This window comes from Mitsuaria sp. WAJ17, assembly GCF_014174515.1.
In the GTDB taxonomy this organism is placed as follows: domain Bacteria; phylum Pseudomonadota; class Gammaproteobacteria; order Burkholderiales; family Burkholderiaceae_C; genus Roseateles_B.
On the sequence record NZ_JACJUG010000031.1, the window covers coordinates 1 to 51,746 of the forward strand.

The 51,746-nt window shown below is 66.6% G+C and carries 53 protein-coding genes and 2 pseudogenes; 33 read left to right on the forward strand and 22 right to left on the reverse strand.

Annotated elements, in window-relative coordinates:
• The 3 genes from H5407_RS19870 to H5407_RS19880 form a co-directional block, all read left to right on the forward strand.
• The coding region (locus tag H5407_RS19870; protein WP_183106235.1) for an RHS repeat domain-containing protein at window positions 1–2,504 on the forward strand (2,504 nt) is incomplete at its 5' end.
• On the forward strand, window positions 2,491–3,213 hold the full coding sequence (locus H5407_RS19875) for a hypothetical protein (RefSeq protein WP_183106236.1): 723 nt from the start codon (window positions 2,491–2,493) through the stop codon (window positions 3,211–3,213). The genes H5407_RS19870 and H5407_RS19875, both read left to right, overlap by 14 nt.
• Before the next feature lie 359 nt (window positions 3,214–3,572).
• Window positions 3,573–3,992 (forward strand): hypothetical protein, encoded by a 420-nt coding sequence (locus H5407_RS19880; protein ID WP_183106237.1) that lies wholly within the window; start codon window positions 3,573–3,575, stop codon window positions 3,990–3,992.
• Between the two features lie 2,095 nt (window positions 3,993–6,087).
• Here H5407_RS19880 and H5407_RS19885 read toward each other — a convergent pair.
• A complete protein-coding gene (locus H5407_RS19885; protein ID WP_183106238.1) occupies window positions 6,088–6,285 on the reverse strand; it encodes an antitoxin VbhA family protein in 198 nt (65 codons plus the stop codon).
• Between the two features lie 74 nt (window positions 6,286–6,359).
• Between H5407_RS19885 and H5407_RS19890 the strand changes: the two genes are divergently transcribed.
• Window positions 6,360–6,656 carry a transposase gene (locus H5407_RS19890; protein WP_255501346.1) on the forward strand — a complete coding sequence of 99 codons (297 nt, stop codon included), beginning with the start codon at window positions 6,360–6,362 and terminating at the stop codon, window positions 6,654–6,656.
• Window positions 6,657–6,853: 197 nt separating this feature from the next.
• On the opposite strand, the gene H5407_RS19895 is transcribed toward H5407_RS19890, so the two are convergent.
• The 7 genes from H5407_RS19895 to H5407_RS19925 all read right to left on the reverse strand — a co-directional run bounded on the left by H5407_RS19895 (window position 6,854) and on the right by H5407_RS19925 (window position 11,360).
• Window positions 6,854–7,258 (reverse strand): DUF1842 domain-containing protein, encoded by a 405-nt coding sequence (locus tag H5407_RS19895; RefSeq protein WP_183106239.1) that lies wholly within the window; start codon window positions 7,256–7,258, stop codon window positions 6,854–6,856.
• A 512-nt stretch (window positions 7,259–7,770) separates the two neighbouring features.
• Window positions 7,771–7,968, reverse strand: a complete 198-nt coding sequence (locus tag H5407_RS19900) for an antitoxin VbhA family protein (protein ID WP_183106240.1) — start codon at window positions 7,966–7,968, stop codon at window positions 7,771–7,773.
• Between the two features lie 28 nt (window positions 7,969–7,996).
• A complete protein-coding gene (locus H5407_RS19905; protein ID WP_183106241.1) occupies window positions 7,997–8,233 on the reverse strand; it encodes a hypothetical protein in 237 nt (78 codons plus the stop codon).
• The gene (locus H5407_RS19910) at window positions 8,234–9,022 is read right to left on the reverse strand and encodes a triacylglycerol lipase (RefSeq protein ID WP_183106242.1); all 789 of its coding nucleotides are present in this window, start codon (window positions 9,020–9,022) and stop codon (window positions 8,234–8,236) included. It abuts the gene before it with no gap.
• Window positions 9,023–9,360: 338 nt separating this feature from the next.
• Window positions 9,361–10,149 carry a MipA/OmpV family protein gene (locus H5407_RS19915; RefSeq protein ID WP_183106243.1) on the reverse strand — a complete coding sequence of 263 codons (789 nt, stop codon included), beginning with the start codon at window positions 10,147–10,149 and terminating at the stop codon, window positions 9,361–9,363.
• Window positions 10,150–10,296: 147 nt separating this feature from the next.
• Window positions 10,297–10,470, reverse strand: a complete 174-nt coding sequence (locus H5407_RS19920; protein WP_183106244.1) for a hypothetical protein — start codon at window positions 10,468–10,470, stop codon at window positions 10,297–10,299.
• A 449-nt stretch (window positions 10,471–10,919) separates the two neighbouring features.
• Window positions 10,920–11,360 (reverse strand): DoxX family protein, encoded by a 441-nt coding sequence (locus H5407_RS19925; protein WP_183106245.1) that lies wholly within the window; start codon window positions 11,358–11,360, stop codon window positions 10,920–10,922.
• A gap of 114 nt (window positions 11,361–11,474) precedes the next feature.
• Here H5407_RS19925 and H5407_RS19930 point away from each other — a divergent pair, with 114 nt between their 5' ends.
• From H5407_RS19930 to H5407_RS19940, 3 genes are all read left to right on the forward strand, one after another.
• The gene (locus H5407_RS19930) at window positions 11,475–12,395 is read left to right on the forward strand and encodes a LysR family transcriptional regulator (protein WP_183106246.1); all 921 of its coding nucleotides are present in this window, start codon (window positions 11,475–11,477) and stop codon (window positions 12,393–12,395) included.
• A 195-nt stretch (window positions 12,396–12,590) separates the two neighbouring features.
• Complete coding sequence (locus tag H5407_RS19935) at window positions 12,591–12,824, forward strand: hypothetical protein (RefSeq protein ID WP_183106247.1); 234 nt, start codon at window positions 12,591–12,593, stop codon at window positions 12,822–12,824.
• A gap of 73 nt (window positions 12,825–12,897) precedes the next feature.
• Window positions 12,898–13,797 (forward strand): LysR family transcriptional regulator, encoded by a 900-nt coding sequence (locus H5407_RS19940; protein WP_183106248.1) that lies wholly within the window; start codon window positions 12,898–12,900, stop codon window positions 13,795–13,797.
• Between the two features lie 50 nt (window positions 13,798–13,847).
• Here H5407_RS19940 and H5407_RS19945 read toward each other — a convergent pair whose 3' ends face one another.
• From H5407_RS19945 to H5407_RS19955, 3 genes are all read right to left on the reverse strand, one after another.
• A complete protein-coding gene (locus H5407_RS19945) occupies window positions 13,848–15,452 on the reverse strand; it encodes a 2Fe-2S iron-sulfur cluster-binding protein (RefSeq protein ID WP_183106249.1) in 1,605 nt (534 codons plus the stop codon).
• A 201-nt stretch (window positions 15,453–15,653) separates the two neighbouring features.
• On the reverse strand, window positions 15,654–15,944 hold the full coding sequence (locus H5407_RS19950) for a hypothetical protein (protein ID WP_183106250.1): 291 nt from the start codon (window positions 15,942–15,944) through the stop codon (window positions 15,654–15,656).
• Window positions 15,945–16,092: 148 nt separating this feature from the next.
• The gene (locus H5407_RS19955; RefSeq protein ID WP_183106251.1) at window positions 16,093–16,425 is read right to left on the reverse strand and encodes a co-chaperone YbbN; all 333 of its coding nucleotides are present in this window, start codon (window positions 16,423–16,425) and stop codon (window positions 16,093–16,095) included.
• Window positions 16,426–16,685: 260 nt separating this feature from the next.
• Between H5407_RS19955 and H5407_RS19960 the strand changes: the two genes are divergently transcribed.
• The 4 genes from H5407_RS19960 (at window position 16,686) to H5407_RS19975 (ending at window position 19,998) form a co-directional block, all read left to right on the forward strand.
• Window positions 16,686–18,128, forward strand: a complete 1,443-nt coding sequence (locus H5407_RS19960; RefSeq protein WP_183106252.1) for a dihydrolipoyl dehydrogenase — start codon at window positions 16,686–16,688, stop codon at window positions 18,126–18,128.
• A gap of 39 nt (window positions 18,129–18,167) precedes the next feature.
• Window positions 18,168–18,791, forward strand: a complete 624-nt coding sequence (locus tag H5407_RS19965; protein WP_183106253.1) for a glutathione S-transferase family protein — start codon at window positions 18,168–18,170, stop codon at window positions 18,789–18,791.
• 8 nt (window positions 18,792–18,799) lie between these two features.
• On the forward strand, window positions 18,800–19,411 hold the full coding sequence (locus tag H5407_RS19970; protein WP_183106254.1) for a glutathione S-transferase family protein: 612 nt from the start codon (window positions 18,800–18,802) through the stop codon (window positions 19,409–19,411).
• Window positions 19,412–19,512: 101 nt separating this feature from the next.
• Window positions 19,513–19,998: a nuclear transport factor 2 family protein gene (locus tag H5407_RS19975; protein WP_183106255.1), complete on the forward strand. Its 486-nt coding sequence runs from the start codon at window positions 19,513–19,515 to the stop codon at window positions 19,996–19,998.
• A 174-nt stretch (window positions 19,999–20,172) separates the two neighbouring features.
• On the opposite strand, the gene H5407_RS19980 is transcribed toward H5407_RS19975, so the two are convergent.
• The gene (locus H5407_RS19980; protein WP_183106256.1) at window positions 20,173–20,841 is read right to left on the reverse strand and encodes a TetR/AcrR family transcriptional regulator; all 669 of its coding nucleotides are present in this window, start codon (window positions 20,839–20,841) and stop codon (window positions 20,173–20,175) included.
• A 141-nt stretch (window positions 20,842–20,982) separates the two neighbouring features.
• On the opposite strand from H5407_RS19980, the gene H5407_RS19985 reads away from it, so the two are divergent.
• Both H5407_RS19985 and H5407_RS19990 read left to right on the forward strand, forming a co-directional pair.
• Window positions 20,983–22,002, forward strand: coding sequence for an NAD(P)-dependent alcohol dehydrogenase (locus H5407_RS19985; protein WP_183106257.1), 1,020 nt, complete (start codon window positions 20,983–20,985; stop codon window positions 22,000–22,002).
• A gap of 52 nt (window positions 22,003–22,054) precedes the next feature.
• A complete protein-coding gene (locus tag H5407_RS19990; protein ID WP_183106258.1) occupies window positions 22,055–22,603 on the forward strand; it encodes a carboxymuconolactone decarboxylase family protein in 549 nt (182 codons plus the stop codon).
• 15 nt (window positions 22,604–22,618) lie between these two features.
• On the opposite strand, the gene H5407_RS19995 is transcribed toward H5407_RS19990, so the two are convergent.
• From H5407_RS19995 to H5407_RS20010, 4 genes are read right to left on the reverse strand one after another with little or no spacing between them, the layout of a single operon-like run.
• Entirely contained in the window at window positions 22,619–23,539 is a 921-nt protein-coding gene (locus H5407_RS19995; protein ID WP_183106259.1) for a LysR family transcriptional regulator, read from the reverse strand.
• Window positions 23,536–24,471: a PDR/VanB family oxidoreductase gene (locus tag H5407_RS20000; RefSeq protein WP_183106260.1), complete on the reverse strand. Its 936-nt coding sequence runs from the start codon at window positions 24,469–24,471 to the stop codon at window positions 23,536–23,538. The genes H5407_RS19995 and H5407_RS20000 overlap by 4 nt, the downstream gene beginning before the upstream one ends.
• Window positions 24,468–25,400 (reverse strand): pyridoxamine 5'-phosphate oxidase family protein, encoded by a 933-nt coding sequence (locus H5407_RS20005; protein ID WP_183106261.1) that lies wholly within the window; start codon window positions 25,398–25,400, stop codon window positions 24,468–24,470. Before H5407_RS20005 ends, H5407_RS20000 begins: the two co-directional genes overlap by 4 nt.
• 21 nt (window positions 25,401–25,421) lie before the next feature.
• Window positions 25,422–25,796 (reverse strand): DsrE family protein, encoded by a 375-nt coding sequence (locus H5407_RS20010; RefSeq protein ID WP_183106262.1) that lies wholly within the window; start codon window positions 25,794–25,796, stop codon window positions 25,422–25,424.
• A 491-nt stretch (window positions 25,797–26,287) separates the two neighbouring features.
• On the opposite strand from H5407_RS20010, the gene H5407_RS20015 reads away from it, so the two are divergent.
• The 7 genes from H5407_RS20015 (at window position 26,288) to H5407_RS20045 (ending at window position 31,290) form a co-directional block, all read left to right on the forward strand.
• Window positions 26,288–26,791, forward strand: a complete 504-nt coding sequence (locus H5407_RS20015) for a YHS domain-containing (seleno)protein (protein ID WP_183106263.1) — start codon at window positions 26,288–26,290, stop codon at window positions 26,789–26,791.
• A gap of 69 nt (window positions 26,792–26,860) precedes the next feature.
• Window positions 26,861–27,148, forward strand: coding sequence for a DUF2282 domain-containing protein (locus H5407_RS20020; protein WP_183106264.1), 288 nt, complete (start codon window positions 26,861–26,863; stop codon window positions 27,146–27,148).
• A 34-nt stretch (window positions 27,149–27,182) separates the two neighbouring features.
• Window positions 27,183–28,028, forward strand: a complete 846-nt coding sequence (locus H5407_RS20025) for a DUF692 domain-containing protein (protein ID WP_183106265.1) — start codon at window positions 27,183–27,185, stop codon at window positions 28,026–28,028.
• Window positions 28,021–28,794 (forward strand): putative DNA-binding domain-containing protein, encoded by a 774-nt coding sequence (locus tag H5407_RS20030; protein WP_183106266.1) that lies wholly within the window; start codon window positions 28,021–28,023, stop codon window positions 28,792–28,794. The genes H5407_RS20025 and H5407_RS20030 overlap by 8 nt, the downstream gene beginning before the upstream one ends.
• Before the next feature lie 62 nt (window positions 28,795–28,856).
• Complete coding sequence (locus H5407_RS20035) at window positions 28,857–29,327, forward strand: DoxX family protein (protein WP_404935646.1); 471 nt, start codon at window positions 28,857–28,859, stop codon at window positions 29,325–29,327.
• 82 nt (window positions 29,328–29,409) lie between these two features.
• Window positions 29,410–30,261 (forward strand): AraC family transcriptional regulator, encoded by an 852-nt coding sequence (locus H5407_RS20040; protein ID WP_183106267.1) that lies wholly within the window; start codon window positions 29,410–29,412, stop codon window positions 30,259–30,261.
• A 126-nt stretch (window positions 30,262–30,387) separates the two neighbouring features.
• A complete protein-coding gene (locus H5407_RS20045; protein ID WP_183106268.1) occupies window positions 30,388–31,290 on the forward strand; it encodes a LysR family transcriptional regulator in 903 nt (300 codons plus the stop codon).
• Here the strand turns inward: H5407_RS20045 and H5407_RS20050 are convergent.
• Window positions 31,276–31,971 (reverse strand): glutathione S-transferase family protein, encoded by a 696-nt coding sequence (locus tag H5407_RS20050; RefSeq protein WP_183106269.1) that lies wholly within the window; start codon window positions 31,969–31,971, stop codon window positions 31,276–31,278. The two genes, H5407_RS20045 and H5407_RS20050, sit on opposite strands and share 15 nt — an antisense overlap.
• Before the next feature lie 529 nt (window positions 31,972–32,500).
• On the opposite strand from H5407_RS20050, the gene H5407_RS20055 reads away from it, so the two are divergent.
• Both H5407_RS20055 and H5407_RS20060 read left to right on the forward strand, forming a co-directional pair.
• Window positions 32,501–32,941: a phosphate ABC transporter substrate-binding protein gene (locus H5407_RS20055; protein WP_183106270.1), complete on the forward strand. Its 441-nt coding sequence runs from the start codon at window positions 32,501–32,503 to the stop codon at window positions 32,939–32,941.
• Between the two features lie 12 nt (window positions 32,942–32,953).
• Window positions 32,954–34,096, forward strand: coding sequence for a hypothetical protein (locus H5407_RS20060; protein ID WP_255501344.1), 1,143 nt, complete (start codon window positions 32,954–32,956; stop codon window positions 34,094–34,096).
• Window positions 34,097–34,420: 324 nt separating this feature from the next.
• Here the strand turns inward: H5407_RS20060 and H5407_RS20065 are convergent, their stop codons facing one another.
• The 3 genes from H5407_RS20065 to H5407_RS20075 form a co-directional block, all read right to left on the reverse strand.
• Window positions 34,421–34,807, reverse strand: a complete 387-nt coding sequence (locus tag H5407_RS20065; protein WP_183106271.1) for a hypothetical protein — start codon at window positions 34,805–34,807, stop codon at window positions 34,421–34,423.
• Between the two features lie 254 nt (window positions 34,808–35,061).
• Window positions 35,062–38,157 carry a beta-1,3-glucanase family protein gene (locus H5407_RS20070; protein ID WP_183106272.1) on the reverse strand — a complete coding sequence of 1,032 codons (3,096 nt, stop codon included), beginning with the start codon at window positions 38,155–38,157 and terminating at the stop codon, window positions 35,062–35,064.
• Window positions 38,158–38,409: 252 nt separating this feature from the next.
• The gene (locus H5407_RS20075; RefSeq protein ID WP_183106273.1) at window positions 38,410–38,919 is read right to left on the reverse strand and encodes an Lrp/AsnC family transcriptional regulator; all 510 of its coding nucleotides are present in this window, start codon (window positions 38,917–38,919) and stop codon (window positions 38,410–38,412) included.
• Window positions 38,920–38,962: 43 nt separating this feature from the next.
• Between H5407_RS20075 and H5407_RS20080 the strand changes: the two genes are divergently transcribed.
• The 6 genes and pseudogenes from H5407_RS20080 (at window position 38,963) to H5407_RS20100 (ending at window position 43,995) form a co-directional block, all read left to right on the forward strand.
• Entirely contained in the window at window positions 38,963–39,130 is a 168-nt protein-coding gene (locus H5407_RS20080) for a hypothetical protein (RefSeq protein ID WP_183106274.1), read from the forward strand.
• A 46-nt stretch (window positions 39,131–39,176) separates the two neighbouring features.
• Window positions 39,177–40,373: pseudogene (locus H5407_RS24750) on the forward strand (diaminopropionate ammonia-lyase); the annotation flags it as partial.
• Window positions 40,374–40,412: 39 nt separating this feature from the next.
• A pseudogene (locus tag H5407_RS24755) lies at window positions 40,413–41,615 on the forward strand (M20 family metallo-hydrolase); the annotation flags it as partial.
• Window positions 41,616–41,668: 53 nt separating this feature from the next.
• Window positions 41,669–42,253 carry a peroxidase-related enzyme gene (locus H5407_RS20090; protein WP_183106276.1) on the forward strand — a complete coding sequence of 195 codons (585 nt, stop codon included), beginning with the start codon at window positions 41,669–41,671 and terminating at the stop codon, window positions 42,251–42,253.
• Between the two features lie 81 nt (window positions 42,254–42,334).
• Window positions 42,335–43,585: an alpha/beta hydrolase gene (locus H5407_RS20095; protein ID WP_183106277.1), complete on the forward strand. Its 1,251-nt coding sequence runs from the start codon at window positions 42,335–42,337 to the stop codon at window positions 43,583–43,585.
• A 134-nt stretch (window positions 43,586–43,719) separates the two neighbouring features.
• Window positions 43,720–43,995, forward strand: a complete 276-nt coding sequence (locus H5407_RS20100) for an HU family DNA-binding protein (protein WP_183106278.1) — start codon at window positions 43,720–43,722, stop codon at window positions 43,993–43,995.
• A 101-nt stretch (window positions 43,996–44,096) separates the two neighbouring features.
• On the opposite strand, the gene H5407_RS20105 is transcribed toward H5407_RS20100, so the two are convergent.
• Both H5407_RS20105 and H5407_RS20110 read right to left on the reverse strand, forming a co-directional pair.
• Entirely contained in the window at window positions 44,097–46,127 is a 2,031-nt protein-coding gene (locus H5407_RS20105; protein ID WP_183106279.1) for an AAA domain-containing protein, read from the reverse strand.
• The gene (locus tag H5407_RS20110) at window positions 46,124–46,756 is read right to left on the reverse strand and encodes a TetR/AcrR family transcriptional regulator (RefSeq protein WP_183106280.1); all 633 of its coding nucleotides are present in this window, start codon (window positions 46,754–46,756) and stop codon (window positions 46,124–46,126) included. Before H5407_RS20110 ends, H5407_RS20105 begins: the two co-directional genes overlap by 4 nt.
• 139 nt (window positions 46,757–46,895) lie before the next feature.
• Here H5407_RS20110 and H5407_RS20115 point away from each other — a divergent pair, with 139 nt between their 5' ends.
• The 5 genes from H5407_RS20115 to H5407_RS20135 all read left to right on the forward strand — a co-directional run.
• Complete coding sequence (locus tag H5407_RS20115) at window positions 46,896–48,215, forward strand: NAD(P)/FAD-dependent oxidoreductase (protein ID WP_183106281.1); 1,320 nt, start codon at window positions 46,896–46,898, stop codon at window positions 48,213–48,215.
• Window positions 48,212–48,985 carry a DUF1365 domain-containing protein gene (locus tag H5407_RS20120; RefSeq protein ID WP_183106282.1) on the forward strand — a complete coding sequence of 258 codons (774 nt, stop codon included), beginning with the start codon at window positions 48,212–48,214 and terminating at the stop codon, window positions 48,983–48,985. The genes H5407_RS20115 and H5407_RS20120 overlap by 4 nt, the downstream gene beginning before the upstream one ends.
• Entirely contained in the window at window positions 48,982–50,253 is a 1,272-nt protein-coding gene (locus H5407_RS20125) for a cyclopropane-fatty-acyl-phospholipid synthase family protein (RefSeq protein WP_183106283.1), read from the forward strand. The genes H5407_RS20120 and H5407_RS20125 overlap by 4 nt, the downstream gene beginning before the upstream one ends.
• Window positions 50,250–50,846: a chalcone isomerase family protein gene (locus tag H5407_RS20130; RefSeq protein WP_404935647.1), complete on the forward strand. Its 597-nt coding sequence runs from the start codon at window positions 50,250–50,252 to the stop codon at window positions 50,844–50,846. Before H5407_RS20125 ends, H5407_RS20130 begins: the two co-directional genes overlap by 4 nt.
• Window positions 50,847–50,853: 7 nt before the next feature.
• Window positions 50,854–51,746: MFS transporter (locus H5407_RS20135; RefSeq protein ID WP_183106284.1), on the forward strand; the 893-nt coding region annotated here is incomplete at its 3' end.

The following is a 51,746-nucleotide window of genomic DNA, read 5'->3' on the forward strand; positions in this document are numbered from 1 at the left end:
AGGAGGCCAGCAGCCGCAAGGTCGTGGTCAAGGGCTATGACAGCGCCGGCCAGCTGGCCTTCGAGAGCTACCCCCAGCGTGACGCATCGACGGTCGGCATCACCAGCCCCGGCCGCCGCATGACGTATGACGCCCTGGGCCGGCTGTTGCGCACCGAGGCCGACAGCGAGCTGGGCGTGCTCACCAGCACCCAGGCCTACCTCAGCGGCTTCCAGACGCAGTCCACCAACCCACGCAACAAAACCAGCACCCAGAGCTTCTGGGCCCTGGACAAGCCCGAGGACGCCAAGCTGGCCTCCGCCAGCCTGCCTGCGGGCGTGACGGTGACCATCACCCGGGACGCCTTCGGCAAGCCCACGTCCATCAGCCGCGGCGGGGTGACGCGCCGCTATGTCTACGACGCCGGTCAACGCCTGTGCAAGACCATCGAGCCCGAGGTCAACGCCACCATCCAGGACTACGACCTGGCCGGCAATCTCAGCTGGAAGGCCCCGGGGCAAAACCTGACCCTTGCCAGCGCCTGCGACACGCTCAGCGTGCCGGCTGCGGCCAAGATCAGCTACGGCTACGACCCCATGAATCGGCTCACAAGCACGAGCTACGGGGACACCAGCCCGGGCATCACGCGCGAGTACTGGCCTGACGGCAAGCTCAAGACCGTGAGCAGCAATGGCAGCACCTGGAGCTATGTCTACAACAGCCTGCGCCTGATCAGCACCGAGACCCTGAGCTATGCGGGCCAGAGCTGGGCCTTCAGCTGGGGCTACAGCCCCAACGGCCACCTGGCCAGCCTGAGCTACCCCATCGGCGGCCCAGGTGTCAGCTATGTGCCCAATGCCCTGGGCGAGCCCAGCCAGGTGGGCAGCTTCGCCACCAGCTTGAGCTTCCATCCCAACGGGGCGGTCAACAGCTTCCGCTTCGGCAACGGCATCCAGCACACGCTGACTCTGAATCTGCGCGGCCTGCCGCAGACCAACGAAGACGTGGGCGTCATGAAGGATGCCTACGCCTACGATGCCAACGGCAACGTCAACAGCATCAGCGACCAGCAGGAGAGCGTCTTCAGCCGCAGCATGGGCTACGACGACCTGGACCGCCTCACCAGCGCCAGCGCGCCCGGCGTTTGGGGGGCCGCGACCTACACCTACGACGCGGCGGACAACCTCAAGACCGCCAACGTCGGCAGTCGCAGCGTCACGCTGAACTACCTGGACGGCACGAACCGGCTGAACCGGGTGGACGTCAACGGCACGCAGCAGCTCTACGACTACGACCCGTACGGGAACATCAAGCGCAAGGGCGCCCAGCAGTACTTCTTCGACCAGGGCAACCGCCTGCAGTCCGCGGTGCCTGGCGGGAGCTATGTGTACGACGGCCTGGGCCGGCGCATCCAGGTCAGCGGCGGCGGCGACGGCAGCACGCGCCTCTCGCTCTACAGCCAGGCCGGCCAGCTGCTGTGGAGCACCAGCAGCGGCGGCTCACGCCCGGCCAGCAGCACGGCCTACGTCTACCTGGCCGGCAAGGCGATTGCCGAGCTCAACAGCGCCAGCGGCACGCAGTACGTCCACACCGACGCCCTGGGCAGCCCGGTGGCCCATACCGGGCCCACGGGTGCCTTGCTGAACCGCACGCGCTACGAGCCCTACGGCTACGTGGCGGCCGGCACCAAGCCCGGGCCAGCGACCAGCCTGATGGGGTACACGGGGCATGTGCAGGATCCGGAGACGGAGCTCGTGTACATGCAGCAGCGGTATTACGATCCCATCGCCGGGAGGTTCCTGTCGATCGACCCTATCGTCACGGATGCCGAGACTGGCAAAAGGTTCGGGCTGTATACCTACGTCGGTAACAACCCGTATGCCAAAGTGGATCCGGATGGAAGGGATCCGACGCTTACCAATGCCGAGTGTCGAAAGATGGGCGGCTGCGAGGTGGTGGCTGACTCAGGGTCGTCCGCAGGCTCCTCTGGCACCAGCAAAGCGGAAGGCTCAACAGGTTATCAAGGTCTCACTATGGTAAATCCCATGGGGGATCCTGAGGGGGATAACCCAATGGCAGGCCATGCCACATTAATGGTTGGTGGCGGGGCAGTGGCAATGGGAGCTGTAGTAGGTGCTCCTGTGCTTGCTCAGGGCGCGTTGGGCTTTATTGAGCGTGAAGGATTGAAGTACGCGACTCGTCAGGCAGTGAAGGAATTTTCAAGCAATGAACTGGCCATGTCCGAGTTTTTGTCAGTGAAAGAAATGGCTGCCGGAACACGCCTTGCCGCTGCGAACTATGGGAAGGCGGTGGAGCGATATGCTGCAAATTATGTGGCAAGGAGCCCGGTATTGAGTCGCTTGCTAAATTACACGAGTCGCCCATTCACTAGATCGCCAGATTTTGCCTCGAAATATGGAGAGAGAGTTTATGACATAACAACGAAGGGTACCAGGTGGGCGGAGGATCATCTTAGAAGAGGCTATGATGGCATGCTGACATTGATTCAATATGTTCGCCCGTAATGAGGATTCAGAAATGAATACGGCTAACTCCAAGGTCATTCGTGGCGGCAGGCGAATTTTTGGACGCTACACATTGAAAGGTGTGGAGTGCGCAGGATGTTCGTTTGTTGGTGGGACCTTTGGCTACAACGGAAACTGGGAGAAAGATAGCCAAGATTCCTTATGCGACGCCTTGATTATGGATGCGGAGATTAATGGGTGCTCCGTGGGGCCTGCGATAATAAGAAGATCCACATTTTCAGGTATTAGGGGTGATCTATTGATATGCTGGGGGACTTTTTTTGATCAAGTTAAGGTTTTTGGTAGATTCGATGCTTTGATGCTCAATGGAGTCCCTAAGCCTGGCTTGAATGAGGCTGACAAAAGGATATTTTCAAAAAAGAGGAGTAATTTCTACCGCGATGTTGAATGGGCATTGGATATATCTCAGGCTGAATTTTCTGATTTCTGCATTAGGTATAGCGCGGTTCCAATCGAGAAGATAATATTGGATCCCGCGACTCAATTTGTTGTTGATATTTCGGGCGGGGTGGGCGGTGTCGATGGGTTGGTATTGTCTTCCTATACTAAAACCATGATTTCTCAGATGCTAAAGGAGCGGGCTGAGAAAGGATTGTTGGTTGCACCCAAGCGGGATGGTAAGCTGTTCAGTGCTATTTTGCAGGATGCTGATATTTTAAGAAGTGCTGGATATATAAAGCCTGCCTGACTGAAATTCGCTGAAGCCCGGTCAGGATTGGTGTTTTCGCGTTCGGGTGCCCACTTCTCTCTTGCAGGGTAGCCTCAAATTTGGTGCTGAGCAGCGACCATTCGCAGGATCAGATACCATTTTGAACTTTAAACTTGGTACGGGCGACGTTGGATCAAATGGAAGGCCAAAGCGCAGTATGCCGAAGATCAGCATCGCCATCTTGGCAATGCAAATCCCAATGATGGCCTTGGGAGCGTGACTTTTCGTCTTGAGCCGCTTTGCGAAGCGCCTGACTACCGGGTTACCCCGCTGCACCAGTGCGGGCATGTAGAGCGCTGTGTGCATCCTCGGGTGCCCCACCTTCCGCCATGAATGAAATGAAAGCTTCTTTCTCCAGCGTAAGGCTTGCAAATGCAGCAAAGCGTTTGGGCTTCGTTGCTTTAAATGTGGGAAGTGGAATCCGACTGGAGAGAATGCTTCTTCGGCGTGAGGGGCTTTCTCTCGCCTTAGTGCTTAAGGTGGAGATGGAGGGAGTGGGTAGCTTTATGAGTGCAGATATTTCCATCAGAGAGGACGGGAGGAAAAGAGCTCACGATCCACAGCTTGAGACGCTTCCGAAGGAGATGAGGAAGAAGGTGATGGAGGTGAGAGGCTCTGAAGAGGAAGTGGTGGCTTGTTTGAATATGAGAATGGTTCTTCCTGATTTATTTGAGTTTGGCAGGCCGATTCCCGTTGATAACTGGTGTTTGGAAGATTTCCGAAGGTTCTTGATTTGTGCGGTAGATGGGTCTGAGTAGTGGATTGCGGCGAATGGGGAGGATTTGCTAAGCTCAATTGATGGCAGGCTTGGTGATGTAATTCGTGGCGATATTATTTGGCGTCCTGCATATTTTGGCCTGCCCAAGGTTAAATGACGGTGGCTTTAATTGAGTTGTCAATTCAGGCTTTGAAATAAAATTGCCCGGCCCTGACCGGTAGAAGCTGTTCGAAATTGACAACCATGCTTAAACGCCCCAGGGAGGTGTTTGGATAGGCTTGAGCCTGCGTGACAAGGTGCTAGAGGCTGAGTCGTAGCAGGTTGTACATAGGCGGGATGCGGTTGCTCGACGGCTGGCGATTGAGAACGGAGTGGGACCGAAACCATATGCAGCCAGTGTTGAAGGACAGTAGAGCGGCCAGATCCAGCCCCATTCACGCAGGCAGGGCTGCATAGGGCGCTCGGTCTTGCCGTTGGTCTGGCGTGTATACGCCAAGGTCTTGATGTGTCGGATGCCCCGTTCCAGTTCATCGCAGGCTGCTTGAAAGTTATTCCTGCAGCCAATGCAGTTGCTAGTCATGGCGAGCCCCATGGACACGCCCAGGCTGGCGTAGAAGGCCACAGTCTCGCGCAGACGCAGGACGCAACTGTCGGTGGTTTCGTTGGGCAGTAGCCGAGCAAACGAGACGCACAGACGAGCGTCGATGGTTAGGAGGGGGCGGCCTCTCTACCCTTGGCCCCTCCCTGGTCGAGCCTGCTAACGCCTTCCATGCGGCAGGACCGCTTGATGTCAAGGTGGGGCAGCTCGTCTGGCCTTTGCCGCGCATAACGGCGATGCGGCTTCGCGTGCTGCAGCAAGCTGAGCCGCCGACTCAACCCCAGTCTTTCTCAGTGACGCGTTGCGATCACCTGCCTCCGGTCCGAATCACTCGCGACCAGACACGCTTGCGCCACTCACGTCGGCATTATTTTGAACTGGCGCACTTACTCCGGATTGCTGGCCTGGGCACGGCTTTCACAGTCGGCAATCTGCGTAGCGGGCGTCCGAAGTAGCCCTACTGGCCTCCGGGGAAGCTGAGATGACTCAAAGTAGCTATTGCGATAACCCTTCTGTTGAATTTGGCAACTTCTGCGGGCCCAGCATTCAATAAGTCGGTTGTTTTCGGAGAAGTAAAAAAATCCTTCGACGCGGCGCTTCGTGAGGGCCTATCTAAGGCGGAGCAGGAAGGACAAACGGGCGCACTTCTAAAAGTCACTGTATTTGAGCAGACGACGGAAGCCGGCTCCTACTACTCTTTAGGCGGCGGGCCTGGCGCAACTCTTGTGGGCGTCGGAATGGATGCAGATGCCGCCTGCAATACTTGACCCCGGCGGAGTTCAAACAGCAACTCCGCCAAGACATGCAACCCGCCGTCTTCTAGGAATTACTGTCTCGATAAAGCCGAGCAGGCCACAATGGCCAGCGCTACCCTAAATGAGGACTTGTCGAAGAGTCCCGACGCGCCTTTTCAGAGCAAAGAGGCAGTTTATAATGCAGTCAAGAAATATGGCGACAAAGCAAACCAAGAAGTACAAGACCTAAGAATTAGGCAGAAGTCCCTGAAAGATGGTGCCACTGGGGCAACGATTAAGGTATTCGAAATCGGAGTGAAATACAAAATGAAGCAGCCAGCTTCAGCCATGCCAAGGGGGGTACTGCCGTGAAATCCGCAGACAGGGATTGAGGCGGCACCCTGTCCGAGCTAGGGCGCTTAGAAGGTTCTCAGTGCTTTCCTCTTCGCCGCCACGGCAAGGCGTGACCGCCGCTCGCCAGCCTGCCCGGACTTCTCAAGACTTCTCATCGGATTTGAGAAGTTTCACGCCGTGTTCCACGCAACAGCCGCACCTTGTCCGGCGGTGGGCCCTGCCTACACTGGCCTGCCATGGATGCACGCACGTTCCGAAGCATCCGCGCCGACCTTGCTGCCGACGCGGCATGTCCAGAGCTATGAGCGGAGGGGGCTTCGTCTTTCGCACCGTCTACGTCGATCCTGACGTCGATTCAGCTCTGCTCGCGCAGGCAGCGCGCGACGGCATCTCGAAAGGGCGGATGTTCCGGCACTACCTGGAGGTAGGCATGGCACTGGCAGCAAAGGTCAGGGCTGCGCCCCGAGACGCCCGGCATGACCTGCAGTCGCCCGCCGATCCGCCTCCCGCGCCCGTTCGATGATCCGCCGCCGCACCTCCTCGGCGTCGAGCTGGCCGTCGATCATGGCCTCCATGTCCGCCAGGAACTCCGCACTGGGCTGATGGCCCTCGATGCGGGTGCTGGCCAGGGCCTGCTCCAGGCGCATGCGGCGCTCAGCCACAGAGCGCTGGCGCGGCGCTGCGGACTCGTCAGAGGAGGGCTTGTGTTCACACCGCAGTCCTGAAGGCGCAGATCCTGGCCGAGCGCGCGGCCCCTGGCGCCTCGGTGGTGAGGGTGGCGATGGCCCACGGCATCAATGCCAATATCGTGCACGGCTGGCGCAAGCGGGCTCGCGAACAAGGCGTGTCGCCAGTCGCAACGGCAGCGGCAGCGACCACGACCTTCGTCCCCCTCGCGATCGAGAAACCGATGCCACCCGCCCTGCCACGCATCGACATCGAAGTGCGTCGCGGCTCGGTGGTGATGTCGATCGCCTGGCACGGCCGAAATGGCGAGCTGGGTGCGCGCGCTGCGTAACGTCCAGGCATGAGCTGATCGTGGACACGATCGTTGTCGGCTCAATCGGGCGGGGCAAGGTGGGGTGCCTAGACGGTTACTGTTCAGATTTCCGGCGCCAGCTCTTTCTACCCCGGCTAAGCCCATCAATTCAAGGGCGCCTCCGGCGGCGGTGTCAAAGCCCGCCGTCGAAGGCGCCGGTCAAACGGCGTGGGGATTCAGCCCTGGGACTTGATGGGCACGCCCGTCACTTGCTGAGCGCCGTAGCTGAACGCGCCCTCCCCTTGCCAGTTGTTGTCCGTCACAAACGTGGCCGTGAACTTCTCTTGAATCGAGCCGATGGCGGGCGGCGGGAAGCTCTGCCAGTACTCGCCCGTCAGCGAGAACACGCGGGTGGCCTTGCCCAGCCCCAATCCGTGAACCGTGCCGGACACGTTGCGGATCTCGATGCGCGAATTGGGCGGCGCAATCGCCTGGGTGATCACCGCCAGGCCACTGAGCGAACCCGGCGTGCTGTCGGGGTTGTAAATCAGGGAGAGGCTCAACAGCGGCGCGCCCGGCATACCGACATTGCCGGCAATCAGGTGCAGGTGTTGAACTTGGGTCAGTTCGGGTTGTGACATCGTGACGTTCTCCTGCAGTCGGTCATCAAGCCACGCAGGCCCGCGTGCGAAAACGACCGGCCACCAACGGGTCGCAGCGGAGCAGCGCTGCCCTGGCGCTGAACGGATACGATCAGCGCGACACAAACAAGCCACTCAAAAATTAGGTTTTGGCGCCCTGTTCGTGCGCTGACTCTAGAACAAATGATCCCGCCCTCGACCTGTAAGCAATGCCTATGTTCCCCTGCATTGCAAAGTTATTCATTCCGGGTTCCTCGAGCCGCCCTGTGTTGGCGCCGATCGAAATTTTCCCGATTGGGCAGCTAGGTCCGCTGCCTCAATGAAGCCTGCCGCCAGGGCTTGGAGCGGATGGTGTCGCTCAGTGGCGCGGTCAATGTCGTCCGCAGGTCGAAGCGCCGGTTGAGGCGGCATTGGAACTCCGCGAGCTTGCGCTGCGAGTCCTGACAGCGGAGCCTGAGGGTCAGGTCTCAAGCCTATAGGCAAGACCTGACCCCCATTGCGCAAGCGCGCCCTCAGCGTTCGACGGTTGTGTTCATCGCCCGCCGATCCGCCTTCCACGCCCGTTCGATGATCCGCCGCTGCACCTCCTCGGCGTCGATCTGCCCTGTGATCAAGGCCAGCATGTCCGCTAGAAACTCCGCGCTGGGCTGATGGCCTTCGATGCGAGGGCTGGCCCGGGCCTGCTGCAGCCGCAGGCGGCGCTCGGTCACGGAGCGCTGGCGTGGCGCCTCGGTCTCTTCAGATGCGGGCTTGAGTTCCGTGCGGTTCGGCTCCAAGCCCCGAGGAGCCATGAGGAAACATCGACTCACGGATGAACTGATGGTGGCGGTCCTGCGCGAGGGGGGGGGCGGGCGGCGTCATCCGCTCGCGCAGGGCATCGAGCACTTGCTTGAGCTGGGTGCGGGTGTTGCGGCTGAAGGTGTCGTGGTTCAGGGCCAGGGCTTCGGCCCTGTCTTCCAGCTCATCCCCAGGCATTCATTTCAGCAGTGGGCCCAGCAGCGCCACGTATCGCGCCAAATGGTCCGCTGGTGGGCTCGCTGCGGCCTCGGCCGCCTCGAAGGGAAGCCCCGAGGGCCAACCGATCGCGCCGCCGTGATCGACTGGCCAGACTGCGAACAAGTCCGCCTGCTTGTTGGTCCGACTGGAGGAGTCCAGACTGACCACCCCGTCGTTGGGAACCTTGCCAAAGCCACCAACGAAGGCAGTCGCCACGAAGACGGGCGACCTGGGGTATGTCGCAGCCGCATTGCAGCCGATGCAGACGTAGTCCACCGGCTGGCCTTTGAACCCGTTGACGGGGCCGTTCTGAAGCACGCTTCGCCGCGTCAGGTCGGCGAGTGCGCCGGCATAGTCTGCAAGATAGGCCGTCAGGAGCTCTGCGGGCGTAGGGAATCCCAAAAAACCCTTCTTCAGCGCTGCATTTGCCACCGGGCTTCCAAAGTGTGGGGTTGCAATGGTGATGAGCCGTGGGACCCTGCGTGCGATGTCGGGATAGACGGCCAGCATTCGCCGGCAGTCCAGCCCGCCCATGCTGTGGGCCAAGAGGTAGATGGGCTGCCCGTCGTCAGGCCAACGCTGAAGCACCGCGACTGCAAGTTGCTTGGTGCGCTCTTGCAGAGAACCGACGGGCTGCACCGAGGGGCAGAACACGTCATGACCGCGCTCCGTGTATTCCGTTGCGATGCGATTGAAGTACAAGCCAGGGTCCATCGGGAAGAGATGCCCGAACCCAAGGATTCCGTGTGCGAGGACGATTCGCGCCATGACCAGCTCCCGTTCTGCGGCAGCGCTTGCGCGAGCCGACTTGGTCTTGCCCTCTGTGGGGCCATGCCGCAGCATAGGACAGGTGCGATCGGTCAGCGCGAGGAGCATCCCTACGAGGGCAGCTTTGGCGACGAGCAACGGCAGCCACTGGGCCCCCGCCGTGACGGCACCTCCAACATACCCTTCCGACGGGACTCGAGCACGCGCGCAGGTGCCTCTGAACCATCTCTGCTGCACGGCCATTCGTGATGGGGCAGGGACCGAGCAGACAGCGCGGGGAATGCCTGGCGCGACCGCTGCCTCTGGCAGCGAAACGGCACTCCCGCCTCAGCAGCAGTTCAAAAGCGGTAGAGGTAGCCCAGGCGCACCTCGGGCAGCGTGCTGCGGTCCACCAACGGGCTGCGCTTGATGGCGCTGCCCAACGCGGTGACACCGAGGTCGGCGAACAGCATCTGTTGGGGGGCGATACGGTAGTCCAAACGCAAGCCCAACTCGGTGTTGACGGTGGAGCCTGCCAGGTAGGCCGCCCGGTCGGCGCGCACCTCGGACGTTTTCACGCCGTAGTAGTAGTCCACGTACTTGCTGTCGAGCCAGGTCACCGTCAGGCGCGGCGCCAGGCCAAACTCGCCCAGCGCGATGCGATGCTCGGCGCCCAGGCGCAGTTTCTGGCCCTTGCTATGGCTGCTCATGTCGCCTGACCAGTCCGCGCTCAGCGACACCTGGCCTGTCTGAAGGCCTAGTCGGCCGCCAATCCAGGCGCTTGCCTGGCGTTTGTCCATGCCGGCAAGGAAGGGGGAGTCGCTGGCCTTGTAGCCGTCGCGGGCATAGCCCACGGTGAGGCCATAGCTCAGCGGGCCAGTGCGGCCCAGCTTGAACTCCAGCCCTGGGCCGAGGACGCGCACCCAGCGGTTCTCGAAGGTCAGGATGGGCCAGACCTCGGTCTTGTTGTCAAAGTCGCGATAAGCCCTGGTCTCGGGCATCACGGCGAGGCCCAGGCCCCAGTGGGAGGCGCCATCGCCGCCCGCGCCATCGTCGGGGCCGTGGGCCATGCTGGTCAGGGGGCTGAGTGCCGTGAGCAAGGCGGCGAGCAGAGGCGGTGCGGTGCTCGGCAGGGGGGGCTTGGGCATGGTGTGGACCGCGCGATGCGGTGTTGAGGAAGGACAAGCGGCTGTCTTGCCGCGCAAGCCCGGGAATTGCCGGGTCATGCAGTCTAGGCCAGCGTTGCCGTCGGTCCAGCAGGCCTTGGTCCGGCGGCGGGCAGTAGACTCACCGTGCTATCTGAGCTGGCGCAGCAGGTGGTTGACGGTGGCAGCAGGGCCGGCCAGAACGTCCCGGATGTCCGGCTCCAGCGCTGCCAGTTCGTGCCAGTGCGCGTCACCGGGCAGGCGCCCCACGAGCTGGACCGGCAGCCGCAGCACCTCGGCCGCCATTGCGACGGCTGTCGGCACCGTGGCCTCCAGCAGCACTCCGCAGGGGCGTCACCCGGCGCCAGGCTCAGTGCCGTCTCGTCGCCGACAAGCAGGCTGCGGGCCGGGGCCAGGTCGTTGAGGACCAGCGGCGCGCGCGGGCCCAACGCCGCCAGCGGCTGGTCCGGTGCGGCCTGACGCACCCGGCAAATCTCAGGCGGGAAGCCGAAATAGTCATCGACCATGCCGGGCTCGCTGGCGGTGCTGACGGCGAAGTTGTCGCTGACCCAGTGCGCCGACACAACGAGCATCGCCGGGGGCGTTGCGGCAGTGGGCGGGGCACATCCAGCAGCCCGGCCTCCAGCACGCGCAGTTGCTCGCGCAGCGACCCCTGCATGCTGGTCCAAGGCCCGCCACCGTGGCAGAGAAAGTAGCTGGGCAGGCGGGGACCCGAGGTGTCGGCGGGACTCATCATGCGATTTCTTGCCGGCTCAGCCCCGGGCAGCGATGGGCGCCTTGCGGGCGCGACCCCAGGCGACGAACAGCGACAGGGCCAGCAGCACGAGGTTGAACGGCAGCACGGCGGCTTCCCCGCGGGACAGGTGGAAGGCCATCGCGCAGACCTGCAGCGCCGAGGCGCCCAGGGCGGCGGCCACCGTCAGGCGCGGGGCGATGCGAGTCAGCGCCGGCAGCAGGATGCCCAGGCCCGCGGCCAGGTCCACCAGGCCGATGGCGCGCACGAAGGCCTCGGAGGACTGTGCCGCCCAAGGGATGACGCCTGCCAACTCGGCCGGCGACTTGCCCAGCTTCATCGAGGCGGCCCAAAGGTAGACAAAGGCCAGCAGGCCCTGGGCGATCCAGAGACCGGCGCGCAGCGCGAGACCGGCGGTCGTGCGAGGGGCGGCGGTGGGCAGGGTGGAGGTTGTGGTCATGAGAAGCTCCTTGGCGGACGCTGGGTCAGAGGTGAGGGTGTTGTCATGGTCGCCCTGTCCGCTCAATGTGAAAACCTGCTAGCGTGTATGGACTCCATCTAAAAATCAGATCAAGTGGCTGACTACACGCTGGATCAATTCGTCGTTTTCCAGGCCGTCGTCGAGTGTGGCGGCTTTGCGGCGGCGGCCCGCCAACTGGGGCGGGCGCAGTCGGCCGTGACCCATGCGATCCGCAACCTGGAGGAGGCCAGCGGCCTGCTGCTGTTCGATCGCAGCGGCTACCGCGCGGTCTTGACCGACGCCGGCCGGGCGCTGCTGCCGCGGGCTCGCCAGGTGCTGGCCGAGGCCGACGGCTTTCGCCGTGCGTCGCAGGGCTTCGCGCTGGGCCTGGAGGCCAGCCTGAGCGTCGCCGTGGGGCCGTTCGTGCACGAACAACCGCTGGCTGAGGCGCTGAGTCGGTTGCATGCCCAGCATCCGACCGTGCGCGTCGCGATGCGCGCCGAGCTGCACGGCCGGGCGCTGGAGCTGATGAGCAGCGGCCAAGTGCAGATCGCCCTGCTGGCCGAAGCCACGCCGATCGGTCCGCAGTTCGAGTCCTTCCGCATCGCCGAGCAGTCGCTGGTGGCGGTGGCCGCCCCTGGCCACCCGCTGGCGGCCGAGCCTCAGCCCATCGAGCCGGAGCGCTTGCGCCTGCACATGCAGGTCGTCTGGCATTCGGGCACCGAGTGGCTGGCGCCGCAGGACCTGGGCGTGCACGCCACCGACTGCTGGTACGTCAACTCGCTGAGCAGCAAACGCAGCCTGCTGCTCGCCGGCGTGGGCTGGGGCAGCCTGCCAGAGCATCTCGTTTCCGATGACCTGGCCGCTGGCCGCCTCGTGCGCCTGGAGCCGCTGAGCTGGGAGGGGCGCGACCGCATGCCAAGCTTCCACGCTGCGGTGGTGTGGCGGCGCGACGCCGTCATCGGTCCGGCGCAGCGCGTTTTGCTGGCGCTGTTGCGTGACCCCTTGCGCGACCCCTTGCGCGACGAGCGCTGACCCACAGGTGTCAAGCGCGCTCAGTTGTCGCTCGGCCCGCTGTCATGGCAACGTCTTCGAGCGCAGGCAGCGCTGCTACGGCGACCGGCGAATCCCTGCTTCCCTCAGCGATCAATCCGTGAGCTTCTCGGGAAGGGTCGTTCGCCGTCGCATGAATGAGGAGGGCCTGCTCGCCGCTCACGGTAAGGCTCCCGCATGGGCGAGATCAGGCCGGCGCCCGGCACAGTGCTGAACCGGGACTTCCGGGCCACCGCGGCGAACGCGACGTGGCTCACTGGCATCGCGGAGTTCCCGATCCCGGCGGGCAAGGGGTATCTCGCGCCCCAGCTCGGTTGCTTCGACGGCTGGTGCAATGAGGTTCGGATCATCACATCACGGGAGCCGTGCCGTCCCGTCGTGCACCGCCGGCGCCTGGGTATCGCCGCATAAGCAGGACCAGATTTCTGTCGAAGCCTTCTAGAATTGGCCGCAAATCAAAGGCATCGTTGCGCGAGGAGAAACAGTGGACCGACTGCATCTGATCAACGTGTTCGTTTCGGTCGTGGATGCGAACGGATTTGCTGGCGCGGCGCGCAAGCTCAACATTTCCCCGCCCGCAGTGACCCGTGCCATCAGTGAGCTGGAAGCTCACCTGGGGGTGCGCCTGCTGACACGGACGACCCGCGTGGTGCGCGTGACCGAGGCGGGGGCGCGTTATGTGGAGGATTGCCGCCGCATCCTGGCTGAGTTGGCTGAGGCGGACGAATCGGTGAGCGGGCTGCACGCCGCGCCGCGCGGGCGGCTCTCGCTCACCGCGCCTGTGCTGTTTGGCGCGCTGTTCGTCACCCCGATCGTTGCTGAGTATTTGAAGCGTTATCCTGAGGTGACGGCTTCATGCTGGTTCCTCGACCGCGTGGTGAATCTGGTCGATGAGGGGGTGGACATCGCGGTTCGCATCGGGGAACTGCCGGACTCATCCCTGCAGGCGATCCGGGTTGGCCGTGTGCGCCGCGTGATCTGTGCGGCGCCCAGCTATCTGGCGCGCCACGGCGCTCCGCAAACACCGGACGAATTGACGGCCCACACGATCGTGTCGGCCAGCGGCGTCACCCCAACGCCGGAGTGGCGCTTGGTGGAGAACGGCGTGCCAAAAAGCGTCAAGCTGCAGCCGCGCATGACCACCACCACCAATGACTCAGCAGTAGCTGCCGTCGTGGCGGGTTTTGGTTTGACGCGGCTGATGTCCTACCAGGTGGCCGAGCATGTGCGCGAAGGTCGGCTCCAGGTCGTTCTGAGCGAGTTCGAGACGGCACCCCTGCCGGTGCATCTGGTGCATCGTGAGGGGCGCCATGCCTCTCAGAAGGCGCGCGCGTTTCTGGACCTGGCGATCGAGCGTCTGCGCGAAAGCAAGGCGCTGGACTGACAGCGCTTGAGCCAGAGCGGCCCTGCCTCTGTTCTCTGTTGAAAGGCGGCTCAGAGGTCCAGGGTCAGGTGATCACCGGCTGCGCGAGACACGCAGATGCACATGCGACGCGCCTGCGTACGTTCGGCCTCGCTGAGCACGCTGTCACGGTGTTCGGGCTGGCCCTCCAACACTTTCACGGCGCATTGCCCGCAACTGCCGCCGCGGCACCCTGAGGGTACTTCCACCCCAGCCTGCTCCAGCGCTTCCAGAATGCTCTGACCAGCGCTCACCTCGATGCGCTGTCCGCGCCGAGGCAGGGTGACTGACAACGGCCGCTGTGGGGCAGCGCTTGGCGCGGCTTGAAAGGCCTCGCTGTGCACCTGCTCGGCCGGCACGCCGGCTCTTCGGGCCGCCTCCCGGACAGCATTGACCAGGCCTTGCGGGCCGCAGACATAAAAGTGCGTGCCGGGCCGCGCCGCCTGCACCAGCCCCTGGGGATCCAGACGCGCATCTCGATCCGCGGCATAGCTGTGCATCTGCGCACCGAACTCGCGCTCCAGGCGGTCGAGGTAAGCCCCCTCGCGCCGCGAGCGCACCGCATAGTGCAGCTCAAACGCTCGGCCGGCAGAGCGCAGCGCCTGGGCCATGGCCTTGATCGGGGTGATGCCGATGCCGCCGGCCACCAGCACCGCCGGCGCATCGCTGTCGGGATCCAGCGCGAAGTCATTGCCGGGCAGGCTGCAGTGCAGAACCATGCCCAGCTGATAGCTGTCGTGAACGGCCGCCGATCCGCCGCTGCCCGCGTTCTCTCGCAGCACTGCGATTTCGTAGGCGTCGCGGCGTTGCGGGTTGGATGCAATCGAGTAGCGGCGGCTGCTCAGCGTGCCATTGACAAGCCGTACAGGCATGTCCAGGTGTGAGCCGGCCTGGACCGCTGGCAGCTCTGCGCCATCCAGGCTGCGAAGCTCATAGGCGCGAACCCGCGGCGTGAGCTGACGCACCCCGCTGATGCGTAGAGCCAAAGGGCCTTTGCCCAGCTGCAGTTCCGGTGGCTCAACTGGCATGGCGCCGGAATGGCGAGCGAGCGCCCGGCGTGCCTTACGCAACTCGTCACGCAGTGGCGCCACGGCCTCGTTCACCTCAGCCTCGGTGAAGCGAGGCGTGATGTGCTTGGGGCAATTCCAGTCGTAGGCTTCCACCGTGATCAGCATGGCGCGCTCAACCCGTGCCTCGTACTCAGGCAGGGCCAGCCGTTCCAGCAGGGCAGGGTCTTCGTCGGCGGTCACCAACTTGACGCGCCCCAGGATCTTCAGCCGGCGTTGATGGGCGTAGTCCATCAGGATGATGGAGACGCGGTCATTGCCCTGAAGATTGCCGACGCTGATGTACTGCACATTGCCGCGGAAGTCGGCATAGCCCAGGGTCTTGGCATCCAGCACCTTGAGAAAGCCGGCAGGTCCACCCCGGAACTGCACATAGGGCCAGCCTGTTTCGCCTACCGTGGCTTGATAGAAGCCATCACGGGCGTGAATGAATTCCGACTCGCGTGCGGTCAAGGTGTCGCGGCGGTCGTCCGTGTGGTCCAGTGCTTCATAGGCCGAGCGGCTGCCCATGCGGGTTTGCATGGCCCTCACGGTGGGCGTGAACGCGAGGTCGGAATAGGCTCGGCTCATGGTTTTTCCTTTGGGCTTTCAGGGGCTGTGCTTGGGCTGCGGCGATGGTCTTGGCGGCCGCAGCGTCGAGGCTCTCCACTGTGGTCGATGCCGGCTTGCTTTGGAATCCATGCCTGGCTGAGTGGAGTATTTCCGGCGCTGGAACAATGGAGGCACGCAGCGGCGTGCCTAGCGCACGCCCTTCAGGGACTGCCCATCCACCTAGCGCACAACGGGACAGTTCAAGACGACGTCGGTCACGGTCAATGTCAGTTCGCCCCTGTCCTGGGCGGCCAGGATGGCCTCCTCGGATCTCAGCTCCTGCCGCACGGCGGCCGGGCTCCAGCGCACCAGCACCATCCGCCACAGCGGGCTATAGGAGCGATCCGCATTGCCCGCCCCGGTGGGAGAGGGGGCGGACTGGAACACGCTCCACTGCGCTGCCCCGGCGAACTTGCAGACGCGCTCGACCAGCGAGCGCTGCGGGGCACTGGCGCCAGGCGGCGACGGCAAGGCATCGGCCAGGCGAGGCTGCGTGGCAATACGAGCTCCGCGTCCGTGGTGTGCACCGCCTAGATCGCGCAGCCCGAGAGCAAGCCCAAGATGGCAAGCGCTACCACGCCCTGGCGTGCTCGCGCCAGCCCGCGGGCCGTCTGCCCGGTCATGCCAGCACGCCATCGACGAAGCGGCCCAACTCACCGGAAGAGGCCGCGCCCAGGCGGCTGGCGAGGACTTCACCGTTGCGCACCAGCAGCAGCGTCGGCACGCTGCGGATGCCGACCTCTCGCGTCAGATCCGGGCAGGCGTCGATATCGATCTTCAGCACACGCAGTGAATCACCGCGCGACTGGGCGAAGGACTCCAGCACCGGCGCAAGACCCTGGCACGGGCCGCACCAGGTGGCGGCGAAGTCCACCAACGTCGGGCGGTCATCTTCCAGGGCCAGGACCTCACGGGCGTGGCTGTCGTTGCGGGCTTCGAGGACTGCTTTCATGGGCGCCAAATCTCTGTAGTTGGAAAGCCTGCATTACATGCGCAGGCTGCTGCACCTTCAAGCAGGACCGGCGAATCGGAGCATTGCGCGCGGCGTGCGGAATCCGCTTGGTCAGTTGCGATGGATCCTATTGTTCCGGCATGCGTATCAGTGACTTGGCTGCGACGGTGGTTCACTTGCGGGCAACAAGTGCGCACAGTGGAGGCATTGCCAAGCGGCTGGCGCTTGGCTGAAACCCTCGCAACTCGAAGGAGTGATGCATGCGTCAACACCAAGTGGATGTTGCCATCATCGGCAGCGGTACCGCTGGCATGTCCGCCTACCGCGCCGCCCTGGCGCACACCCGTGACGTGCTGGCCATCGAGGGCGGCCCGTATGGCACCACCTGTGCCCGTGTGGGCTGCATGCCCAGCAAGCTGCTGATCGCGGCGGCCGAGGCGGCCCATGCCGTGGCTGAGGCAGGGCGCTTTGGCGTGCGAGTCGATGCGCCTCCTCGCATCGATGGTGCGGCCGTGATGGCCCGGGTGCGCGGCGAGCGCGATCGCTTTGTCGGGTTCGTGACCGAGGCGGTGCACAGCTGGGCGCCGGAGCACCGTCTGCAAGGCTGGGCACGCTTCACGGCGCCACAGACCTTGGAAGTCAGCGGCCATGACGGCGAGCTGCATCGGGTGCAGGCAGCGCGCATCGTCATTGCCACCGGCTCCGAGCCCCATGTCGAAACGGCCTGGTCGTCGGCGCTGGGTGATCGGCTGATCCGCAATGACGAGTTGTTTGACTGGCAGACCCTGCCCAAGGCAGTGCTGGTGCTGGGCACAGGCGTGATCGCGCTGGAGCTGGCCCAGGCGCTGCATCGCCTGGGTGTGCGGGTGCGGGTGCTCGGCCGCAGCCAGCGCGTGGGTCCGCTCACTGATCCGGCGCTGCAGGCATTGGCACGCGAGCTGTTCAGCAGCGAACTGGCGCTGTCGCTGAACCAGGCGGCGCCCAAGTTGCGGCGAGAGGGCGACGAGGTCCTGCTTGAACTGGACGGGCACATCGAGCGCTTCGACTTCGCCCTGGCTGCCGCCGGGCGCCGTCCGCGCTTGGCGGGCCTGGGCTTGGAGCACAGTGGTCTGCCCCTGCAAGCGGACGGGCGCCTGCCATTCGATCGCCATACCGGGCAGGTCGGCGACACGCCAGTCTTCATCGCTGGCGATGCGGGTGGTGAGCGGGAACTGTTGCATGAGGCAGCCGACGAAGGACGCATTGCGGGCGACAACGCCGGCCGCTGGCCCGATGTGCGGGTGCGGCCACGCCGCGCGCCACTCGCCGTCGTGTTCAGCGATCCGCAAATGGCCATTGCGGGGCGCAGCCATGCCGAACTGTTGGCAGCGGGCGCTCCCTTTCTCGCCGGCCAGGTGTCGTTTGCCGACCAGGGCCGCAGCCGCGTGATGGCGGTCAACCAGGGCGCGCTGCATGTCTACGCCGAAGCGGGCAGCGGACGCCTGCTCGGTGCGGAGATGCTGGGGCCGCGCGCCGAGCATCTGGCCCATCTGCTCGCCTGGTCAGTGCAGCGCGGCGACACCGTGCAGCAGATGCTGGACAGCCCCTTCTACCACCCGGTCATCGAAGAGGGCCTGCGCACCGCCTTGCGCATGTTGCAGCGCGACTTGCGCATGGCGCCCCCGGCGGTGGAGCACTGCCTGGACTGCGGCTCGGGGGCGTGAGCGCCGCACATTGACAACTCTCACAACACACTTTCGACCATGATCGATGTTTACTACGCCCCCACGCCCAATGGCGTGAAAATCCCCATCGCGCTCGAAGAGTTGGGCGCACCTTATCGCATCGTGCCCGTCAATCTGGGCCGTGACGAACAGAAGCGCCCGGATTTCCTTGCGCTCAACCCCAATGGCCGCATCCCGGTGATCGTCGACCCCAAGGGCCCCGAGGGCGAGCCGGTGTCGGTGTTCGAATCAGGCGCCATCCTGCTCTACCTGGCCGAGAAGTATGGCGGGCTGATGCCGGCCGTTCCCAGGGAGCGCATTCGTGCCCTGGAGTACCTGTTCTTCCAGGTCGGCGGGGTCGGCCCCATGTTCGGGCAGGCGGGATGGTTCATGCGCCAGTCCGAGCGCATCACTGCGGGCATTGAGCGGTATCAGGCGGAGTCGCGCCGTCTGACGGCTGTTCTGGAGACCCGCCTGCAGCAGAGCCCCTGGCTGGCCGGAGAGCGCTTCTCGGTGGCTGACATTGCCCACTTTGGCTGGCTTCGCGTGGCCGACTATGCCGGCGTCCGCATCGATCGCTACCCCGCCGTGCAGGACTGGCTCCAGCGCATCGAGAGCCGGCCCGCGGTTCAGCGAGCGCTCAGTCCAAACCATGGCGCCTGAGGATGGTCATGAAGCTCTATCACTTTCCCCTGTCCGGCAATGCGCACAAGGTGCGCCTCATGCTCTCGATGCTGTCGCTACCGCATGAAGTGGCGGTACCCACGGGGGGCGCTCACAAGCAGCCCGAGTTCCTCGCCATGAACCCGTTCGGTCAGGTGCCGGTGCTGGTGGATGGCGAGGTGGTGGTGCGCGACAGCCAGGCCATCCTGGTCTACCTGGCGGCCCGCTACGGCGGTCCGGCCTGGTGGCCGGAGGACCCGGCTCGTCTGGCGGCCGTGCAGGGCTGGCTGTCCACGGCAGCCAATGAGGTGTCGCATGGGCCGGCCTTGCTGCGCATGCATCGCAAGTTCGGCCGCTCCATCGACCTGGAAGCCACGACACAGCGCAGCCTGGCCTTGCTGTACTTGCTGGACGATCAACTGCGCACACAGCCCTGGCTGGTGCCGGGCGATCAGCCCAGCATCGCGGATCTGGCCGTCTACCCCTACATCGCTCTCGCACCCGAGGGCGGCCTGGAGCTCTCACCTCACGTCCATCTGATGGCCTGGTTGTCTCGCATGCAGGCCCTGCCTGGCCATGTGGACATGCCGGGCCTGTGGCGCCCCATAGCCAAAGAATGAACAACAACGAACCTCAACCCGACTTCACCCGGCGGGAGTTGCTTGTGGCTGGCGCCGCAAGCGCGGCTGTCGGATTTCTCAACCCCAGTTCTGCGAGCACCATGAATACGACAAGTCCTGAAACCCCGCGTCCCCCATTGCCCCCATTCAGCCGCGAGACGGCGATTCAGAAGGTCCGTGCGGCTGAAGACGCATGGAACACGCGCGATGCCAAGCGCGTGACCCAGGCCTACACGGCCAACAGCCGCTGGCGCAACCGAGCCGAGATCTTCCAGGGGCGAGAGGCCATCCAGGCCTTTCTGGAGCGCAAATGGGCCAAGGAGCAGGAGTACCGCCTCATCAAGGAACTGTGGGCCGTCAGCGAGAACCGCATCGCCGTGCGCTTTGCCTACGAATGGCGCGATGACTCGGGCCAGTGGTACCGCGCCTACGGCAACGAAAACTGGGAATTCGATGCCCTGGGCTATATGGCTGTGCGCCATGCCAGCATCAATGACCTGCCCATCAAGCCCGAAGAGCGCAAATTCCACTGGCCCCAAGGCCGCCGCCCGGACGACCATCCCTCGCTGAGCGATCTGGGCCTGTGAACACCCAGGACTGACTTCAGACAAGGCTTTGCCAGAGGGCGCCCCAGCGGGGGCGCCCTTTTTTTGTGGAGCTGCGCCTGGCTTCAGGGCGTGATGCATCATGCCGCGCGCCCCTGCGGACCGGCCGCGGCGACAGGGCGCCAGGCTCTGCACCGGCTGCAGCGTTGGCAAGGCCTATCGCGTACGAGCTGCTGCACGCGCCTCAGTCGGCCAGGCACTCATCGCCACGTCCACCATGCGCAGCAGGCTGCTGGTGCTGGCGCCATCGCGCGCCTGGATCGCCAGGCCCTGAATCACCAGCGCAAAGTAGCCGGCCAAGGCAGCACAGTCTGCGCCTGCGGGCAGCTCCCCTTCTGCGCGAGCGCGCCTGAGCCGCTGCTCGATGGCCTGTCTGGCCTGCAGGCGCATGGCTTCGGTCTGAGCGTGCTGGGCTGAATTGGCCGGCGCTCCCTGCAGGCCGGCGGCCGACACCATGCAGCCGGCTGCGTGGCTGGGGTCGGTGTACTGGCGGCAAGCCGCCCGCAGGGCCTGCTTCATGCACGCGCGCGCCGGCAAACCGGACAGCAGGGCATCGCCGAGGAAGGCGCCATGGCGCTGCGCATAGAGATCCAGGCATTCGCGGTAGAGCGACTCCTTGTTGCCAAAGGCCGCATACAGGCTGGGCGGCGCAATGCCCATGGCGCCCGCCAGCGTGGCCGTGGATACGCCCTCATAGCCGTGCCGCCAGAAGAGATCCAGCGCCAGGTCCAAGGCCGCCGCGCGGTCAAAGCTGCGCGGGCGCCCGGGCAGGCGGCTTCCCTCTGGAACGATGGCTGGGGTGGTCGCGGATCTCGAGTTTGGCATGGATGAATTGTATCGATCCCTACATAAACAGCAGCGCGACGACTGCCAGACTGCGAAATTCAGTCTTGCGCAACACGGAACACCGCGACCGATTCCAGATGGCTACTATTTGTGTATCGATCACTACACAAATACGGCATCATGAATCAGCAATACAAGATTCGCATCGTCGGCGCCCAGGCGCAGCTGCAGGAGCAGGCCGGAGCGGCCATTCACGAGGTCGCTGCGGGCCAGGTGCTTCTGCAAGTGAAGGCCGCGAGCCTGAACTACCGCGACCTGCTCACCCTGCAGGGCGCTGCCAACGGAGCTGCTCGCGATGGCCTCGTTCCCCTGTCAGATGCCGTCGGCACGGTGCTGGCTGTTGGCGACGGCGTGCAGGGCTGGCAGGTGGGTGACCGCGCCAGCCCCAACTTCTTCCCGGCCTGGGTCGATGGCCGCTTCGACCCTGCCCATCTGCAGCTGGCCCTGGGCGGTGGCAACACCGATGGCGTCCTGAGCCAGCAGCTGCTGGTGCCTGCGCAGTCGCTGGTCGCGCCCGCCGCGCACCTCACTGATGAGGAAGCGGCCACCCTGCCCTGCGCCGGGCTGACGGCCTGGCATGCCTTGTTTGAGCGTGGCCAGGTAAGGGCCGGCGAGACAGTGCTGGTGCAAGGCACCGGCGGCGTGGCGCTGTTGGGACTGCAGTTGGCCGCAGCTGCGGGGGCTCGGGTGATCGTCACGTCCTCTTCGCATGCCAAGCTGGAACGTGCGCGGCAACTGGGCGCCTGGGTCACCATCCATTACGGCGACAACCCTGACTGGGACCAGCAGGTCCTGGCCCTGACCGAGGGGCTGGGTGCGGATCACATACTGGAACTGGGCGGGCCGGACACCTATGACCGCTCCATCCGTGCCGTGGCAGCTGGTGGACGCATTGCACAGATCGGCGTGCTGAGTGGCTTCAATGCCCGCCCCGACATCCAGCCCTTGCAATTCAAGAACGCCCGCATCGATGGCATCTGCGTGGGTTCTGTGGCCCAGTTCCAGCGGCTGAATCAATTCATGGCGGAGCACCGCATCCGCCCTGTGATTGATCGCGTCTTTGACTTCGATGCCAGCCCTGCGGCCTACACGCATCTGGCCTCCGGCCAACACTTCGGCAAGGTGGCCATCCGTCTGTGATCAGCCGCATCTGCCTTCCTCCTACTTCCCTTCCTCAACTGAAGAATCCGACATGAGCAAGTTCCCCATCCACACCACTGACTCCGCACCGGACGCCGCGCAAGCCTTGCTCGCGCAGGCCCAGCGTCGCTACGGCTTCGTGCCCAATCTGTTCGCAGGCATGGCCAGCGCCCCAGCCCTGCTGGCGGCCTATGTCGATACGTCCGAGGCCTATGCGTCCAGCAGCCTGAGCGTGCTGGAGCAGCAAGTGGTGAGCCTCACCGCCAGCCGCCTGCATGGCTGCCACTATTGCGTGGCCGCACATAGCACCATCTCTCGCATGCAGAACCTGGACGCCACGGTGGTGCAGGCGCTGCGCCAGGGCTTGCCGCTGTCAGATCCCAAGCTGGAGGCGCTGCGACAGTTCACGCAGCAGATGGTGGAACAACGCGGCTGGCCCCGCGATGGGCAGCTGCAAAGCCTGCTGGCCGCGGGCTACACGCAGCAGACCGCATTGGAGGTGGTGCTGGGCATTGCCATGAAGGTCATGTCCAACTACAGCAACCACCTGGTCGGCACGCCGCTGGATCCTGCCTTCCAGCCCGCGGCCCTGGCGGCCTGACGGCCTGACGCAGCCTCAGGCGGACAGGGCGGGCTCTGCGCGCAGCCGCTGGATGGCGAGATCCATGAAGGATCGCACCTTGCTGCTCGCGTAGCGCCCCTCGCGATGAACGAGGTTGAGCTGCAGGGGCGCAGGCGCATAGTCGTCCAGCAGCGTTACCAAGGCGCCGCTGGCCAGGTGCTCGCGCACCTGGTAGCTCAGCAGGCGCGTCAAGCCCAGGCCGCCCAAGGCAAGCTGCAAGGCCGAATCGTTGGTGGTGGTGACCAGTCGGGGGCTCAGGCGCACAGACAGGGCCTGCTTGCCCTGTGCGAGCCGCCACTCTGTCGATGGACCACCCGCTGAGGCGGCGATGATGCTGTGATGCTGCAGATCGTTCGGTACGCGCGGCGCTGCGCACCGCGCCAGATAGGCCGGCGCGGCGCAGATGACACGTCGCACCAGTCCAACCTGCACGGCTTGCAGGCTGGAATCGGGCAAGTTGCCAACCCGCAGCGCCACGTCCACATTCTCGTGAACCAGATCGACCACGCGGTCCAGGAACAGGCAGGTCGCGCTCACCTTGGGATAGCGCTGCAGATACTCCGCCATGATTCCCGTCACAAAGCGTGCGCCGAACAACACGGGCGCGGTGACGGCGAGATGGCCCTGTGGCTGATGATGCAGGCCGGTGACGGCCGCTTCGGCCTCCTTCAGTCGGCCCAAGATGCGGCGGCAGTCTTCGACGTAGCGGTCGCCAGCTTCGGTGACTCGCATGCTGCGGGTGGTGCGCGCCAGCAGGCGCGTTCCGAGCTGGCGCTCCAGCGCGGCAATGGCGCGTGTCACGGCCGGAGGCGAGAGGCCCAGCTGCCGGGCGGCGCCCGCAAAGCCCTGGGCATCGACCACGGCGACAAAGACGTTCAGGAGGTGGAGGCGGTCAGTCGCGAGCGCGCGAGTCATAGGTCCAGCGTCAGACTCTCGCTGCTGGCCCAGCCCACACAGGTGCACAGGCCCTCGGCGCGCTGTGCAGGGCTCAGACACACATCGCGATGCAGCGGTCGGCCCTCCAGAACGCGGCTGTGGCACTGCCCGCATTCACCGCGTTTGCAGTCATAGGCCACGAAAGCGTCGGCGGCTATCAGGGCATCCAGGATGCTGGTGCCTGGCTGAACATCGACCTCGATGCCGCTTTGCGCGAGATGCACGCGAATCGGCTTGTCGCCCGTCTGAGTCCGGGCACCAAAGCTCTCGAAGTGCAGGGCGGAGGCGGGCCAGCCCAATGCGGCGCCGCGTTCACGAAGCGCATTCAGCAAGGGGACGGGGCCGCAGGCATGTAGGGTGGCGCCGGGGCTGAATGCCCCCAGCAGGGCATCCAGCGCCGGTGGGGTCGAGCCCGCATGCAGATGCAGGTGCGCGTTTTGCAGGGCACGGAGCTCGTCCAACATAACCAGACGGTCCTCGCTGCGCGCCAGGTAGTGGAGCTCGAAGGGCTGGCCTGCCGCATTCAAGGCATGGGCCATGGCATGCATGGGCGTGATGCCGATGCCGCCGGCCATCAGCACGGTGCGGCCTTGCCCGGCCTGCAGCGGGAAGCTATCGAAGGGGCCGTCCACGTCGAGGGCCTGTCCCTGCGTTAGTTGCTCGTGGATCCAGAGCGATCCGCCGCGTGAGGCAGGGTCCCGCAACACAGCAATGCGGTATTCCTCGGCGGCGCCTTGTGCGCCAATGAGGGAGTAATGGCGCTCCAGCCCTTGGACGCAGGAGACTGGCAGCTTCAGCCGCAGGTGTGCGCCAGCAGACCAGCCTGGCAAGACCTGACCCTGCGGATGGCGCAGGCGAAGCTCGAGCACATCTGCGCCATGGCGCAGCAGTTGGTGGACGATCAGCTTCATGTGGAGACCTTGGGGTTGAAGGGCGAGGCGTCCAGGAATTCCCAGCTCAGGGCCATGGCCTGCTCGCGCAGCAGCCACTCCTCGATCTCGAACTCCCAGAAGCGACCAGTGCCGCCGGTGAGGCCCTGCGGGTCTGCCTGGTCCCAAAGCAGCCGGGCGCGTCCCGTCAGGTGCAGGAGTCGGCCGGTGGCGAAGTGTGGCACCACCAGGCCGCAGGCTGGGTCCAGTGCGAGATTGCCGAGGGTGTTGTACAGACTGTTGCCTGCGTAGTCGGGCACGCGCAAGCGTCGTGCGTCGAGGCGCTCGATGAAGCCGGTCGGCCCGCCACGGTGCGAGGCATCGAGCGAGCCGGCAGGTGCGCCGCTGGCGATGAACAAGGTATCGGCCGCGCTGATCAGCGCCGCACTGGCCTCATCGAGGGCTTGGCCGCGCCGCACGGGGCCGGCCTCGGCGGGCATGGCGTCGCCGGCCGGCGCATGGGGATGGCGGCGCTGGATGTATTTGGGGCAATTGGGGTAGGCCTCGTCGATCGCGACGCGGATCTGCCAGTCGTCCAGGTGTTCGACATGACCGTTCACGCGGTAGCGGCGCCGGGTCGAGAGTTCGATGAACAGCAGGCCGGCCTGTGTGCCGAGGTTCAGTCCCTGCCAGAAGGGATTGTCGGTCTGGCGCTGCGCCAGGCTTGCCGAGATGTCGATGCTTCGGCCTTCGGGGCTGCGCAGAAAGCCAGGCTGACCGAAGAGCATCGAGGCCCAGAGCTGACCTCGATGGTTGCGAGTCGCGGTGGCGACCATGACCTGCTTTTCAATGAAGGGGCGGGCTCCCGCGATCACCGTGTCGGTGATCACGCTGGCATTGCGCAGCGCGATCGCGGCCTCTCCGGCGCGCGCCTGCACGGCGCGCTCGCCTTCATGGAATTCAAAGGTCATGGTCGTCTCCCGACTGGCGGCTTAGAACGTGAAGACGGTGAAACCGTCTGCCACCAGCTTGCCGAGGCTGGGCAGCCCGGAGGTGCCGGGCACGCTGTTGTCGGTGATCAGGTCAAACCCGCTCTTCACAGCCTCTTCACGCGAACCGAACACGTCGGCGCAACCGCAGGACACGCCAGCGATCTCGTTCTCCACCGCCTTGAAGAGGGCGTGCACGGGGTGGTCGGCTTGGCTGATCACGCCAGGCCAGCGGGTGCCGGCGCCTTGAAAGTAGATGGACACGGCGGTGCCGCGCTGCTTGAAGTCATAAGCGGCGGCCAGGCCGTTGAACATGCGTCCCAGGGCGTCTTCGCCGCCGTTCTTGGGGTCGGACAGGATGATGATGGCTGCTTTCATGGTGATTCCTTGGTGGGTTTCGATTGAGGGTGTTTGAGGTCCTGCTGCCTGCTGCAGGCCTGGAGCCGAACTCTAGGGATCGAGGCGCCCCTCAGAAATCACCTGCAGGGAAATGGGCTGTTCCGGCGCGCGGAAGAGTGGCGCGCCCACCCGGCGGCGTGGCGGCCTTCGCGCTGCAAGGTATGAGCCAGCAGGGGCCTGCGTTCGTCGTCCCGAAGCATCTGCTGCAGCTGGACCCTCGTCCAGCGGGGCGGGCGCCGAGCAGGCCTGCTCGGCGATTCAAGACGATTGGGCTAGCGAACGAGACGCTCAGTCACCACGGCAGGGGCTTCGGTTTCTAAAGTTCAGTCCATGCAGTCGGGCCAGGCCATGCAAGCGCAAGAAGCCCTGACCAACTGCTGTGGCAACCGAGGTTGTGGCGAGTGTCCTGTGATGCCCGCCGAGCAACTTCAGCAAGAACTTCCTACCGAACCGCCCAAGAAAGGCACATCATGTCCAAGAGCAAATTCCGTGCTTCCCTGATCGCTGTGGCTGCCGCCGCGGCACTGACCGCAGGCTTCGCCCCGTCCGTGGCGTTTGCTTATGACGAGAACTCTGCAGCGGCTGTGAACATCGACAGCAAGGGTATCGGCCTGCGTGGCCACGATCCGGTGGCTTATCACACGGTGGGCGCGCCCACCGCTGGCAAGGCTGAGTTCTCGGCCAAGCACAACGGCGTGACCTATCTGTTCTCGAGCGCGGCCAACCGCGATGCCTTCAATGCCAACCCTGGCAAGTACGAGCCGGCCTACGGCGGCTTCTGCGCCATGGGCGTGGCCCTGGAGAAGAAGCTTGACGGCGACCCGACCGCCTGGAAGCTGGTGGACGGCAAGCTGCACTTGAATGTGAACAAGGACGTTCAAAAGAAGTGGCTGGAAGACGTGCCGGGCAACAACAAGAAGGCCGATGCGAACTGGCCTTCGATCAAGGCCAAGACCCCCAAGTCCCTGGCTTGATGCAGCGGGGCGCGCTGTCTTGAGACGAGCGCGCCCTTCCATCCCCCAAGAATCCAGCCCTCACACATCATGAGCACACGACGACACGTGATCACGGTCCTGGCATTGGCAGCAGCCGTGCAGGGCGCGGCCCTCGCGGAGCAGAGCAAGCCGGGCGGCGGCAAGGTCGCCATGGAGAAGTGCTATGGCATCTCCCTGGCCGGGCAGAACGACTGCGCCGCCGGCCCCGGCACCAGCTGCGCCGGAACCTCCAAGGTGGACTACCAAGGCAACGCCTGGAAGAAGGTGCCCGTGGGCACCTGCGTCACCACCAAGACGCCCAAGGGACAGGGCTCGCTCACGCCGCTCAAGGCTTGAGTGCGGCGGGTATCGACGCAGGTTCACAGCAGGAATGGGCGCTACCGTGCAGACGTCACTAGGGCTGGGCTTCAAGCCCCAGCATTTCCGGCAAGCCATGCAGACGCAAGCCGAAGGCCTTTGGTTCGAGGTTCATCCCGAGAACTACATGGCTGACGGCGGGCCGCGCCCGCGCATGCTGGCAGCACTGGCCGAGCGCCACCCGGTGGCTCTGCACGGCGTGTCGCTCTCTTTGGCGGGGCCGGATCCTCTGGACCTGCAGCATCTGCATCGACTGCGGCATCTGGTCGATGCGGTGAAGCCGGTCCGCCTGTCAGAGCATCTGGCCTGGTCGCGCCTGGGAACACGCTATGTACCGGATCTGCTGCCGGCGCCGCGCACAAGCGCTTTGCTGGAGCGGGTCGTTGCCCATGTGGACCAGGTTCAGCAGCTGACCGGCATGCGCCTGGCTCTTGAGAACCCCAGCCACTACCTGATCCTGGAGGGGCATGAGTTCAGCGAGCCTCATTTCCTGAACGAACTGGTGCGACGAACAGGCTGCGCCTTGCTGGTGGACGTGAACAACCTCTACGTGAGTGCCAACAACATCCACCAGCGAGCCAGCGACTGGCTGGCGGAGATTGACGTCGATGCCATCAGCGAGATTCACCTGGCAGGGCACAGCCAGGATCCCGTGCTGGGCCCCCGGCTGCTCATTGATTCCCACGACTGCCCGGTATCCGAGGAGGTGCTGTCCCTCTACGCAGCCCTGTGCCAACGCATTGGGCCGCGCCCCACGCTGATTGAATGGGATGGCGCGGTGCCTGAGTTTTCCGCGCTCTGGCAGGAGCTGGAGCGCGTGCGAGCAGCAACGCCGACCCGGAGCTTCGCTCATGATTGATCCTTCGAGCTTCTACACACAATTCCTGACCGGTATCGATGGCTGGCAGCTGCTGGTCGGAACCGACGTTGAAGCCGGGCTGGCCCCTGAGCCGGCGGCGAAGGCGGTCTATGTCAACACCGGCTTACGCGCAGCCATCGAGTCCCTGGAGGCCAACTTCCTCAGCGTTGCCAACTGGGTGGGAGGCCCTTGGTTCTGGCCCGCGGCGACGGCATTCGCGCGTGCCCACCCGCCTCAAGACGGTCGGCTGTTCCTGTACGGTGACGGCTTTCCCGACTTTCTGGCCTCGATGGAACACGCGCATCTGGCTCGCTACACCAGCGATCTGGCCTGGGTGGATTGGATGAACATGCGCGCCCATGCGGCAGGCGATCACCTCCCGCTGACCGCGACTCACCTTGCCATGCTGCCGGCCGAGGCCTTGCCGGCCCTGCAGCTGAAGGTAGCGCCTGCGACGCATTGGAGGGCTTCCCCAGGCTACGCACTGGTCGAGCTGTGGCGCAGCGCGCGCGCCGGTCGCACCGAGACGGAAGTCGAGCTGCGCGATGCCGCCGGTGTGCTCGTGACCCGGCCTGATGACGAGGTCTGGGTGCACGAGGTGCCGCTGGCCAGCCTGCATCTGCTGGACGCGCTTGCGGCGGGACAGAACCTTGCCGATGCCGCCGCTCATGCCAGCAGCCGGGAGTCGCCCGAGCGCCCGTTCGACCTGCAGGCCGCGCTGGGCGCATTGCTTGAGAACGGCGCCCTGCAGATGCCGCCGACCTGACGGATTCAACCGTCAACCTCCAACTGCCATGAATCCAGGCGCCAACACAGAAAGACCACATCGTGAACGCTCACCCTCCCGCGCTGCGGCATGCGCACCAAACTCTGGTTCATGGGGCCGGACGCCTCTTCTCTGAAACGCTCGTGTTGCTGGCGGCTCGTCTGGCGATCGCAGGCATCTTCTGGCGCTCGGGGCGGACCAAGGTTGACGGCTGGTTCACCCTCAGCGACTCGGCCGTGGCCTTGTTCGCCGAAGAGTACCAACTCCCCTGGGTGGACCCGGCAGTGGCCGCTTCGCTGGCAGCCCTTGCCGAACATGCGTTGCCGATTCTTCTGGTCCTGGGGCTGGCCACGCGCTATGCAGCCATCGGCCTCCTGGCGATGACTTTGGTGATCCAGTTCCTGGTCTACCCGGACGCCTGGCCCACGCATCTCAGCTGGATGAGCCTGATGACCTTGTTGGTGGCCAAGGGTGCCGGGATACTGTCTTTCGACGCCTTGCTGTCCAGGCGATTGTTCCGCTCGGCGCAATGAGCTTATGTGCCGGGCGTGGCTTGGCAGCACCTGGCCTGGCGGGCGACGATGGCGCATCTTCGCAGCACAAGGGCAGGCTCCTATGGAAGACGAAATTGATACCTTGTTGACGCGCTTCGAGCTGAAGGCGCGCGTCTTCTTTTCAGGGCAGCTCTGCGGCCTTGCGCAGTTCGATGACGGTCAAGGTGTGGGCCATCTGCACGTGATGCGGCAGGGGCAGCTGGATGTGCTGCTGCCCGACGGCTCAGTTCGCCCGGTGAGTGCGCCTGCTGCCCTGTTCTTTCCTCGTGCCACGCCGTATCGTCTGCGTGCGCCCGACGTAGGCGGGACTGACTTGATCTGCGCATCCGTCGCCTGTGATGCGCCGCTGGGCCAGCACATGATGGCGGAACTTCCCTCCATGCTGGTCGTGCCTCTGGAGGAGCAACCGGGCTTGCAAATGAGCCTGCAGCTCTTGTTTGACGAAGCGTTTTCCAAGCGCCAGGGGCGAGCCGCCGCTGTCGATCGCCTGAGCGAGCTGGTGCTCATTCATCTGCTGCGGGAAGTGCTGGGGCAGGGGCAGTTGAAGGTCGGCGTGCTGGGCGGCTTGGCCGATCCCCGCTTGGCGAGGGCCTTGCACGCCATTCATGCCGATGCCGCGAAGCCCTGGACGCTGGAGCAGCTCGCCATCGTGGCGGGCATGTCTCGCGCACGTTTTGCGGCGCAGTTCACCCAGGTCGTCGGGCAAGCGCCGGGCGAGTATCTGTCGAGCTGGCGCATTGGTCTGGCACAAAGCCTCCTCAGCAAGGGGCGGCAGGTGAAGCATGTGGCCGACGAGGTCGGCTACGGCAGCGCTTCAGCACTGACTCGCGCCTTCGTCCTCAAGACCGGCATGGCGCCGACCGATTGGTTGGCGGGCAGGCGTGCAGGCGTTCACGCTTCGCTCAGTCGCTAGAGGGGGCTTCACCGTTGCCGGCAGAAGAGGAGGGCATTCCGAGGTCGAAATTGCCCGTGGCGGGGTGACGAAGGGGCTGGACGGATTGAGAGGCCAACGTGCCCACGCGCGGCGACAATGGCCCGCATGAGCCGCACCTCCGCCTTTGATTGGGACGACCTGCGTGTCGCACTCGCCATCATGGAGTGCGGCACCCTGAGCGGCGCTGCAGCCAGGCTGCATGTCAGCCATCCGACGCTGTCGCGCCGGCTTCAGCTGATTGAGCGGCGCCTCGGAACGCGCTTGTTCGATCGCACCCCGAGCGGCCTGCGGCCGACTGAGGCGGGCGAGGAGGTCCGTGCGCTGGCGCTTCGCTTTCGTGATGAGATCGCCAGCCTGGAGCGTCGCGTCGGCGGGCGTGACGAGGGACATGACGGGCCGGTTCGGATCACGGCGCCTGATGCGGTCTCCGAGTACCTGCTGCCCGGTGTGCTGGCGGCGGTTTGTCGCAGGCATGCGGGATTGCAGCTCGAGTTGCATGTGTCCAACGATCTCGTCTCGCTGGCGCAGCGCGAGGCCGACATCGCACTTCGCGTGACCCGGGCGCCGCAGGAGACCTTGCGAGGGCGCGAGCTTGGCTCCGTGGCGATGGCAATCTACGCGCCGCGGCAGTTGACCGAGGCGACAGCACCCTTGGCGCCGACCGTTGGCCTGCCCTGGATCGGCTTCGATGCGGGCCTGGCCTGCAGTGCTCCGGGCAGCTGGCTGTCGCGCAACGTCGCTCCCGAGGCAGTCCGGTTCCGCGCGAACACGCTGCTGGGCGCAGCCCAGGCCGCGCGTGCGGGGATAGGTTGCGCCGTGCTGCCTTGCTTCGTGGGCGGGGCCATTCCTGAGCTCGTTCGCCTGGGTTCGCCGCTTGAGGAGCTGACGCAGCCGCTGTGGCTGCTGATGCACGAGGATGTCGCGCGTGTGCCGCGAATGCGCCGCGCGAGCGCGGCGCTGTCCGAGGAGATCGCGGGCGCGTCCCGGCAGATGTCAGGCCTCGACTGAGCGCTTCTCGGCGGCGGTCGCGAGTCGGGCCAAGAAGGACCCGCGCCCGGCCAGATAGCGCAGGAAGACCTGTCCGTAGTCGGGCACCACGGCGACGCGCACGCTGGGCCTCGCCGCCAGCCTGTGGCGATAGGCAGTTGTCGCCGCTAGCCCGTGGAGGAGGCGGAAGTCCGCCAACTGGTCGAAGGTGTCCAGCAGCCGGAAGATCGGCGCGAAGGCGGCGTCCACCAGGCCGAAGCGCTCGCCGTCGAAGTACGGCCCCGCCTCGGCCAGTGCGCTCTCCAGGCGCGCGAAGCGGCCGGCGAGCTCCAGGCGCTTGCGCTCGAACGCGGCTTCGTCCGGCGCCATGTAGAAGCCGAACACATCGCCGATCACGGCCGATGCGAACTCTGCCCACGCGCGATGGCGGGCGCGATCCAGGGCGTGGTGCGGCCACATGGGCGTGCGGTCGGGATGGGTCTCCTCGATGTACTCGCAGATGACGGCCGTCTCGAAGACGGGCGTGTCGCCCACGCGCAGCACGGGCACCTTGCCCAGGGGCGACAGCCGGACGAACCAGCCCGGCTTGTCGGTGAGGTCGATGTAGGTCCGGCGGACCTCCAGGCCCTTCTCGGTGAGCTGGATGGCTGCCCGCTGGGTGTAGGGACACAGGATGTTGCTGATGAGTTCAAGGTGGTGCATGTCAATGCCTCGTGGAAGAGTGCACGACCTTAAGGACCGGCGGCGGACGACGCCATCGAAAGCTTGTTCAGGCCGCTGTGCAGAAATGTTCAGGCGCTGTTGCGCACCAGGCTGCGGGGCAGGCCCCTCCATCCGCTGAGTCCGGCTTCCTGCTGGACTGCTGGTGCGTGTCCTGGCAACGGGCGGATCCTGTTGTGTCGAGGATCCGTACCGCCCGCCCCACCCCGGCGCATGCCTGGGCGCGTACGGCTGCACGGTCCAGGCGCAGGGCGCTCTGCGGAAGATCAAGCGCCGTCCCCATTACGCGACAGCTGTCACCTGAGTTCGTCACCTCGATTGCGCGGCGCCTGCTTTCCATGCACATTGGTCTGACGCTTCGACGCTGCCGCCTGAGCAGCAAGGGGCCGCACAGCAGGCCATGTCCGGCCAGCTGTGTTCAGGGATGGGATGCAAAGCAAGTCTCGGGGGCGCGGCCATGGGTGCGTCCTTCGGGGCAGGGTTCACTGTTGACTCTTGAGAGGAGAACGACGTGGAGCTTGTCACTCGTACCCTGGGCAGTGCGGCGATCGCCGTCCTCGCCCTCTGCTCGGCAACGCTTGCGCGGGCGGATCATTTGGTCGTTGTCGTGGGCGCCTCCAGCACGGCGCCCAAGCTGAGCAGCGAACAGGTCTCTGCCATCTTCCTGGGCAGCGTCAAGAGCTTCCCCAACGGCGAGAAAGCCATCCCCATCGATCAGACGGCCGGCTCGCCGGCCTATGGGCAGTTCTATGGGCAGGTGGCGGGCCGCAGCGAGGCGCAGATCAAGGCCTACTGGTCCCGCATGGTCTTCACTGGCAAGGGCGCACCACCACAGGAGGCCGGGGATGGTGCGGCCGTCAAGAAGCTGGTGGCCAGCAATCCCAACCTGGTGGGCTACATCGACGCGGGGCTGGTCGATGGCAGCGTCAAGGTCCTGGCTGAGATCAAGTGAAAGGAGGGCGAGATGAACACCTCGAACAACGCCGCACTGAAGCTTCGATTCGTCGCGCTGGGCCTCGCCCTGGCCTGGGCCGCGCCCAGCCAGGCCGAGGACATGCGCTTCACCTGGTCCGGTTTTGCCCAGCTGACCGTGGCCAAGGTCCTCGGTGGCACCGAGCGCAACTACATGGAATGGCAATGCCCCTGCGCGATCCAGAACTGGGAATACGTGGGGGTCTACGAAAAGTCCCGGGGCTGGCAGGCCGATCAGGAATCGCTGCTGGGCCTGCAGGGCACCGTGCATGTCAACGGGGCGCTCTCGGCCACGGCTCAGGTCGTCGCCCGGGCGAACAACAAGAACTACCGGCCCACGCTGGACTGGGCCTACCTCTCATACGCCCTCAATGACTCCTGGACCCTCCAAGCCGGGCGCAAGCGCATTCCCCTGTACTACTACAGCGACTTCCTCTACATCGGCACCGCCTATCCCTGGGTGCGGCCGGCCCCCGACGTCTATGGCTGGCCCATCTACGCCTACGATGGCGCCAACCTGGCCTACAGCGGCGCGCTCAAGGGCAGCTGGACCCTGGAGGGCAACCTCTGGGCCGGCAATTTCCAGAACGACAACGCGCCCTACAACACGCGCATCTATTGGGGCGACCCGACCACCGAGAAGTGGCGCAACATCCTGGGCGGCTACCTGACGGTGTCGGACGGCGTCTACAGCGCCCGCTTCATGCTGATGCGCTTCGACAACTACCAGTGGAGCGACCTCGCCGATGGCACGCGGCGGGACAACCTCCCCGGCTACCGGACCACCATTGCCGGGCTCTCCTTCAACTACGACGGGCGCGAGTGGATCCTGCGCAGCGAGATCAACCGCTTCCAGCAATCGACCTCGGATTTCGTCTACAACTACTTCCTCGTCGGCCTCGGCTACCGCTGGCATGACTGGACCGGCATGGCGACAGTCTCTCGTTACCGCACGCAGGAGAACAACCTGGGATTCGCCATCGAGGGGCGGCGCACGCAAAGCCTGGCCCTGCGTTACGACCTCAACAAGAACGTGGCCCTGAAGGCGCAGTACGACGTGTCCAGGGACCAGTCCAAATACGACTTCTTCGGGGACCACAGACTGCTGTCCTTCTCGGTCCAGACCGCCTTCTGAGGCGAAGCGTCAGGCGGCGACGTGCTGGAGGCGCGGGCTGCGCGCCATCACCTCGCGGGCCTGCGCCAGGCCCGCGGCTTCCCGAAGCAGGGGCGCGGGATCGAGGGGGCGGCCGCTGTCGATACTCCCGTGCCGTTGCGGATCCACCCCCGCTGGCCAGCGAGGCAGGCCTCGACGCGCTGCTCACCCCTCTGAACTGGGGCGTGCAGAGGGCGCGGTCCTCAGCCCTCACCGGCACGCCCTGCCAGAAACCCGCCGTGGCGAGCAACGCCAGCGGGCGCAAATGGCCGCGCCGAGGGGCGAGGCCAGGATTCTGACGGACGCTCACTTGGTGGGTTGGGCGGTGCCGGGAGCAGTTGCCGCATCCTGCGCCATGGCGCCGGTCCCTGCAAGCCGGACGGCCCGCTCGATGGCCCGTTCCACGCCGCTGCTTCTTGGCGGATCCTGGCCTGGCGGGCTCACGATCACCGAGGGCGCAGGCGCGGGCTGGGGATGCGAAGCGACCGGACTTCGCTGCACGGGGCCCGCAAAGGGCAGATGCTCCAGCAGCAGGCCCCGGCGCAGCGTGACGCCTTCTGCAGCGATGCGCTCGACGCGCAGGCCGTGCGCCACCACATCGCCCGCCTGGGCCGACCTGGCGGGATCCTCCCCAACTTGCAGGCGGGCCAGCCAGCGACCGCGACTGTCCTGGCTGAGCGCCAGGAGGCGCACGCCTGCCGCCTCCCGGGGCCTCAGCGCCGCCGCTGGGGCAGAGGCGGTGTCTGAGGCCTGCGCCGCCGCCCAGGGCGCCTGCTGTCGCGCTGGCAGCGCTGGACCGGTGCCCGCCGCAGCGGGGCTGGGGGCTCCGGGTGACAGCAGCCACGGGCCCAGGCCGAGCAGGCTCAGGCTCAGGCCGGATGCCCAGAGCCAGCGCCAGCGGCGTCCTCCCGGATGGCCGCTGGCGCCTGAGGGCGATGGCCGGGCGCTCACCATCCGATCGTGAAGGTCACCGTCTGGGGCGACCGGGTGTGGATGGACGGGCTGCGCGAGCCCACGTCGTCATAGGCAAAGCCGTAGGCCAGTGCGTTCAGGCTGTGCTCATGCCAGAAGCGGGCGAAGTGGTTGGCCGGCTGGCCCGCGGGGAAGTGCGCGGCCGGATCCCACCAGCTTTCGAAGGGCAGGTGGGCGACACGGCGATTCAGTGCGGCGCATAGCTGGGCCTGCAGCTGCAGCTGCTTGCCGGCATTCGTGGTGCCGCCGCTGGTGTCGTCCAGCAGGCCGTTGCCCAGCATCACCATGGCCGTGCTCGGCTTGCCGTTGATGAGATAGACGCCGCCGTTGGCATCGGTGAAGCGCATCACGTTGCCGCTGACACGGCCGCGGAAGCTGCCCCAGCCATTGCGCAGGTCCAGCACCAGGTCCTGCTGGCTGTACTGAGCCCAGACGGCGCCGATGTAGTCGTCCAGATAGTGCTCATTCGCCTGGCCGGGTTGGAAGCTGGCATGGGCCGGCGCCATGATGCGAAAGGGCGCATGCGGCGCCTGGGCCAGGCCATGGAAGGGCGCCGGCATGTCGTTGATGAACTTGGCGAAGAGCTCGTCGCGGGTCTCGGTGAGCGACTCCCCCACCGTCTGTGTGAAGCCGTCCAGCCCCGTCACCGACAGCTGCACCGGGAAGCCGAACTGGTCCACCCGCGTCGTGTTGACGAAGATGCCCTGCGGATTGCTGCCTGGCGGCAGGATGGCGAACTCGCCAAAGTCAAAGGTGACGTCGATATTGGGATCGGTCGGGTTCTCGATATTGGCGCCGGCATAGGCGATCTTGCCGTTGGCGTCGGTGTTGACCCAGATGTACATGGGGCTGCCGACGCTGAACAGGATGCGCGCCGAGTTGATTGGCGGGATGGTCACCGACTTCAGCTGTTCCAGGGTGAAGAAGTAGTTGCTGTAGGGCAGACCGTTCTTCATCAAGGCGCCGTTGTCGCCCAGGCTCATGGGCACCAGCTGCCCTTGGGCGTTGACATGCACGAACTGGTCCGTGGCCCAGTCCTTCCCGATGATGGCCCAGTAGACCTGCGCGTCGCTGAACCGGCCGCGCGTGGCGTTCACCAGGCGGAAGGTGGTCTGGCCGTTCCAGACCTGGCCGCCGCCGCCGCCGATGGCATAGCTGGCCTGGCTGAGTGCGGAGGCCGTCATGCCGGGCTTGAAGGCGATGGCGCGTACGGTGGTCGGGCCTGCCAGGGGGATGGGACCGCCATAGGCCGGCGAGCCGGCGCCGGGGGTGCTGCCGTCAGTGGTGAAGCGAATCGTCGCCCCCACCGTGCCCGAGGCCAGGGTCAGCTGGATGGGCGAGTCATAGCTGCCTGCCGCATGGGAGAACACCGGCGCAGCGACCTGGCCGCCAGGCGTGCCCACCACGTAGGTGCTGCTGGCGATGCCTGACTGGCTGCCGTCGCCCAGCACGCTGATGGCATTGAGCGTCATGGCGGTGTTGACCGTGATCGGTCCGGTGTACTGGGGCGACAGCGCATTCGGCGCCGAGCCATCGGTGGTGTAGCGGATCACGCCGCCCGCGGCCTGGGTGGACAGGCTCACGCTGACCGGGCTGGCGTAGCTGCCACCCGCCGGGCTGAATGCGGGCCTGGGGATGTCATTGCCCGTGCCCATGACGTAGCTGTACGCAGGGGAGTCCGTCTGCGTGCCGGACACAGGGGCATAGGTGAAGGCATAGCCGATGCGCTGGCCGGGCTGGAGGCCGCTCAGCACTGTCTCATAGCGGCCCAGTGTGGGGTTGTAGGCCATCTGCGGATTGATCTGCGAGCCGGTGCCGACCTGGTAGTGCAGGATCACGAAGCTCTGCGCCGCCGTGGGCTTGAACCACACGGTGGCCGTGGTGCCCAGCTCCGACACGCCCTGCGAGAAGGCCCCGCCGACGATGTTGATGGTGTAGCCGGCACTGGACACGGACGAGTCCGCCAGGCCGCTGGCGCTGGCATAGGCCTTGATCGTGAGGCTGCGGCCCACGGGGATGGGAGCGGCGTAGGCCGGCGAGGCGGCGCTGGGCGTGCTGCCGTCGATGGTGTAGCGGATCACGGCGCCCGGCGTGCTGCTGGCGAGGCTGATCTGCTGTGCGCTCGTGTAGGTACCGGCGGGCACGGAGAACGTCGGGGCGGCCGCGGTGCCGCCCCCGCCCCCGCCACCACCAAGGGTGAGCACGAAGAGCGGGCTGTCTGCCGCGCCGCTGCCGTTGGCGAACCAGGTGAAGCTGTACTTCACGGTCGCGCCCGCAGGCAAGGCGGTCTTGTGCTCGAAGCGCTGGGTGCTGCTGTTGTAGCTGCTGCGCACGTTCTGCTGGCCGCTGCCGGCGTCGAAGTGCACATCGACCCAGGCGGTGGCGGCGAGCTCGCGGGCGAACCAGAAGGTGGCCACACCACCGGTGTAGTCCACGCCTTGGGTGTAGCCCGAGCCGCCGCCCGTGGTGAGGGTGTAGCTGGCGCTGCTGACTGCGGAACTCTGGCCGTTGAGCAAGGCGATGGCCTTGACCGTGGCACTGGCGTTGAGCGTCAGCGTGGTGGTGTAGGTGGCCGAGGCCGCCGTGGGCGTGCTCCCGTCCAGGGTGTAGCGGATGCTGGCACCGCTGCTGCTGGAGCTGAGGTTGATGCTCAGCGGCGCGGTGTAGCTGCCCGAGGGCACGGAGAAGCCCGGTGCGGCCGGTGCGCCGCCGCCCCCTCCTTGCAGCAGCGTGCTGCCCACGGCCGTGTCATAGGCGGCGCCGCCGGTGAAATAGGTGAAGCTGTGGGTGAGCGTCTGGCCCGCGCTGGCCGGAAAGGAGGTCTCGAAGCGCGCCGCGCTGCTGTTGTAGCTCATGCGTACATTCATCTGCGCCCCGCCGGCCAGGCTGTAATGGGCGTCGACCCAGCTGCTGCTGAGGGCGGGCTTGAACCACAGCGTGGCCGTGCTGCCCGAGAGCTCCGCGCCGGCCGTGAACTCGGCCGCGCGAGAGGCATGGGGCAACAGCCCCAGCGAGAGGGCCAAGACGGCGCAGAGCAGCCGGCCTATCAGCCCGAGAAAGGTGTGAGTCATGCTTGTCTCCAGTCGGTTTGAGGGGGATCCCTCTGGCGCCTGCGGGCGCTCGTCTGTGCTCTGTACTGCAGGCGTGATTCTGGATTGAAAGCGCTTTCTTTGATAGCGAGTGTTGACCCGAGTAGATGGTTAAATATATCCATGCATATCAATATGAAAGCGATTTCATATTGGCTGATTCAGTGGGAGGAGAGTTCAGGCGCTGACTGTCCGCTGCTCCGTCGCCGTGATGCCGGGGCGGGCCGGCCGGGCTCAGCGAGCGCCGGTTGCCCGCAGTGGCACGCGGGTCTCGAACTTGGAGCAGTTCATCGCGAACATGCTCTTGAAATTGCGGACGTTGTGGTTGGAGGAGAAGGCTTCGCGGGTGAAGGCGTGGAACTGCTCCATGGACTCCGCGCTGATGATCAGCAGGAAGTCGAACTCGCCCGAGACCTCGTAGCAGGCCATCACCGCGTCCTCGGCGGCCATGCGCTGCTCGAACTGCGTCAGCAGTGCGGCATTCTGCCTGTCCAGTTCCACGGACACGAAGACCGTCAGCGGTCGCCCCACCAGGCGCCGGTCCACGATGGCCACCTGGCGCTGCAGCACGCCGGAGTCGCGCAACTGGGCCATGCGCCGCTGACAGGTGGCGGGCGAGGTGCCCAGCCGGTCCGCCAGGGCGCGCACGGGCAGCGAGGCGTCGCGCTGCAGCAGGTCCAGCAGGGCGGCGTCCAGGGCGTCCAGCACGGCAGGCTGGGCCTTTGGCAGTGGCGCTTGAGACATCGGAGGCGAATGGCGTCGGCAGGTGAGACAAACAATCCATCGCATGAGAAAGGGCGATGAATCCGCTCGGCATGATGCCTCAACAATTCCTGCAGCTCACTTCAGTGAGCCTCCCCTGGACAGAACCGAGGACGACTTCGTGATCCGCATGTACACGCATGAATTCGCGCCGACGCTGCACTGGGCCTCCGGCGTGCCGGCGACGGCCTGAGCGCCTCGCAGCGCCCGATCCACCTTCCCAACCCCTCCAGAGCCCCATGTTCTTCGCCAACCCGCATGCCGCGCGGCGCGCCTATGACGCCGATCTCCAGTCCCAACTGAGCCTGACCGGGGGACAGGCCGCCGGATGGCGCCTGGCGGGCTGGCCTGGCCTGTCCGCGCAGCCGACGCCTGCCTGGTCCCTTCCGGGCCTGGCGCAGGCGCTGGGCATCGCCCAGCTGTCGGTCAAGGACGAAAGCCGGCGCTCTGTCCTGGGCAGCTTCAAGGCCCTGGGCGCGCCCAATGCGCTGATCAAGCTGGTGCAGCGTCGCTTCACCCCCATGGCCTGGTCCGGCACGGACCTGCTCGCCGGCCGCCATGCCCAGGCGCTGTCGGGCTTCACCGTGATCAGTGCCACAGATGGCAACCATGGCCGCGCCCTGGCCGCCGCGGCGCAGAGCCTGGGCTGCCGCTGCGTGATCGTGCTGCATGCCGGTGTCAGCGCCGAGCGCGAGCAGGCCATTGCAGCCTATGGCGCTGAGATCGTGCGCATCAGCGGCAACTACGACGACTCGGTCAAGGAGGCCGCCCGCCTGGCCCGCGAGCAGGGCTGGGAGGTGGTGTCCGACACTTCCTATGAAGGCTACGAGGAGGTGCCGCGCGATGTCATGCAGGGATATGGCTTGATCGCCTGGGAGCTGTTGGACGGCCTGGGCTGCGAGGACGCCTGCCCCTGGACGCATGTGATCCTGCAGGGCGGCGTGGGCGGCCTTGCGGCGGGCATCGTCAGTGGCTTCTGGGACCGCTTCGGCGCGGCGCGCCCCGTCTTCATCGTGGTGGAGCCTGAGCAGGCGGACTGCCTGCTGCAGAGCGCGAGGGCCGGGCGGCCGGTGCGGGCCTCGGGCAGCATCGACTCGGTGATGGCGGGCCTGGCCTGCGGCGAGACCTCGCCCCTGGCCTGGCGCTTCCTGCAGCCGGCCGTGGACCTCTTCATGACAGTCAGCGACGCGCAGGCCGAGGCCGCCATGCGCCTGCTGGCGCAGGGCGTGCAGGGTGATGTGCCCCTGGTGGCCGGTGAGTCCGGCGTGGCCGGCCTGGCAGCGCTGCAGCGGCTGGCGGTCCACGAGGCCCCTCGCCGCGCCGTGGGGCTCGATGCGGGTTCGCGTGTGCTTCTCATCAACACGGAAGGCGCCACCGCGCCGGGCGTCTATGCCGGCATCGTGGGCCGCTCCGCGGAGGCGGTGCGTGCCTCGCAGCGGGACTGGCTGCGGCGCGCGGGCCTGTCGCAGGACCGGCTGACGGCGCTGCTGCAGGCGCACGCGGCCCTGGGGGCCACCGAGGGCGGCGGTGTGTGCCGCCTCGCCCTCACCGATGCCGACCGCCAGGGGCGCGATCAGCTCGTGTGCTGGATGCGCGAGCTTGGCCTGGAGGTTCGGGTGGATGGCATAGGCAATATCTTCGGCATCCGGGCCGGGCGCACCCAGGCGGCGCCGGTGATGACGGGCTCGCACATTGACACCGTCGCCGCCGGCGGCCGCTATGACGGCATCTACGGCGTGATGGCGGGGCTGGAGGTGGTGCGCTGGCTCAATGAGCACGAAGTCGAGCTGGCACGGCCCCTGGTGGTGGCGGCCTTCACCAACGAGGAGGGCGTGCGCTTCCAGCCGGACATGATGGGTTCCCTGGTCCATGCTGGCGGCCTGCCGCTGCAACAGGCCCTGGACACCATCGGCATCGACGGCCTGCGCCTTGGGGACGAGCTCGCCCGCATCGGCTATGCCGGTGACCTGCCCTGCGGCAGCCTCCTGCCTCATGCCTTCGTGGAGCTGCACATCGAGCAGGGTCCGGTGATGGAGGCCGAGGGCATCGCCATCGCTGCCGTGCAGGAGCTGCAGGGCATCTCCTGGCAGGAGTTTCAATTCACCGGCGAGCCCAACCATGCCGGCACCACGCCCATGTCCCTTCGCCGTGACGCCGGCTACTGCGCGGCGGCAGTGGCGGTGTTCGTGCGCGAACTGGCGCGGCGCTACGGCGGCAGCCAGGTGGCCACGGTGGGCGTCGTGCAACTGCATCCCAACCTGATCAACGTCATCGCCGGGCGCGCCACCGTGGCCGTCGACCTGCGCAACACCGACGAGGCGACGCTGCAGCGTGCCGAGCAGGAACTGGCCGCCTTCGTGCAGCAGCTGAGCGCGGCGGAGTCCGTGACGGTGGAGGCGCGCCGCCTGGTGCGCTTTGAGCCGGTGCGATTTGACGAAGGCCTGGTCCGGCTGGTCGAGGACTGCGCCGGGGCGCGCGGCCACCGCACGCGACGCATGAGCTCCGGCGCAGGGCACGACGCGCAGATGATGGCCAGGATCTGCCCCGCCGCGATGATCTTCGTGCCCAGCGCCAAGGGCATCAGCCACAACCCCCGCGAGTACACGGATCCAGCCGACCTGCTGTGCGGGGCAAATGTGCTGCTTGACGTGCTGCTGACCCTGGCCACTCAGGACTGAGCCCGCGGGGCGGCTGCGTTACGCTTGACGCTCACTACTTGTCGAGCAAAGCCATGCCCTCCGCCGCCCCCTTCAAGATCAGCCGCTTCCCCGTGCCGGAGCTACGGGATCTGCCCGAGGATCTCCGTGCGCGCATCCTCGCCGTGCAGGAGAAGTCGGGCTTCGTGCCCAATGTCTTTCTCGTGCTGGCCCACCGGCCCGACGAGTTCCGCGCCTTCTTCGCCTATCACGACGCCTTGATGGACAAGCCCGGCGCGCTAAGCAAAGCCGAGCGCGAGATGATCGTGGTCGCGACCAGCAACGCCAACCAGTGCCAGTACTGCGTCGTCGCTCACGGAGCCATCCTGCGCATCCGGGCCAAGAATCCGCTGCTCGCGGACCAGGTCGCCATCAACTACCGCAAGGCCGACATCACGCCGCGCCAGAAGGCCATGCTGGACTTCGCGATGAAGGTGTCCACCGCCTCGCATGCCGTAGGCGACGAGGACTTCGAGGCGCTGCAGGCCCACGGCTTTGGCCCTGAGGAGGCCTGGGACATCGCGGCCATCGCCGCCTTCTTCGGACTGTCCAACCGCATGGCCAACGTCAGCAGCATGCGGCCCAACGACGAGTTCTATACCCTGGGCCGCGGCGGCTGAGGGCCGGGCGCTGACGGTGTCGGGCGGTGTCGGGAATTTCGATTAGGCTTGCCCCCCTTCTCACCGCCCAGGGGGCCAGCCATGCAGCTCTGCGTTTACTTTGCCACCAACCGGGGCCATGAAGGCCCGGAACGATTCGCGCCGCTGCGCTACGGCAGCCGCTTCTCCCGCGACGGCATGGAGAACCTGCGCTTCGGCCGCGTGCTGTTCGACGCCGATGATGAGCAGGTGCGCGCGCTGCTGGACCAGCGCCGCGATCACACCGGTGCTGGCGACGGCGAGGCGCTGCAGGACTACCTCAGCAAGTGCGTGGCGAGCAGCCAGCGCATCGAGTGCTACCGGGAAAGCATCCCCGATCCGCAGCTCAACGAGCAGGCGCAGGGTCAGGCGGTGAAGCTGGGCTCCGCCGCCCTGTTCGCCGAGCTGCAGCAGGATATGCAGCAGGGCCGCGACTTGATGGTGCTGGTGCATGGATTCAACGTCAGCTGGGAGGAGGCGGTGGCCACGGCGGCGGCGTTCGAGGCCATGGTCAACCGTGCGGAGCCCGCGCTGGACGAAGGCCTGCCGGTCAAGTCGGTGCGGGTGCTGCTCTTCACCTGGCCCAGCGACGGCGCGGCCCTGCCCTGGGCCAGCTACAAGAGCGACCGCGCCGACGCCCACGGAACGTCTGGGGCGCTGGGGCGCGCCTTGCTGAAGCTGCGCGACCAGCTGCATGCGCTGGGGCGCGAGGTGCGCCAGAGCAGCGTGCGCGTCCGTGCGCTGCGTGCGGCCATGGCAGGCCTGCCCAACGCCGAGGTCGAGCGTGCCATCGCCCAGCTGGAGGCCACCGAGCTCTGCGGCCAGAAGCTGCACCTGCTCGCGCACTCGATGGGCAACTACGTGCTGCAGAACGCGCTGGCTCGCGTTCATGAGTTCAGCCCGGGTAAGCAGCTGCCTCGACTCTTCGACACGGTCTTCCTCTGCGCGCCCGACGTCGATGACGACGCCCTGGAAGGCTCAGCCCCGCTGGCGCGGGTGCACCAAGTCTCGCAGTCGGTGGCGATCTATCACAACCGCAATGACATGGCGCTGAAGATGTCGGACTTCACCAAGGGCAATCCGGACCGCCTGGGGCAGGGCGGGGCGGCGCGGCCGCTGCTGCTGCATCAGAAGGTCTACCAGGTGGACTGCGCGGCCCTGGTCACGGGCCTGACCCAGCACAGCTACTACACCAACGGTCTGGTGGCCCGGGACATCCGGCTCGCACTGTCCGGTCTGACGCCCCGGGAACGCGGACTGCAGGGCACGGGGCAGGCCCCCAACACCTGGGCCCTGGTGCGCCGCCAGGCATGAGCCCGGCATGGGCAGGGCGCCGTGTCGGCGCTGCGCCAGCCGTGGCCGTCGGGAGCCCGCCCCGACAGGGCCTCCCGCCTTTCCGTGATAATCCGGCCCCTTTGCCCCCCTCGGGCGCCAACGGAAGCATTTGCATGAACAAGAGTGAACTGATCGATAGCATCGCCACCAAGGCCGGCATCAGCCGCGCCGCCGCCGGTACGGCCCTGGAAGCCACGCTGGCCAGCATCAGCGAGGCCCTGGTGGCCGGTGACGCCATCGCCCTGGTGGGCTTCGGCACCTTCAAGGTGAGCGAGCGCGCTGCCCGCACTGGCAAGAACCCCGCCACCGGCGCCACGCTGGAAATCGCCGCCTCCAAGTCGGCCAAGTTCACGCCGGGCAAGGCCCTGAAGGACGCGCTGAACGCCTGAGCGGCCTGCCGCTGAGGCCCAGGGCCGGTGCCGCTTCGTGCGGTGCCGGCCTTTTTTTGTTTCACGCTGAAACAGCCTGCGCCCTGCCTGGCACTGTCGCGTCAGAGGGCGGATCGGGCCCTGGCTCGCCAGAAGTCGGCGTCCAGGGGCAGGGCGGCGCCGCTGCGCTCATTGACCAGCCACAGCTGGCGGCCGTCCGGGCTGAGTCGCTGGACCTCTCCGGTGACACGGCCGGCGCTGACCCGCTGGCCCAGGGCATTGCGCGGGAAGTCCGGCGCCGCGGCCAGGGCCTGCAGCGGGATGATGGTGCGGCTGTCGCCGGCCAGTCGCAGTCGCTGCACGAGCGGTGCCAGCAGCGGGCTGGCGGCATCCGCGTCGGAGAGGTACAGCAGCACCTTGGCCTGTGCGCGGCTGAGGGCCACGTTGAGCAGGCGGCGGGCGTCCTCCGTCTGCAGAAAGGGAAGGTTGGCGTCCACCGGGTCGAAGAAGACGACCGGCGCCTCGCTGCCCTGTGCCCGGTGCACGGTGCTGACCCGCACGCCGGCTTCCTCCGCGATGCCCCGGGCCTGCAGGCAGCGGCGCAGCAGGGTGCGTTGGGCGCGGAAGGGTGTCAGGACCACCAGATCGCGCGGCAGCCAGTGGCCGCTTTCCAGGGCCTGGGCGACTGCGTCCGCCACAGCCTCGGCGGAGGCAGGCCGCTGCGGCCCGCGGTCCTGGGCTGACCAGCGCCCGGGGCCCTTCACAGGCAGCAGCCGGACATGGTCCGCGGCCGCCAGGTCCGCCAGCGGTCGTTGCCGGCGCGCCAGCCACTCGGGCGATTGCAGCGCGTCCGCGGCGACCCTCAGCGCCCCCTCGTAGAACACCTCGCTGACCAGCGTGCAGATGGGGGGGGCCATGCGGGACTGCTCGTCCAGCAGCACGACGGCCGGGCCCTGGCGCGGCATCTCGGCGAAGGCGGAACGCCCCAGCCAGCGCTTTGCGGCAGGCTCGCGGCTGCGCAGCACTGGCGCCAGTTGCTGCGGATCGCCCGCGAACAGGGCCGCCGCGCCCAGGGGCATCAGCAGCAGGGTCTGGGCCAGGCTCAGCTGGCTGGCCTCGTCGAAGACCAGCAGGTCGAAGGGCGTCTCGCCCCTGCCGCCGCCGTCCAGCGAGCGCAGCAGGGCCAAGCTGGCCGTCGCGCGGCTGGCTGTCATGGCCGCCAGCCGGGCCTGGCGCAGGGCGCGGCGGGTGTCGGCGTGCAGCTGCTCGCGCAGCGCGGCAAGACGGTCGCTCCAGGTTTTCAGTGCCAGGGCGTCCCCGCCGTGCGGGCGGGACGACTCCAAGCGGCTCAGCGTGGCCAGCAGGGCCGGGTCGGTGCCCGGCAGCAGGTGCTCGCGGCCCTCGTAGGCGCTGGGGTCGAAGCGCGTGCCCAGGCGTTGCAGGCTGGGGCGCAGGGCTTCGCGCCGGCCCTTCAGCAAGGCCTTGTCGACGGCGACCAATGCCTGGTCTACCGCCTGGTTGGTGCTGGAGACCAAAAGGATGCGGGCGCCGGGACGGCTGTCGAGGTACTCGGCCAGCAACACGCCCAGGGTGGTGGTCTTGCCGGTGCCGGGCGGGCCCCACAGATAGGCGCAGCGCTGGCCGGGCAGGGCCTGCAGGGCGTGACGCTGCGCCTGGCGCAGCCAGCGAAACGGGGTGCCGTTGAGGGCCGGGCCTGCCGGCGCCGGCGCCGGGCGCGAGAGCAGGGGGCGCAGCGCGAGCGCGGCCTCGGCCCAGGGGGTGTCCCAGGCAGCCTCGACCAGGGCCTTGAGGAAGCGCGGCGGATACAGGCGGATCAACTGGTCCGGCCCTGGTGGCGCGCAGCTGGCGTTCTGTAGCACCAGTTGGTCCTCCTCCACCCGAAGAGCCAGCACACTGGCATGGCCCTTGGCGGGCGCGCCCCACCAGGCGGAGGCGCCCTCCAGGCTCTCGTCCAGCAGACCCAAGGCGGCGGTCTGGCCGGGCGGCTGGCCCTCGGCAAAGACATAGCCCGGCTCCAGCGTCACGCGCCACAGCGCGCCCTCGCGCTCGCTGCGAAGGACCTTGAAGTCGTAGTACTCGGGCGTGGCGGCCAGCTCGGCGGTCAGGGCGGCCCGCAGGTCGGCCAGACTCACCGTGCAGGCGTGCCCAGGCCCTGGAAGGTGCTGGCCATGACCCAGTCGATGATCTGGGCGTGGGTGTACTGGCCGGAGTCCTTGAGCAGTCCCACGACCGGGTCGCAGGCGCGGGCGAAGAGGGTGTAGAGCACCATCTCAGGCGGGAACTGGGCCTGGATCTGCCCGCCGGTCTGGGCCTCGGCGATCCAGATGCTCAGCCGGTTGCTGAGCGACAGCAGGCGGTCCATATAGTCGTCGTTGGACTGCAGGGAGGCACTGAGGCTGGAGTTCTGGGCGGGCAGGGAGGGCATCTCGCCCTCCAGCTGCGTCTGCATGGCCCAGCGGGTGACGGCCTCCAGCTGGGCCCGGGCGCTGATGGGCGCGGCCGAGTTCGTGGCCTGCTCCCGAAGCCCGTTCACAAAGGCCAGGGCCCGATCCAGCACGGCCACCATGGCAGCCCCCGCCAGCTCCTCCTTCGAGGCGAAGAGCTTGTAGAGGCTGGCTTTGGCCATGCCTGCCTCGGCGGCCACCTCGTCAACGGTCATGGCGTCATAGCCTTTGGTCGCCAGCAGGCGGTTCACGGCTGTGACGATGGCTTCCTGGCGCATGCGCTGCACCTGCTCACGGATCGAAGGTCGGGCTCCCATGCCTGCATTCTAGACCGTTTGGGCTGTGAAAAATACCCGATAGTGCAAAATGGAGACTGACGAGTTATATTGTGAACTCATGAGTTCATTCATTGGCCGACCGGGTCCAGCCGGTGGCCCTGCAACAGGGAGCAGGCCCATGCGACGCATCGCAGTCATTGGTTCCGGGGTGGCGGGTCTGGCGGCCGCCTGGCGCTTGAGTGCGCCGGGTGAGCCCCATCGCGTGACCCTGTTCGAGGCCGACGGCCACTTCGGCGGCCATGCCCACACGGTGGACCTCCGCCTGGACGGCATCAGCCACGGCGTGGACACCGGATTCCTGGTCTTCAACCACCGCACCTACCCGTTGCTGACCGAGCTGTTCCGCACCCTGGGGGTGGAGACGGCGCCCTCGGACATGTCCTTCTCCGTGCAGGTGCCCAAGGCCGAGGGGCGAGAAGGGCTGGAATGGAGCGGCAGTTCGCTCAACAGCGTCTTCGCGCAGCGCCGCAACCTGCTGCGGCCGGGCTTCTGGCGCCTCCTGGCCGAAATCCTGCGCTTCAACCGCCTCTGCACCGAGCTGGCCCTGCACGGGGACGAAGCCCGGCTGGACGGTGCCATCGGGGACTTCCTGGCCGAGCACCGCTTCGACCGCGCCTTCCAGGACCACTACCTGCTGCCCATGGTGGGCTGCATCTGGAGCTGCCCCACGGACCAGATGCTGCGCTTTCCCATCCGCACCCTGATCCGCTTCTGTCACAACCATGGGCTCATCCAGATCCAGGACCGCCCGCAGTGGCACACCGTGCGCGGCGGCTCGCGCCAGTATGTGCGCCAGCTCCTGCAGCGCCTGGCCGACGCACGCCTGAACACGCCGGTGCTGGGCGTGCAACGCCAGGCCCACGGGGCGCGGGTGCTGACGGTGCAGGGGGCCGAGTCCTTTGACGCCGTGGTGCTGGCCTGTCATACCGACCAGGCACTGGCCCTGCTGGGCGACGATGCCTCGCCCGAGGAGCGCGCCCTGCTCGGCGCCATCCGCTACCAGCCCAATGAAGCCGTGCTGCACATCGATGCGTCCGTACTGCCGCGCCGCCGCCTGGCCTGGGCCGCATGGAACTACGAGCGTGCGGCCGAGGCCGGCCGCGAGGGTGCCCAGGTCTGCCTGCACTACCTCATCAACCGGCTGCAGCCGCTGCCGTGGTCGCAGCCGGTGCTGGTCTCGCTGAACCCGGTGCGGCCCATCGACGAGCGTCTGGTCCACCGCCGCATCCGCTATGCCCACCCGGTGTTCGACCGGGCTGCGATGCAGGCCCAGGGCCTGTTGCCCCAGCTGCAGGGCCAGCGCCACACCTGGTTCTGCGGGGCCTGGAGCGGCTACGGTTTCCATGAGGACGGCCTGCGCTCGGGCCTCGAAGCGGCCGATGCCGTGGTGGCGAGCCTGGCCCGGCGCGACGCCGCGGTTGAGCGGGGGGTGGCATGAGCCCGGCTTGCGCCCAGCTGGGCCTGGGGACCGTGTGGCACCGACGTCAGCGGCCGGCACGGCATGCCTTCCACTACCCCAGCTACTTTCTGCACCTGCCGCTGCGCCAGCTGCGTGCGCAGCCCTGCGAGGCCCTGCGGCGCAACCGCCGTGGCCTGCTGAGCTTCCATGACCGCGACCATGGCGACGGCGGCAGCGACGCCCTGGCCTGGTTCGACCGCCTGTTGCTGGCCGAAGGCATCCATGAGGCCACCGGCGAGGTCTGGCTGCAGACCTTCCCTCGGGTGCTGGGCTATGCCTTCAAGCCCGTGAGCTTCTGGTATGCCCATCGAGAGGATGGCCGTCTGGCAGCCGTTGTGGCAGAGGTCAACAACACCTTTGGTGAGCGTCACATCTACCTGCTGGCCGGTCCGCAGCTGGACTTCAGCCGGAGTCAGTCGGCGCGCAAGGTCTTCCATGTCTCGCCCTTCTGTCGTGTCGAAGGGGACTACAGCTTTCGCTTCGACCGCCGCCTGGATGCGGCGGGCCGTCCCGCCTGGCTGCGCGCCGCGGTGGACCTGCACGATGCGCACGGCCTGCTGCTGCAGACCAGCCAGGCCGGCCTGCTGCAGCCCCTGACGCCCCAGGCGGTCCGCCGTGCCTTCTGGGGCTTGCCGCTGATGACCTTCGGCGTGGTGTTGCGCATCCACTGGCAGGCCCTGCGCCTCCTGTGCAAGCGCGTGCCCTTCTTCTCCAAGCCATCCGCCCCGTCTGAACTGGTGAGTCGATGACCATGAGCCAAGAAACCCTCCTGAATGCCTCGGCCCCGCCTGTTCGCGCGGCCATTCCCGCCTCGGCCCGGCGCGTGCTGCGCCTGCTCCAGCGCCTGCCGCAGGGCCAGCTGAGCCTGCAGCTGCCTGACGGCGAAGCGCTGCTGCTCGGCCGGCCCGCGCCGGCAGGCGATGCGCCGCTGCGGGCGCAGCTGGTGGTGCAGGACTGGCGGGTCTTCGAGCGCACGGTCAAGTCCGGCGACATCGGCCTGGCCGAGAGCTATATCGAAGGCCAATGGGACACGCCCGACCTCGCCGCCCTGCTGCGCCTGTGCATCGTCAACCGCGGGCATATCGAGCAGCTGGTCTACGGCCGCTGGTGGGGCCGCCTGCTCTACCGCCTCAAGCATCTGCGCCAGCGCAACTCCCGCACCGGCAGCGAGAAGAACATCCATGCCCACTACGACCTGGGCAATGACTTCTACCGCCTCTGGCTGGATCAGGGCATGAGCTACAGCGCCGCCTGGTTCGAGGGCCGCAATCCGCGCGAGGTGACCCTGATCGATGCCCAGGAGGCCAAGCTGCGCCGCGCCCTGCGCGAGGCCGGCGTGGCGCCTGGAAAGCGCGTGCTGGAGATCGGCTGCGGCTGGGGCGGTCTGGCCGAGCTGGCGGCGCGCGAGTTCGGCGCCCAAGTGATGGGCGTGACCCTGTCCCGCGAGCAGCTGCAATGGGGCCTCCAGCGCATCGAGGCCGCCGGCCTCGATGCGCAGGTGGACCTGCGCTACCAGGACTACCGCGACCTGCCGGCCCGGCATCGCGAGCAGCCCTTCGATGCCATCGTCTCCATCGAGATGTTCGAGGCCGTGGGCCATGAGTACTGGCGCGGCTACTTCAAGGCGCTGTGGGACTGCCTCAAGCCCGGCGGTCATGCCTGCATCCAGAGCATCACCCTGCGCGACGATCTCTTCCCGCGCTACCTGCGCTCGACCGACTTCATCCAGCAGTACATCTTCCCCGGCGGCCTGCTGCCCAGCCCCTCGGCCTTCGAGGCGGAGGCGCGCCGCGCCGGCTTCGTGGTGGAGAACCGCCTGGCCTTCGGGCGCGACTATGCGGAGACCCTGCGCCGTTGGCATGCCGATTTCCTGCAGGCGCTGCCGCAGGTGCGCGCCCTGGGCTTCGATGCGCGCTTTGAGAAGATCTGGACCTTCTACCTGGCTTACTGTGAAGCCGCCTTCGACACCGGCAGCACCGACGTGATGCAGTTCACCCTCAGGAAGCCCGCCCCATGACCCACCGCCGCCTGCACCGCCGTGCGCTGTGCGCGGCCCTCTGTTCCTTGCCCTGGATGCTTATGGTCACTCCTGCCTCTTCCGCTCCCCAGCCAGCTGCCGCCGGACCTGCCACGCCCGCCATGCCAGAGGAGCTGCAGCCCCTGCTGCCCGGCGCCCAGCTGCGCGGCAGCGGCGTGTTGCGCTTCTTCGGCTTGCGCGTGTACGAGGCCCGGCTGTGGACCACGCCCGCCTTCTCCGCGGAGGACTACGCCAGCCAGCGCCTGGGCCTCGTGCTCAGCTACGACCGGCGGCTGGAGGGCGCGGCCATCGCCGATCGCTCCATCGCCGAGATGCGCCGCGTGGGCGCCTTCAGCGAGGTGCAGGCACAGCAGTGGCTGATCCTCATGAAGCAGGCCTTCCCGGATGTGAAGCCCGGCGACCGCCTGCTGGGCTGGCATGACGGCCAGGGCGGCGTTCGCTTCTACTACAACGGCCGGCAGACCGCGGAGCTGTCGGACCCGCTGTATGCGCGTCTCTTCTTCGGCATCTGGCTGGCGCCGCAGAGTTCGGCGCCGGCGCTGCGCCAGTCGCTGCTGGGCCTGCCTGGCTGAGATGAGCATGGCTGCGGTCCGCCCTCCGCACGAGCTGACGCCCAGCGGGCCGCACGATGCGCTGCTTCCCTGGCGACAGGGCCTGGCCTATGGCGCGCTGGCGCTGCCGTTGGCCTTTGTGTCGCTGCCGCTGTACGTGAGCCTGCCGCACCACTACGCCACGCAGGCCGGCGTGCCGCTGACAGTGCTGGGCAGCACGCTGCTGGGCCTGCGGGCCCTGGATGCGCTGATCGATCCCTGGCTGGGCCGGCGGGCCGATCACCGGCTGCGGCAAGGGGCGCCCAGCGCCTGGCGGGCCGCCGCGCTGATGGCCCTGGTGCTGGCCATGTCCTTTGCGGCGCTGTGGCAGCCGCCCGCGGGCGAGTGGCCGCGCGCCTGGGCCTGGCTGGTGGCCAGCCTGGGCGTCTGCACCCTGGCCTTCAGCGCCCTGAGCCTGCTGCACCAGGGCTGGGGCACGCGCTGGGGCGGCAGCGTGGCCTGGCGCACGCGCGTCACCGCCTGGCGCGAGGGCGCCACGCTGCTGGGGGTGCTGGTGGCCAGCGGCCTGCCCTGGTTGCTGGGCACGGGCGGCACCAGCTTCGCCCTGGCCGGTGCCTTGGCCCTGGGCCTGTGGGGCCTGTGGACGCTGACCGCCTCAGCGCCGCCCTTGGCGCCCCCGGCCTGCGTGGCGGCCCGTCCCGCCGCAGGCCGAGCGCCGCCCTCACCGTGGCGGCAGGCGGACTTCCGCCACCTGCTGGCCGTCTTCCTGATCAATGGCACGGCCAGTGCCATCCCTGCCACGCTGCTGCCCTTCTTCGCCAGTGACCGGCTGATGGCCACGTCATGGCAGCCGGCCGTGCTGCTGGCCTATTTCGCGGCCGGGGCCGTGGGCCTGCCGGCCTGGGCGGCGCTGGCCGGCCG

Excerpts from the sequence above, each read along its gene's own strand:
- H5407_RS19975 (WP_183106255.1), top strand. The coding sequence starts at position 19,513 with ATGAATACGACAAGTCCTGAAACCCCGCGTCCCCCATTGCCCCCATTC.
- H5407_RS20100 (WP_183106278.1), top strand. The coding sequence starts at position 43,720 with ATGAACAAGAGTGAACTGATCGATAGCATCGCCACCAAGGCCGGCATC.
- H5407_RS20010 (WP_183106262.1), bottom strand. The coding sequence starts at position 25,796 with ATGAAAGCAGCCATCATCATCCTGTCCGACCCCAAGAACGGCGGCGAA.
- H5407_RS20130 (WP_404935647.1), top strand. The coding sequence starts at position 50,250 with ATGACCCACCGCCGCCTGCACCGCCGTGCGCTGTGCGCGGCCCTCTGT.
- H5407_RS20115 (WP_183106281.1), top strand. The coding sequence starts at position 46,896 with ATGCGACGCATCGCAGTCATTGGTTCCGGGGTGGCGGGTCTGGCGGCC.
- H5407_RS20020 (WP_183106264.1), top strand. The coding sequence starts at position 26,861 with ATGAGCACACGACGACACGTGATCACGGTCCTGGCATTGGCAGCAGCC.
- H5407_RS19955 (WP_183106251.1), bottom strand. The coding sequence starts at position 16,425 with ATGAAAGCAGTCCTCGAAGCCCGCAACGACAGCCACGCCCGTGAGGTC.
- H5407_RS20070 (WP_183106272.1), bottom strand. The coding sequence starts at position 38,157 with ATGACTCACACCTTTCTCGGGCTGATAGGCCGGCTGCTCTGCGCCGTC.
- H5407_RS20110 (WP_183106280.1), bottom strand. The coding sequence starts at position 46,756 with ATGGGAGCCCGACCTTCGATCCGTGAGCAGGTGCAGCGCATGCGCCAG.
- H5407_RS19905 (WP_183106241.1), bottom strand. The coding sequence starts at position 8,233 with ATGCCTGGGGATGAGCTGGAAGACAGGGCCGAAGCCCTGGCCCTGAAC.
- H5407_RS20025 (WP_183106265.1), top strand. The coding sequence starts at position 27,183 with ATGGGCGCTACCGTGCAGACGTCACTAGGGCTGGGCTTCAAGCCCCAG.
- H5407_RS19980 (WP_183106256.1), bottom strand. The coding sequence starts at position 20,841 with ATGCCAAACTCGAGATCCGCGACCACCCCAGCCATCGTTCCAGAGGGA.
- H5407_RS19995 (WP_183106259.1), bottom strand. The coding sequence starts at position 23,539 with ATGACTCGCGCGCTCGCGACTGACCGCCTCCACCTCCTGAACGTCTTT.
- H5407_RS19915 (WP_183106243.1), bottom strand. The coding sequence starts at position 10,149 with ATGCCCAAGCCCCCCCTGCCGAGCACCGCACCGCCTCTGCTCGCCGCC.
- H5407_RS19970 (WP_183106254.1), top strand. The coding sequence starts at position 18,800 with ATGAAGCTCTATCACTTTCCCCTGTCCGGCAATGCGCACAAGGTGCGC.
- H5407_RS20080 (WP_183106274.1), top strand. The coding sequence starts at position 38,963 with ATGAGAAAGGGCGATGAATCCGCTCGGCATGATGCCTCAACAATTCCT.
- H5407_RS20060 (WP_255501344.1), top strand. The coding sequence starts at position 32,954 with ATGAACACCTCGAACAACGCCGCACTGAAGCTTCGATTCGTCGCGCTG.
- H5407_RS19960 (WP_183106252.1), top strand. The coding sequence starts at position 16,686 with ATGCGTCAACACCAAGTGGATGTTGCCATCATCGGCAGCGGTACCGCT.
- H5407_RS20030 (WP_183106266.1), top strand. The coding sequence starts at position 28,021 with ATGATTGATCCTTCGAGCTTCTACACACAATTCCTGACCGGTATCGAT.
- H5407_RS19895 (WP_183106239.1), bottom strand. The coding sequence starts at position 7,258 with ATGTCACAACCCGAACTGACCCAAGTTCAACACCTGCACCTGATTGCC.
- H5407_RS20090 (WP_183106276.1), top strand. The coding sequence starts at position 41,669 with ATGCCCTCCGCCGCCCCCTTCAAGATCAGCCGCTTCCCCGTGCCGGAG.
- H5407_RS19885 (WP_183106238.1), bottom strand. The coding sequence starts at position 6,285 with ATGCGCCTGGAGCAGGCCCTGGCCAGCACCCGCATCGAGGGCCATCAG.
- H5407_RS20075 (WP_183106273.1), bottom strand. The coding sequence starts at position 38,919 with ATGTCTCAAGCGCCACTGCCAAAGGCCCAGCCTGCCGTGCTGGACGCC.
- H5407_RS19925 (WP_183106245.1), bottom strand. The coding sequence starts at position 11,360 with ATGACCACAACCTCCACCCTGCCCACCGCCGCCCCTCGCACGACCGCC.
- H5407_RS19990 (WP_183106258.1), top strand. The coding sequence starts at position 22,055 with ATGAGCAAGTTCCCCATCCACACCACTGACTCCGCACCGGACGCCGCG.
- H5407_RS20000 (WP_183106260.1), bottom strand. The coding sequence starts at position 24,471 with ATGAAGCTGATCGTCCACCAACTGCTGCGCCATGGCGCAGATGTGCTC.
- H5407_RS19910 (WP_183106242.1), bottom strand. The coding sequence starts at position 9,022 with ATGGCGCGAATCGTCCTCGCACACGGAATCCTTGGGTTCGGGCATCTC.
- H5407_RS20095 (WP_183106277.1), top strand. The coding sequence starts at position 42,335 with ATGCAGCTCTGCGTTTACTTTGCCACCAACCGGGGCCATGAAGGCCCG.
- H5407_RS19965 (WP_183106253.1), top strand. The coding sequence starts at position 18,168 with ATGATCGATGTTTACTACGCCCCCACGCCCAATGGCGTGAAAATCCCC.
- H5407_RS19880 (WP_183106237.1), top strand. The coding sequence starts at position 3,573 with ATGAAAGCTTCTTTCTCCAGCGTAAGGCTTGCAAATGCAGCAAAGCGT.
- H5407_RS19985 (WP_183106257.1), top strand. The coding sequence starts at position 20,983 with ATGAATCAGCAATACAAGATTCGCATCGTCGGCGCCCAGGCGCAGCTG.
- H5407_RS20015 (WP_183106263.1), top strand. The coding sequence starts at position 26,288 with ATGTCCAAGAGCAAATTCCGTGCTTCCCTGATCGCTGTGGCTGCCGCC.
- H5407_RS20040 (WP_183106267.1), top strand. The coding sequence starts at position 29,410 with ATGGAAGACGAAATTGATACCTTGTTGACGCGCTTCGAGCTGAAGGCG.
- H5407_RS20045 (WP_183106268.1), top strand. The coding sequence starts at position 30,388 with ATGAGCCGCACCTCCGCCTTTGATTGGGACGACCTGCGTGTCGCACTC.
- H5407_RS19945 (WP_183106249.1), bottom strand. The coding sequence starts at position 15,452 with ATGAGCCGAGCCTATTCCGACCTCGCGTTCACGCCCACCGTGAGGGCC.
- H5407_RS20005 (WP_183106261.1), bottom strand. The coding sequence starts at position 25,400 with ATGACCTTTGAATTCCATGAAGGCGAGCGCGCCGTGCAGGCGCGCGCC.
- H5407_RS20125 (WP_183106283.1), top strand. The coding sequence starts at position 48,982 with ATGACCATGAGCCAAGAAACCCTCCTGAATGCCTCGGCCCCGCCTGTT.
- H5407_RS19875 (WP_183106236.1), top strand. The coding sequence starts at position 2,491 with ATGTTCGCCCGTAATGAGGATTCAGAAATGAATACGGCTAACTCCAAG.
- H5407_RS19935 (WP_183106247.1), top strand. The coding sequence starts at position 12,591 with ATGGGCGAGATCAGGCCGGCGCCCGGCACAGTGCTGAACCGGGACTTC.
- H5407_RS20050 (WP_183106269.1), bottom strand. The coding sequence starts at position 31,971 with ATGCACCACCTTGAACTCATCAGCAACATCCTGTGTCCCTACACCCAG.
- H5407_RS20120 (WP_183106282.1), top strand. The coding sequence starts at position 48,212 with ATGAGCCCGGCTTGCGCCCAGCTGGGCCTGGGGACCGTGTGGCACCGA.